This is a genomic window from Streptomyces sp. NPDC055140 (assembly GCF_053607285.1).
On record NZ_JBSGTG010000006.1, the window covers coordinates 1 to 56,806 of the forward strand.

Below are 56,806 nucleotides of genomic sequence, written 5' to 3' on the forward strand. Positions count from 1 at the left end.
CAGGCCGCCGGACTGGCGGCATCGGCCTGCGGAGCGAAGGTAAGACCAGAACCCGTTCTGGCCCAACGCGAAGAAACAGGAAGCCACGGAATCCCCGCAGGAAGCCGTGCCGCCTAGCGGCACAGCAACCCGCGGGACGGCCAGAATCCCCGGGCTTCAGCCCGAGGAGCATGTCAAGCGGCTTCCACCACGTCCGCCGGGTTAGCGAACTGTGTGCGGTACAGCTCCGCGTACCGGCCCTCCTCGGCGAGGAGCGTCTCGTGGGTGCCGCGCTCCACGATGTGGCCGTCCTCGACCACCAGGATCTGGTCGGCCGACCTGATCGTGGACAGGCGGTGGGCGATCACGACGGCGGTTCGGCCTTCGAGCGCCTCCGCGAGCGCCTCCTGCACGGCCGCCTCGGACGTGTTGTCCAGGTGGGCGGTCGCCTCGTCGAGGATGACGACGCGCTGCCGGGCGAGGAGGAGACGGGCGATCGTCATGCGCTGGCGTTCGCCGCCGGAGAGGCGGTAGCCGCGCTCGCCGACGACGGTGTCGAGGCCGTCGGGCAGGGCGTGGACCAGGTCCTCCAGGCGGGAGCGGCGCAGGACGTCCCACAGGTCGTCCTCGCTCGCTCCGGGCCTGGCCAGGAGGAGGTTCGCGCGGACGCTGTCGTGGAAGAGATGGCCGTCCTGGGTGACCATGCCGAGGGTCTCGCGCAGGGATACGGCGGTCAGGTCGCGGACGTCGACCCCGCCGATGCGTACGGCGCCCTCGTCGGTGTCGTAGAGGCGGGGCATGAGCTGAGCGACGGTCGACTTGCCGGCGCCGGAGGTACCGACGAGGGCGACGGTCTGGCCGGGTTCGGCGCGGAACGAGATGCCGTGCAGGACCTCGGCGCCCCCGCGGGTGTCGAGCGAGGCGACCTCTTCGAGGGAGGCGAGGGAGACCTTGTCGGCGGACGGGTAGCCGAAGCGGACGTCCTCGAACTCCACGGCGACGGGTCCCTCGGGCACCTCTCGGGCGTCCGGCTTCTCGTCGATCAGCGGCTTGAGGTCGAGCACCTCGAAGACGCGCTCGAAGCTGACAAGGGCGCTCATGACCTCGACGCGGGCCCCGGCCAGGGAGGTCAGCGGCGCGTAGAGGCGGGTGAGGAGCAGGGCGAGGGAGACGACGGCGCCCGCGTCGAGAGTGCCCTCGATGGCGAAGTAGCCGCCCAGGCCGTAGACGAGCGCGAGAGCGAGGGCCGAGACGAGGGTGAGCGCGGTGATGAACGCGGACTGCGCCATGGCCGTGCGGACGCCGATGTCCCGGACGCGGCGGGCGCGGGCGGCGAACTCGGCGGATTCGTCCCCGGGCCGGCCGAACAGCTTGATCAGGGTGGCTCCGGGCGCCGAGAACCGCTCGGTCATCCGGGTTCCCATGGCCGCGTTGTGCGCAGCCGCCTCGCGCTGGAGCCGGGCCATCCGCGTACCCATGCGCCGCGCGGGCACCACGAACACCGGCAGGAGCACCAGCGCGAGGAGCGTGATCTGCCAGGACAGCGTGAGCATGACGGCGAGGGTGAGGAGCAGGGTCACGACATTGCCGACCACGCCGGAGAGCGTGTTGCTGAACGCTCTCTGCGCGCCGATCACATCGTTGTTGAGGCGGCTCACGAGGGCGCCGGTGCGGGTCCTCGTGAAGAAGGCGACGGGCATGCGCTGCACGTGGTCGAAGACCGCGGTGCGCAGGTCGAGGATCAGGCCCTCGCCGAGGTTGGCCGAGAGCCAGCGGGCGACGATGCCGAGGCCCGCCTCCGCGACGGCGATCACCGCGATGAGGAGGGCGAGGCGGATGACGGTGCTCTCGTCCTTGCCGGCGACGATGGTGTTGACGACGTGCCCCGCGAGGACCGGGGTCGCCACGGCGGTCAGCGCGGTGACCACGCTCAGGACGACGAACTGGGCGATCCGGCGCCGGTGCGGACGCGCGAAGGCGGCGATGCGGCGCAGGGTTGCGGGGGCGAAAGGTCGGGTGTCCTGCTGGGCGTTCATGACGCTGTGCAGCTGCGTCCACGCCGTGGTCTCCATGCTCATGAAGTAGACGGTAAGACCTTAAGCAAAGTTGAGGTCAACACGGATGCTTCATTTCGAGGTCCGTGGGCCTCTGGGAGGGGCGCGGTCGACGTGCCACGCTGAACGTCACTCAATGACGATCACTTAGGAGGACCCGGGATGCCGGTCCGCGTCGAGCGCCGAGGGCATGTCACCACCGTCGTACTGTCCCGCCCCGAGGTCCGCAACGCGGTCGACGGGCCCACGGCCGCCGAACTGGCCTCCGCTTTCAAGGAGTTCGACGCCGACGAATCCGCCCGCGTAGCGGTGCTCTGGGGCGAGGGAGGCACGTTCTGCGCCGGCGCCGACCTCAAGGCCATCGGTACGGAGCGCGGCAACCGGGTCACCGAGGAGGGCGACGGGCCGATGGGCCCGACCCGCCTGCGGCTGTCCAAGCCGGTGATCGCCGCCGTGAGCGGGCACGCGGTGGCCGGCGGTCTCGAACTGGCGCTCTGGTGCGACCTGCGGGTCGCCGAGGAGGACGCCGTCTTCGGGGTGTTCTGCCGGCGCTGGGGCGTGCCCCTCATCGACGGCGGCACGGTGCGGCTGCCGCGACTCATCGGCGAGAGCCGCGCCATGGACCTGATCCTGACGGGCCGCCCGGTGCCCGCCCCGGAGGCGTACGCGATGGGGCTCGCCAACCGGCTCGTGCCGCCCGGCCGGTCGCGGGCCGAGGCGGAGGAGCTCGCGGAGCAGATCGCGGGCTTCCCGCAGGCCTGTATGCGCGGCGACCGCGCCTCCGTTCTGGACCAGGCGGGTCAGGGCGAGGAGGCGGCCATGGCGGGTGAACTGCGGTACGGGACGGCCGTGCTGGAGGAGAGCCTGAAAGGGGCCGCGCGGTTCGCTTCGGGGGCGGGGCGGCACGGGTCGTTCACCGACACGTGACCCGGAGCCGCGCCCGCCCCCGGCGAACGGTCAGTCGGAGGTGTGCAGCGGCACCGTCAGCTGCTTCAGCCAGGTGCCGGTGGTGAAGTCGCGCGCCTTGATGACGACCGAGTGGGGGCCCACCTCGACCTGGAGGCCCTGGTTGAAGGCGCCGCCGAGCGAGACCTCGCCGCCCTTGCCGTCGTCCATCCAGCCGACCTGTACGGCGGCGGTGTTGACGACGGTGAACCCTTCGAGGTTGCCGGTGCCGGGGACGACGCGGCGCACCACCCAGTCGGACAGGTTGAGGTCCCAGTGCGTGTGCCCGGAGAACAGGAACACGTCCTTGTGGCGGCCCAGGATCGACAGGAGCCGGTCGGGCTGGAGGTAGTCACTCATGTAGAGCTTGTTGTGCGTGCCCGACACGGTGTTGGGCAGCGGGTGGTGGGTCAGGACCATGACGGGACGGCGGCGGCGCGCCCAGTGGGCGAGCCGGTCCTCGAGCCACGCGAACTGCTCGTCGCTGATCCACACCTCGTCCCACAGCTTCGCGTCGTGGTAATGGGAGTAGCGCTCGGTGCCGAGGCTGAGGACCGGCACGCCGCCGAACGAGGTCTCCGAGTAGACCTTGCCCCGCTCCGCGAACGTGTAGAAGCTGCGGAAGAGGGAGTCCTCGGTGGTGCCGTTGGGCCAGGTCGCCTGGGCGAGGGTGTTCGGGTCGCTGTACTTCGGCACGTAGAACTCGTGGTTGCCGATCGCCCACGCCACGTCCTTGGGGTGCGGGTGCTTGTCCAGTGTCTGGCGGACGGCCGCGTACTCGAAGTCGTAGCCGCGCGGGGTGATGTCGCCGGCTATGCCGAGGCCTGCGCTGCGGGGGTTGACCGAGTGCAGGTCGTCGAGCGCCTTGCCGAAGTCCGTCAGGTCGCCCTGGATGTCGCTGATGATGTTGAACCGCACGGTCCCGCCGTCGCCGTGGCGCTGGGCCGCGGGCTCGGCGGCGGGTGCTGCGTCGGCCGCGGGCGCGGAGACCAGGGAGCCGGTCGCGGCGAGCGCGCCGCCCGCGAGCGTCGCGCGCCCCGTCGTGGCCATGAACGATCTGCGATCCATCGGTGTTTCCTCCAAAGCGACTGCCCCCGTGTACGGGTGGTTGGTCGCCCCGAGCGTTACGGGTCGCGATGGCCTGACGACATACCGGAGGTGACCGACGCCTTAAGACTGGTCTAGCCCAGTTACCTTTTCGAGATATGACCGCGGTCAACGTGCCCCGCTGCCCTTCAGCCCAGTTCGAGGGTGGTGACGCCGAAGACCCTTTCCTGGGCGAACGGCCGGACGGGGCCGGTGTACATGCGGGCCGTGGCGAACCCGGGGGTCAGGCCGTACGCCTCGGCGAGTGCCACGCCGGCCGGGTTGGATTCGGGCACGTCCACGGCGACAGGGACCCGGCCGACCGCGGCGAGCAGGGCGTCGAACAGCGCGCGGGCGACCTGCGGGGTGTCCGCGAACAGCGGTCCGACGCGGAAGGTCTCGCGGCCCGGGCGGATGACGCCGTAGCCGGTGACGCGGCCGTCGACGACGCGGGCGAGCGCGCGATGCCCGTCACCGGCGAGCCAGGAGGCGAGGAAGCGGGGGCGTTCCGCGGGGTAACAGGAACTGTCGTACAGGGCGATGGACTTGAGGCCGCCCGCCTCGGCGACGGGGACGACGGTGCCGGGTGCGGGGTCGACCTCGGCCGGGTGCGGGGTCTGCGGTACGCCTGCATAGCGGACGGTCGTGTGCGCCAGTTCGAAGCCGGACTTGCGGTAGTTGTCCTGCTGGGCGGGGACGCCGTCGAGGCCGACCGTCCTGCTGCCCGCGTGCGCGAGACCCGCCTTCCAGGTGGCGATGCCATAGCCGCGGCCGCGCAGGTCGGGCCGTACGAGGTAGAAGCCGAGGAAGGCGTAGTCGTCGTCGTAGTTGACCACGGAGATCGCGGAGGCCGGCTCGCCGTCGACCCGGCCGATGAAGAAGCCGTCGGGATCCTGGGCGAAGAAGCTGCGGGCGTCGGCGAGGCCCGGGTTCCAGCCCTCGTCCGCGGCCCAGCCACTGATGACGCCCCAGTCGTCGAGCGTGGCCCGGGTGATGTCGAGCCGCTCGGGCACCTCGGGGGTGCCGGCGGTCCGGTGGTTGCCGGAGGTGTGGGGGTCCGGTCGCGTCATCGTCGCCTCTCCGTTCCTGCGCGGCGCGCCCCTGGCCCGCCGCCCTTGATCCATGCCGGGCCCATCCTTCCCGATCACCTCCCTCCGCCGCGACCACTGAGGCACGATGATCGGACACCTGGCCGAACTGAGTCTTTTCACAAGGGAGTTGCCGCATGGGGGAGATCACGCCGTCGCCCATCGACCGGATCGACACCAGCAAACCGCATCCCGCACGGGTCTACGACTGGTTCCTGGGCGGCAAGGACAACTATCCGGTCGACGAGGAGCTCGGCCGGCAGATCGTGGCCCTCGAACCGCAGGCCAAGTACGCGGCCCAGCACAACCGTTGGTTCATGCAGCGCGCCACACGGCATCTCGCCGGGGCGGCCGGGGCGCGCCAGTTCCTGGACATCGGCAGCGGCATCCCCACGGAGCCCAATCTCCACCGCATCGCCCAGGGCGCCGCGCCCGACGCCCGTGTGGTGTACGTGGACAACGACCCGATCGTGCTCGCCCACGCGGGGGCGCTCCTGCGCGGCACCCCGGAGGGCCGCACCGAGTACCTCTCGGCGGACGTGCGGGAACCGGAGAAGATCCTTGAACTCTCAGCAGACATCCTGGAGTTCGATCGCCCGGTGACGCTGTCACTCATCGCGCTGCTCCATTTCATCCCGGACTCGGACGGCGCCCAGGACCTCGTGCGCACCCTGGTGGACGCGCTGCCGTCGGGGAGTCATCTGGTCCTGTCGCAGCTCGCCGGGGACTTCGATCCGGAGCGGACGCGGGAGGCCGTGGCGATGTACGCGGCGGGCGGGGTGACGCTCGTGCCGCGCTCGCGCGAGGAGATGGGCCGCTTCTTCGACGGGCTCGACCTGCTGGAACCCGGGATCGTGTGGCTGCCGGACTGGCATGCGGAGCTCGGCGTGGACGAGGTCAGGAACGGTTCGCCGGTGCCGCTGTACGCGGGGGTGGCGCGCAAGCCGTAACTCTCAGCCGCACCCCCAAATCTTTATGGTCATCTTGACTATATTCATGGTGCGCCATATCGTCGTCATGACGAAAACGACCAGGGGGTTCCCGTCATGGCCGACATCAAGCGACGCTTCGGACTGCACCACCTGCGCTCCGCACCTACCGCCCACATCCGCCACCACAAGCGCGGCGCACTCGCCCACGACGGCACGGGCGTGAGCTTCTGGTTCCGGGCGCTGAGCGCGGCACTGTCCGAAGTGCCCGTCGACGACCGGGAGTTGGCGGTCACGTTCCACGCGCGGACCGCCGACTTCCAGGACGTCGCCGTGCAGGCCTCGGTGACGTACCGGATCAGCGACCCCGCGCTCGCCGCCGCCCGGCTCGACTTCTCACTCGACCCGGACACCGGCGCCTGGCGCGGCACACCCCTGGAGCAGCTGTCCGCGCTGCTCACGGAGACGGCGCAGCAGCACGCGCTGGACGTCCTGGCGCGCACCCCGCTCGCGGAGGCCCTCGCCGACGGTGTGACGGCGGTGCGCGAACGGGTCGCGGCGGGCCTCGCCGCCGAGCCCCGGCTGCCCGCCACCGGCGTGGAGGTCGTCACCGTACGCGTCGTGGCGCTGCGCCCCGAGCCCGAGGTGGAGCGGGCGCTGCGCACGCCGGCCAGGGAGCGGATCCAGCAGGAGGCGGACCGGGCGACGTACGAGCGGCGCGCGGTGGCGGTCGAGCGGGAGCGCGCCATCGCCGAGAACGAGCTGGGCAGCCGCATCGAACTGGCCCGGCAGGAGGAGCAGTTGGTGGAGCAGCGCGGCACGAACGCGCGCCGCGAGGCCGAGGAGAACGCGGCGGCGGACGCGGTACGCGCCGAGGCGGAGGCCGCGCGGGCGGTGCGCCTGGCCGGCGGCGAGGCGGAGGCGGCGCGCGCGGTCGGCGAGGCGCGGGCGCATGCGCAGGAGGCGTGGCTGCGGGTCCACTCCGAGGTCGACGCCGCGACCCTGCACGCCCTCGCCGCCACGCAACTGGCACAGAACGTGCCGCGGATCGAGAACCTGACCCTCTCCCCCGACGTTCTCACGGGCCTGCTCGCCCGGCTCGGCCACGACCGGGGTGAGCGACCGTGACGCTCGCCCCGCGCGCGGTACTCGTCCACCGGACCACGGAGTACGAGGAGTTGCTGGCCCGGCACGGCACACACGGCCAGGCGGCCTTCTTCCTCTCCTCGCGCGGGCGCTCCGTCGAGTAGGTGGCCGAGCGCCATCACCGTACGGCGCGAGCCCTCGCGGAGGTCGCGGCGGCCGTGCCGCTGTCGTGGCGCAGGACCCGTCTCGAGCGGGCGGATCTGGACCGGTTCCTGTTCGGCCCGGAGGACGTGGTGATCGTCGTCGGGCAGGACGGTCTGGTCGCGAACGCGGCCAAGTATCTGTCGGGCCAGCCGGTCGTCGGCATCGACGCGGATCCGGGGCGCAATCCGGGGGTTCTGGTGCGGCACCGAGTGGCCGACGCGGCGAAGCTGCTGCCGGCGGCCGTTTCCGACCGGGCTTCCGCCGACGAACTCACCATGGTGGAGGCGGTCGCCGACGACACACAGCGGTTGCTCGCGCTCAACGAGATCTACCTCGGTCCGCCGTCGCACCAGACGGCGCGCTACCGGATCGGCCCCGACGACGACACACGCGCGCCCGAGGCCCAGGCCTCCTCAGGCGTCCTGGTCGGCACCGGGACCGGCGCCACCGGCTGGCTGCGTTCACTGTGGCAACAGCACGCGAGCACGCTGCAGCTGCCGGGCCCGGCGGAGCCCCGGCTGCTCTGGTTCGTGCGGGAGGCCTGGCCCTCCCCCGCCACCGGAACGTCCCAGGTGGAGGGCTCCCTCGGCCCCGCCGACCGTCTGCGCGTCACGGTCGAGTCCGACCGCCTGGTGGCCTTCGGCGACGGCGTGGAGAGCGACGCACTGGAACTGACCTGGGGTCAGACGGTACGCGTGGGACGGGCCCGGGAACGGCTGCGGCTGGTGGCCTGACCGGCACCCCGGCGACTACTCCGGCGGCGTCGGGGTGTCGTGGCTGTGGTACATCGCCTGGATGTCGAGCTCCAGCTTCACCGTGGGTCCGACGACCGCGATGCCCCGGGCCAGCATGCTCCGCCAGTCCAGCGTGTAGTCCTCCCGGTGGAGTTCGGCCGTGGCGAGGGCCGCGCAGCGCAGCTCCTCCGCGTAACCGCCGTTGACCATGCCGAGATAGCCGGTGTCCAGCTCCACCGTACGGCTGACGCCGTGCATGGTGAGCGCGCCCTGGATCGTCCACTTGGTGCCGCCGCGGTACAGGAAGCGGTCGGAGGAGAAGTGGATGTACGGGTAGCGCTCGACATCGAGGAAGTCGGCCGAACGCAGGTGGTTGTCACGGGTCTTGTTGCCCGTCGTGATGCTCGCCGCCTCGATCCGCACCTCGACTCGCGAGTCCGCCATGTCGTTCGCGACCTGGATGCCGCCGTCGAAGCGGGTGAACCGGCCGTGGACGTGCGCCATGCCGACATGCTTGGCGATGAACCGGATCGCGGTGTGTGGCGGGTCGAACAGCCAGGTGCCGGGCTGCGGCAGCTCCGGCGGGCGCCCCATGTGCAGCTGCACCGAGGTCAGCGGGAGCGTCTCACCGGCGACGACGTCGACCGTCTGCTGGTGGGGCTGGAGTCCGTCGGCCGCGATCATGACGCTGTACCGGCCGGGCGGCAGCGTGAGGAAGACGAGGCCGTACGGGTCGCTGACCACCTTCGCCACGACGCGGCCGTTGCCGACCCGCGTCACCGTGACGTCCGCCCCCGACATCGGCTGCCCCATGGGGTCGGCCACCTCGCAGTGGAAGGCGCCGGCGCCGTGCGGCACGGGGTGCACCAGTCCTGCCCCGCGCGGGTCACGTCCGGACCGGCTCCTCCTGAACAGCGCGAGGGGCATGCAGATCACCTTCCGACTCGGCCGCAGAATGTCCGCAGCGGGCTCGTACATACGATCCCATGTCCGCGATCTCCGCTGATCAAGGGCGCTAAGGGTTACCGGCGGCAACTGCGTGGCGAATACACGGGAATCCGACATTCCACCGCGGAGGCGTGTCAGATTCCACAGTTCCCTCACCCTTCACCCACTGCTCGACCATGCCCCTGCTCCCCCCGTCGCGGCGCGGGAAGGGCCAGGACGGGCCAGGTTGGACCACTGAGACGCAGCGCCACTTCCGCGCCATATGTCTGCCGATTACGGGTCAACCGTTGACTCGCCCGATCGCGCTCTGACAGATTCTCGACGCCATGAATGCGTCAGAGCCCGACCTCTCCGCCAGGTGGAAACGGTTCGCCGAAGCACACTGGGGCAGGGAGCCTGCCGCGGTTCCGTTCGCCCCGGGCCTCGGGCCGGAGCAGGTGTACGGGGTCGTCGCCGCCGCCTGCGCACCGCCCGCCGAGGACGCGGCCGGCGTCCGCTTCGCCACCGCGACGCAGGGCCGATTACGCGACGCGGGCGCGCTGCTGCCCGGCCGTGACGACCCCGGCCCGGACGCGTACCGTGACCGACTGGCCCGTCAACTCACCGTGTCCGGCTGGCTGTTGAGTGTGCACCAACCGCTGTGGCGGGACTTCGGGCTCTGGGCTCATGTGCGCGAACTCGTCTCCGGGCTGTGGCGGGCGGTGGGCTGGCCCGCCCTGCCGGTGACCGCCGAACTCGCCCTCGGAGAGCACTGCACCGGCCGCGACGCCCCCGCCCCGCGCCCCGGCTCGTTCGCGCTCACGTGGGTACTCGCAGGCGCCATGACGGTCAGGCTCTGGCCCGAGCACACCGGCACCGAGTATCAACTCGCCGCCGGGGTTGGGGACTTGTTGTACTGGCCCGCCGGGTGCCGCCACCTCGATCACTACCTCGACCGCTGCACCACGCTACGAATCGTCGTCCCCGCTCGCCGTGCCGCCGCCCTCACCCACGTACGGGGACTTCTGGCGGACCGTATGCAGGGGAACCCCGTCTACGCGGGTGCCCCCGGCGTCCTGCCGTTCCCTCCCCCGGCGGGCCCGGACGGCGAGATCGGCGCGGCGGGGCCGGTCGCCGGCACCGCGCGGCTGTTCGCCGGGCTCGCCGCCGGCCCGGGGACGGCCAGGGAGTTGCGCGTGTCCTGGGCGGCCCGCAGATCGGCGGCGGGGCTCGAACCGGTGCCTCCGCCACGACCGGCCGTACCCCTCGAGCCAGGAGTGCGCGTACGGGCCTCGGCCGAGCTCTTCCGAATTCCGGACGGCCGAGGACGCGCCGTGTGGGCCGCGAACGGGCACACCCTGGCGGTCGAGGGGACCGGACCCGAACGCGTCAGATACCGGCTGCGGTCCGGAGTGGCGCTCACCATAAGGGAGTTGGGCCGCGGCTCGCGGATGCCCGCGGAGACACTGATCCCGCTCCTGTCCGACCTGCATCGCATTCGCGCCATCGAACTGGTGGACGGAGACGGGGCGGCATGAGGGAGGATCCCCGCGTCACCGAGCCCGCGAGCAGCGACGCCGAGCCCGCGAGCAGCCCCGTCGCCCCCGTCGAGCAAAGGCAGCTGGTCCGGCTCGACCAGCTCGACTGGCGGGAATTCGGCGAGCGGTACTGGGACCGGCACCCCGTGCTGTTCAAGTCGGTCGCGCCCGCCCCCTTCGACGCGCACGAGGTGTTCGAGACCGCTGTCGCCGCGGCCCACCGCGGGGGTCCTTTCGCCGTGCCGCCCTACGCAGGATTCGCGGTCGGCTGCGAGCCCCAGCCCGACCCCGGCGACTTCCTGCCGCAGCCGAGGGACGGCTCGTTCGCGGGCTACCACCAGCGGCTCGTCCGGCAGCTCTCCGGCGAGCCGTACTCCCTGTCCCTTCAGGCGTTTCACGCGTTCCACCATCCGTTGTGGGCGCGCGAGCGCGCCTTCTACGCCGGGCTTTGGGCGCAGGTGGGGCAGCCCGCACAGAGCGCCCTCACGACGCTGGTCCACGGCACGTACGAGCTGCCGATCGCCGAGGCGCTGCCCGGTCAGCGCGTCGCGACGTTCCTGTTCGTGCTGGGCGGGCGGCAGCGGATGCGGTTCGATGCGGCGGACCGGTGCGCGTCCTTCACCGTCGAGGCCGATCCGGGCGACCTGTTGTACTGGCCGTCGCATCTCTGCCCCGTCGCCGAGCCCTACGCCGGTTGGGCGTCGACGGGCGTGCGCGTGAGCGTCGTACGGGAGGGACGGCAGGCGGCGGCCGAACTGTACGACCTGCTGCACGACGTGACGCCCGAGACGCTGCTCACGCCGGACCCGGATCCCGCGGGCGCCGGGCCGTCCGGCGAGGAGGGCCTGCTCGTGCCCGACACCGAGGCGGGGTCGGAGCTGCCCGCACCCCTGGAGCGTGCCCTCGCGCACTTCCGTTCGGCGGGCGCGCGCGGGCCGCTGGAGGAGCGGATCGCCCGGCAGTCCCTGCGGCACTGGACGGCCGGGGGTTTCCGGCCCGTGCCGCCGCCGGCGCCGCGCGGCAGGTTCGGCGACGACGACGTCGTGCGCGCCACGGAGCGCGTGCTGTGGACCGAGGCCGCCGGGCGGCGGCTGTACTCCGCGTGCGGCCATGTGGCGGCCACGGAACTGCCTGCCGCCGACCTGGCCGCCGTACTGCGGGTCCTCAACTCCGGACGACCGCTGCTCGTCAGTGAACTCACCCCAGCAGCAAGGGTGTTGCTGGCAGAACTTACGGCGTTCCGCGCGCTGGAGCGGCTCTGAGGACCCGCCGGTCCGTCATCGCCGTCACTGTCCCGGCGCCGGGATCGCCAGGTACTTGTACTCCAGGAACTCGTCGATGCCGACCCGGCCTCCCTCCCGGCCGATGCCCGACTGCTTGACGCCGCCGAAGGGGGCCGCCGGGTTGGAGACGAGGCCGGTGTTGAGGCCGACCATGCCCGTCTCCAGGCGTTCCCCGACGCGCAGCGCCCGGTCGAGGTCGCGGGTGAAGAGGTAGCTGACGAGGCCCCATTCGGTGTCGTTGGCGGCGCGTACCACCTCGTCCTCGTCGTCGAACGTGAACAGGGCGGCGACGGGTCCGAAGATCTCGGTCCCGGTGAGACCGGCGTCGCGCGGCACCCGCACGAGGACGGTCGGCGGGTAGAAGTAGCCTTCCCCGTCCGGGATTTCGCCGCCGGTGAGGACCTTCGCGCCGCGGTCCACCGCGTCGTGTACGAGCCGGTCGACCTTGTCACGGCCGGCGGCGTCGATGAGCGGCCCGACGTTCGTCCCGGGTTCGGTGCCGGGACCGACCGTGAGGGCGCTCATGCGCGCGGCGAGCCGGGAGGCGAACTCGTCGGCGACCGAGCTGTGCACGAAGATGCGGTTCGCGGCCGTGCACGCCTCTCCCATGTTGCGCATCTTCGCCACCATGGCGCCCTCGACGGCCGTGTCGAGGTCCGCGTCGTCGAAGACGATGAGCGGCGCGTTCCCGCCGAGCTCCATCGAGGTGCGGACAACGGTGTCGGCGCACTGGGCCAGGAGGATCCGGCCGACCTGGGTGGACCCGGTGAAGGACAGCTTGCGGACGATTCCGCCGCGCAGCAGCGGTTCGACGAGGGCGCCGGCGTCCGTGGTGGTGACGACGTTCAGGACGCCGTCGGGCAGGCCCGCCTCGGTGAGGATCCCGGCAAGGGTCAGGGTGCACAGGGGTGTCTGCGGCGCGGGCTTGAGGACCATGGTGCAGCCCGCGGCGACGGCCGGGCCGATCTTGCGGGTGCCCATGGCGAGCGGGAAGTTCCAGGGGGTGACGAGCAGACAGGGGCCGACGGGCCTGCGCATGATCAGGTGGCGGCTGCGGCCGTCGGGCGAGGGTGCGAATCCGCCCTCGATCCGTACGGCCTCCTCGGAGAACCAGCGGAAGAACTCTGCGGCGTACGCGACCTCGCCCCGCGCCTCCGCGAGGGGCTTGCCCATCTCCAGGGTCATCAGGAGGGCGAGGTCCTCGGTGCGGGCGATGATGATCTCGTAGGCGCGGCGCAGGATCTCGCTGCGGGCGCGGGGCGCGGTGGCGGCCCATGACTCCTGCGCGGCCGCGGCGGCCTCCGCGGCGCGCCGGCCGTCGTCGGGGCCGGCGTCGGCGACCTCGCACAGGCTCTCGCCGGTGGCCGGGTTGACGACGGAGAAGGTGCGGCCCCCGGCCGCGTCCTGGAGGCGGCCGCCGACGAGGAGCTGCTTGGGGACGTCCTCGACGACTCGGGGCGTGGGGTGGGTCGTTGTCATACCGGTTCCTCCATCGCTGGTCAGCGGGTCGCCGTCGCGGTCTCCACGGCCGCGGCCCAGGCCCGCAGGCCGTCGTCGATCTGCCCCTCGTCGACGACGAGCGCGGGGATCATCCGCACGACGTTGCCCCAGGGTCCGCAGAGCAGGAGCAGCAGTCCCTCGTCGGCGGCGGCCTGCTGGGCACGTACGGCGGTCGCCGCGTCGGGTTCCCCGTCGGGGGTGGTGAACTCGCTGGCGAGCATCAGGCCCAGTCCCCGTACGTCGCCGATCACCTCCGTCTTCGCGGCGACGTCCTCCAGGCCGGAGCGCAGGCGGGCGCCCATGGCGGCCGCGTTGGCGACGAGCCCTTCCTCCTCGACGACCTCCAGGGTGGCGACGGCGGCGGCGCAGGCGACGGCGTTGCCGCCGTAGGTGCCGCCCTGCGAGCCGGGCCGCGCCTTGTGCATCAGCGCCTCGGGGGCGGCGATCCCGGAGAGCGGGAAGCCGCTCGCGAGGCCCTTGGCGGTGATGAGGATGTCGGGGCGTACGCCGAAGTGGTCGTGGCCCCAGAAGCGTCCGGTGCGGCCGACGCCGGTCTGCACCTCGTCGAGGACCAGCAGGATGCCGTGGCGGTCGGCGCGCTCCCTGAGTCCTTGCAGGAAGGCGGAGTTGGCGGGGACGTAGCCGCCTTCGCCGAGGACGGGTTCGACGAGGATCGCGGCGGTGTCGTCCGGGTCGGAGACGGTCTGGAGGAGGTGGTCGAACTCGCGCAGCGCGAACCGCGTCGCGGTCTCCTCGTCCCAGCCGTAGTGGTAGGCGTTCGGGAAGGGCGTGATGGCGACGCCCGCCATCAGCGGTCCGAAGCCGGTACGGATCTTCGTACCGGACGTGGTGAGGGAGGCGGCGGCGACGGTACGGCCGTGGAAGCCGCCGTGCGCGACCACGATGTTGGGCCGGCCGGTGGCCTGCCGGGCGAGCCGCATGGCCGCTTCGACGGCCTCGCTGCCGGAGTTGGCGAAGAAGAGGCTGTCGAGTCCTTCGGGCAGAACGGATCCCAGCTTCTCGACGAGGCGCTGAAGGGGCCGGTGCAGGACGGTCGTGTACTGGCCGTGGATGAGGGTGGCCACCTGCTCCTGGGCGGCGGCGACCACGCGCGGATGGCAGTGGCCGGTGCTGGTGACGCCGATCCCGGCGGTGAAGTCCAGATAGCGGCGGCCGTCGGTGCCGTAGAGATGGACGCCTTCCCCGCGTTCGGCGACGACGGGGGTGGCCTGGCGCAGATGCTCGGACAGTCGCGTCATGCCTCCACCCTCAACGCTGAGCCGAAAGGACGTCAATGGGCCACCTGTGACGATCCGCCCCCTGGGGGCCCACGGGTCACCCGGATGGCCTCGACGACCGTCGGCTCGGTCACCCGTTGCAGGCCCGCCCATTCAATTCGCAGGAGTTCTGCGTAACCGGCCCAACCGGCAGGGTTCCCAAGGGAGTCGGGTTATGCAACAGTCCTGCGTAACCCGATGTGAGGGAGCGGATCGGCATGGCTGGGGCACGGGGGCATGACCTTGCGGCGTTGCGCGGGCTCAACACGGGTGTCGTGCTGCGGGCACTGCGCAAGGAGAGTCCGCAGACCGTCAGCCAGTTGACGGCAGCCACCGGGCTGTCGCGGCCCACGGTCGAGGCGCTGGTCGACGAACTCGTCTCGCAGGGCTGGATCGCCGAGACCGGCATTCCGCCCACCGGGCGCACCCCCGGCCGTCCGGCTCGTCGGCTGCGTTTCCGGTCCGAGGCCGGGCACGTCGTCGGTGTCGACATCGGGCTGCGCAAGATCGTACTGGTGCTCGCCCGGCTCGACGGCGAGGTCGTCGCGCGTGAACGGGACCACATCGCCGAGGAGTTGAGCGGCACGGAGCGTATCGAGCTGCTCCGCGGACGGCTGCGCCGCTTCCTCGCCGACCACGGTCTGCGCCCCGAGGCCGTCTGGGCCATCGCCATCGGCGTGCCCGGCATGGTCGACGACACAAGCCGGATCCGGTCGGTGATCGTCCCGGAGTGGACCGACCTGGATCTCGCGCGCCGCCTCGCCGACGACTTCCCGTGCCGGATCCTCGTCGAGAACGACGTGAATCTCGCGGTGCTCGCCGAGCACTGGCAGGGCGCGGCGACGCTCGCGGACGACGTGGCCTGCGTGCTCGTCGGGCGGCGCATCTCCTGCGGCCTGATGATCAACGGCAAGTTGCACCGCGGGCGCCGCGGCGGCGCGGGCGAGCTGGGCATCCTGCCCCAGCTCGGCCTGGACGCCGCAGAGAAGTGGCTGGCGTGGGACGGCGAGCGGCTCGCCGGCGAGTCCGAGACGGACGCCCTCGCGCGGGCCGTGCGGGCCGGGGACGCCGGCGCGCGCGCCGTACTCGACGGATATCTCGCCGGTGTCGCCCCGGGCATCGCCGCGCTCGTTCTCGCCCTGGACCCCGAACTCCTGGTCCTCTCCGGCGCGCTCGCCCCGGTCGGTGAGCCGCTCGGGCCCCTGCTCACGGAGCAGCTGCGACCGCTGACGCTGCACGTGCCGCGCATCGCGGTCAGCGCGCTCGGCCGTGAGGGCGTGGCCCTCGGCGCGGTACGCCGCGCGCTCGACGCTCTCGATCCCCATCTCCCGTACGGGCCAGGCTCGTTGCGCCCGTCCCCTGCCCCCTGACCTCTCCACCGTCCCCCCTCACCCTCCGGAGGCGCGTATGCGCAGGAGAACGCTTCTCGCCGGTGCGCTCGCGGCCACGCCCCTCGTGGCCGCGTGCGACAACGGCGGCGGGGCTTCCGGTTCCACCTCGTCGGGCGGCCGCGGCCGCACCACCATCTCGTACGGCATCTGGGACCAGGCCCAGCTCGCGGGCATGCAGCAGATCGTGAAGGCGTTCGAGGCCAAGAACCCCGGCATCTCCGTGGACATCCAGCTCACGCCCTGGTCCTCGTACCCGACGACGCTCAGGACGTCGAATGCGCGGTGGGACCGCGCCCGACGTGTTCTGGATGAACGCCGTGAACATCCAGCTCTACGCGGCGAACAGCGTCCTGGAGCCGCTCGGCCCGTACGCGGCCCGCGACCGCACCCCGCTCGACCGGCACCCCGAGACGCTCGTCAGGCTGTAATGCCGATCAGTGCCGGCCTGACGTCCCTGGAGGGCCAGTTCGAGACGAACTACCCGGTGATGATGGCGGGTTCGCTCATCGCGAGCCTCCCCATGATCGTCCTCTACCTCTTCCTCCAGCGGCACTTCGTGCAGGGCATCGCCCAGAGCGGCACGAAGGGCTGAGTCGCACGTGGGGCTGAGCCGCACACAGGCCCGAAACCCCCGTTTCCAGAAAGGAACAACATGACACGCCTCGATGTGGGTCTGATCGGCGCGGGCGGCATCGCCCGGGCCCATCTGCCCGCGTGGATCGAGCTGGGCGCGCGCGTCACCATCCTGTCCACGGACGGGAACGCGGAGAAACTCGCCGCGAAGTACGCCGAGTCCGGTGTGACGGCCACGCACAGCCTGGCCGGACTCCTGGACCGCTCCACCGTCGTCGACATCTGCACACCCACGTTCACGCACCGGGAGCTCGCTCTCGACGCGATCGCCGCCGGCAAGCACGTCATCTGCGAGAAGCCCCTCGCCCTCACCCCCTCCGAGGCCGCCGAGATGGCGGACGCGGCCGGGGCGGCGGGCGTCCTGCTGTTCCCCGCGCACGTGGTCCGTTACTTCCCCGCGTACGCGGCGATGGCCGAGTCCGTCGGCAAGGGCGCCATCGGGACCCCTGCGGTGCTGCGCTTCACCCGCTCGGGCGCCTACCCCGTGTGGGCGCCGTGGTTCTCCGACCCGGCCCTGTCCGGCGGCATCCTGATGGACCAGATGATCCACGACCTCGACTTCGCTCGCATGCTCGCGGGCGAGGTCGTACGCGTCCACGCCCGGCTCCGCGGCCGTCAGGAGCCGGGCGCGAAACCCGGTGACGTCGCGGTCGGCACGGCTGTCCTGACCCACGCGTCGGGCGCGATCAGCCACGTCCTCGGAGTATGGGGCCTGCCCGACCTCCAGTTCCGTACGACGTTCCGAGTCGCGGGGCCCGACGGGATCCTGGAGCACGACTCGACAGCCCTGCCCGGGTTCCGCATCCTCGCCCAGGGCACACGCCCGCCCGGCGAGGGCATTCCCGGCAGCCCGATGACGGAGAGCCCGTACCTGACGGAGCTTCGCGAGTTCGCCGGGGCGGTGGACGGCGGGCCCGCTCCCCGCGTGACCGCCCGCGACGGCGTCGAGGCGGTGCGGATCGCGGCAGCGGCGGCCACCTCGGCCCGTACGGGCGAGCCCGTGGAACTCAAGATCTCCGAGGAGGCGGCCCGATGAAGGTCGGAGTGCTGTCGTTCGCACATGTCCACGCGGGCGGGTTCGCCCGCCTGCTCGACGGGATGGCAGGCGTCGAGGTCCTGGCGGCCGACCCGGACACGGATCTGGCGGCGCCGGGCGAGGTCCGCGGCCGGGAGTTCGCCGACCGGCTCGGGGTGGCTTACGCGGACTCGTACGAGGAGCTGTTCGCCTGGGGCCCCGACAAGGTCGTCGTCTGCTCGGAGAACGTCCGCCACCGGCCCCTCGTGGAGCTGGCGGCGGCGCACGGCGTGGACGTGCTGTGCGAGAAGCCCTTGGCGACGACGGAGGAGGACGGCGCGGCGATGGTCGAGGCGTGCCGCGCCGCGGGTGTGCGGCTCGCGGTGGCGCACCCCGTCCGTTTCAGCCCGGCGTATACGGCGGTCCGCGCCGCCGTACGCTCCGGCACGGCCGGCGGTGTCCTCGCGGTGTCCGGCGCCAACAACGGATATCTGCCGGCCGCGCGGCGCCGCTGGTTCGCCGACCCCCAACTGGCGGGCGGCGGAGCCCTGATGGACCACACCGTGCACATCGCGGACCTCCTGGACGACCTGTTCGAGGCGTCCCCCGCGACCACCGTGTACGCACAGGTCAACAACGTGCTCCACGAGGGAGAGGTGGACGCGGACACCGCGGGGCTCGTCACGGTCGAGTACGCGAACGGCGCCGTCGTGACGATCGACTGCAGCTGGAGCCAGCCCCAGCACCATCCGGCCTGGGGCGGGTTGCAGATGCAGGTGATCGGCGACCGGGCGACCCTGGAGATGGATGCCTTCGGCCAGAAGGTCCACGGCTTCAGCGAGTCGTCCCGCGCGCCCTTCGAACTTCCCTACGGCGTCAACCTGGACGCCCTGATGCTCCACTCGTTCCTGTACGGGAGCGACGGCGGGACGAGCGTGACGGACGGCGAATCGGGGCTGCGCTCGCTGCGGATCGTGACGGCGGCGTACCGGTCGGCGCGGGAAGCGAGGGCGGTGCCGGTGCGGTGAGGTCCGGCGGCTTCTGCCATCGTGGCCGCATGAGTGAACTGGTGGACCGCGTGGACGAACAGGACCGCGTGCTCTGCGCCGTGGACCGGGGCGCCGCGATACGTGAGGGGTGGTTGCACCGGGTGGCGACGGTCGTGTGCCGGGACCCGGCGGGACGGATCCTCGTGCATCGCAGGGCCCCGCATGTCTCGCGGTTCCCGGGGCGGTACAACTGGCTGATCGGCGGGGGCGTCGACGCGGGCGAGTCGTACGAGGCCGCGGCCGCCCGCGAGCTCGCGGAGGAGCTCGGGGTCACGGCCCCGGTCCGCTTCGTCTTCAAGTACCTGTGCCGCGGGGAGATCAGCCCGTACTGGCTCGGGGTGCACGAGGTCACCGTCGACGGGCCGGTCGCGCCGCTTCCCTCCGAGATCGTCTGGCACGACTGGCTCACCGAGGCCGGCCTGACGAACGCGATGCGCCAGTACCCGTTCGTGTCGGACTCCCTGGAGGCGCACGCGCGGTACGTCGCGCTGGGCCGCGAGGGCGGGGCGGGGACGGCGCGCTGACGAGTGGGTGCGTGGCCGGGGAGTTGGCCTCGGCCGGGCGTCCACCCGTAGACGCAGGTGAGCGCCATCCCCCGCGCACGTGCGCCCGACGCGTGCGGCAGGATGTCCCGGCGCGTCGGTGCAGGCGCGGCAGCACCACTTACGGACAAGCAGGTAGCAAGGTGACGACACATCACATACGGCCGCTCCGGGCGGCGTACGACGACCTCGGTCACGGCGCGGGAGGCCGCCGGTGAACCGTGCGATGACTCCTGACGATCTGATAGTGGCCGGGATCGCGGTCGCCGCAGGGCTCGCGGCCGGTCTGCTCCTGCGCATGATGCTGCGCTGGCTGGGCGTGCGCGCGGACCGGACGCGCTGGGGCGGCGACGACGTCATCGTGGACGCGCTGCGCAGTCTCGTGCCGTGGGCCGCGGTCGCCGCCGGTGTCGCTGTGGCCGCCTCCGCGCTGCCGCTCACCACCCGGACCCGGCACAACGTCACCGTGACGCTGACGGCGCTGCTGATCCTCGTCGCCACGTTCACCGCGGGCCGGGTGATCTCCGGGCTCGTACGGTCGGTGGCGCAGTCGCGGTCCGCGGTCGCCGGGTCGGCCACCATCTTCGTGAACATCACGCGGGTCGTGGTGCTCGCGGTGGGCTTCCTCGTGGTCCTGCAGACCCTGGGCATCTCCATCGCCCCGCTCCTGACCGCCCTCGGCGTCGGCGGTCTCGCGGTGGCGCTCGCGCTCCAGGACACGCTCGCGAACCTCTTCGCGGGCGTGCACATCCTGGCCTCCAAGACCGTGCAGCCCGGCGACTACATCCGGCTCAGCAGCGCCGAGGAGGGCTACGTCGTCGACATCAACTGGCGCAACACCGTGGTGCGTCAGCTCTCCAACAACCTGGTCATCATCCCGAACGCCAAGCTCGCCTCCACCAACATGACCAACTACAGCCGCCCGGAGCAGCAGATGACGCTGCTCGTCCAGGTCGGCGTCGGCTACGACAGCGACCTGGAGCACGTCGAGCGGGTCACGGCCGAGGTCGTCGAGAGCGTCATGGTCGACATCACCGGCGCCGTCCCCGACCATGAACCGGCCATCCGCTTCCACACGTTCGGCGACTCCAGGATCAGCTTCACGGTGATCCTGGGCGTCGGCGAGTTCAGCGACCAGTACCGGATCAAGCACGAGTTCATCAAGCGCCTCCACGCCCGGTACCGGGACGAGGGCATCCGGATACCGGCGCCCACGCGGACGGTGGCCCTCCAGCAGGGAGCGGTGACCATTCCGCACCAGCGCGAGGCCGCACCGCCGATTCCGTAACGGCGACATGGTCAGGGGGAGCCGGTCCGTCCGGACAGCGGACCGGCTCCCCCACACGTGCTTCCGACCCCGCTGGGTCAGTCGCGCGCCACCGTCCCCGTGACCTTCAGGTTGCGGATCCGGCCGTTGTTGTCGAACGAGCCGAAGCCCACGCGGCCCGAGGAGAACACCGGGTCCGTGCCCGTGATGAGCGGCGTGCGGCTGCCGTCCATGTAGACGGCCGTCTCGCCGGTGTCCGCGCAGTGGGTGAGACGGACCTTGTGCCAGGCGGCGTCCTTGATGGCCGGGGGCGCGCCGTAGGTGCCGTTCCACTGGTCGTCGATGCGGAGCCGGTCCGCGTTGTTGACCGTGAACAGGCCGTTGTGCGGGTAGATGCTGTTGTCGCTGGACAGGTGCGCGTACTGGAACTGGGTGTCGGAGTTGTAGTCCCAGACGACGATGACGTCCCGGTTGGTGATGTCGACCGGGGTGTCGATGCGCACCTCGGCCTCGATCGTCACGTTCGAGTAGCGCGGGCCCGCGGTGAGGACGGCGTACTCGAAGGGGCGGCGCGGGCCGGGGCGGGAGACGCCCGGCTCGGTGAGGACCGTCTCGCGCCGGGTGAACTCCCACTTGGCGGGAGTGACCGGCGCCCAGTTGTCCGCGCCGGTGGTGTGCGTGGTGGGGGTGTTGCCCACCTTGCAGTCGGCGAAGGTGCGGGTGCCGGTGACCTTCCAGACCTTGCCGTTCGCCTTGGAGACGATGTACAGGTCACCGGCGAGGTCGGTGCCGAAGCGCAGGTCGACGCGCTGGTCCCCGGCGAGGTCGCGCATGGTGACCTTCTTGCCGGTGGCCTGGTCGAACAGCATCAGCGACTTGAGCGGCGCGAGGCCGGCGCCGCGGCGCATGTCGTGGGTGTCGGCCGCCAGGATCCGGCCGTCGACGAGGTCACCGAAGATGTACGTGCCGCGCAGCTCGGGCGCGTCCTTGCCGCGGTAGACGAAGCCTCCGGCGATCGCCCGGCCCACGTCGGAGCGGCAGTCCCAGCCCGCTCCGGGATCGTGGTCGTACGCGGCCACCGGGTAGGTGTAGCCGTACTTGGCGTCATCGGCGGGCAGCGGCGCGATGCGGGCGCACGGGTCGGTGGTCTTCTTGTCGAAGAGGAACGGGCCCTCGCGTTCGCTCCAGCCGAAGTTGTCGCCGGCCTTGACCTCGTAGACCGACTCGATGGCGTGCTCGCCTATGTGGCCGAGGTACATGCGGTGGCTGCCGCCGGTGTCCCAGCTGAAGCGGTGCGGGTCGCGCATGCCGACGGCGTAGATCTCACCGAGGGCGCCCGGTGTGGACACGAACGGATTGGTGGCCGGGATGCCGTACTTGCCGTTGGCGCTGTTGCGTCCCGCCGGATCGATGCGCAGGAGCTTGCCGTGCGGGAGCGCCATGTTCTGCGGTTCGCTGTTGCCGACGCCCTGGCCGCCGTCGCCGACGGCGAGGTAGAGCAGCCCGTAGTCCTTGTCGTGGGGCTTGGCGGTCGGGTTGAAGTCGATCTGCTGGATGCCGTGCACCTGGCCGGTGAAGCCGATGCGCAGGACCTCGCGGTGGGTGCCGTGGAAGACGGCGGCCTTCGGGTCGTCGGCGGTCCACTCGGTGATGACGCCGTGGTACGTGGTGGTGCCCGCCTGCTTGAAGTCGGGAGCCTGGGTGACCTGCGAGGCGAGTTCGGTGTGGATGGTGTAGAAGCGGCCGTTCTTCGCGAACTGCGGGTGGAACGCGGCGTATCCGAAGCCCTGGCCGAGGCCGCGGCCCGAGAAGAAGTTCGGGAAGGTGCCCTTCACGTCGAGGTACGGGTGCGGGGTGCCGCCGGTGTCCTTGCCGGCGGTGCCGGGGTCGGTGAGGTAGAGCGTCCCGTTGAGGTCCGGGGTCGCCATCCGGCCCGAACCGTCGGGGAGTTCGTTGATGGTGTTGATCCTGGCGTGCCGCATCAGACGCGGGTCCGTCGGGGCCGGGAGCGGCTCCGACTTGGGGAACTGCGCGTATTCGGTGAGGACCAGGCCGGTCCTCGACTGGGCGGGCTTCTCCGGGATCGGGTCACTGAGGCCCGCGGTCGCGGCGGCGGGTGCGGGCTCGTCGGCGTGCGAGGGCGCGGCGAGCCCGCCGAGCGCCAGGGTGGCGGTGACGGCGAAGGCCGCCCAGAGTCTTGGGTTCTTGCGTCGTGCTGCCATGCGGGTCCCTTCGGATGGCGAGTACGGCTGGGGAGAAGTAGCGGTGCGCGGTGTCAGCGGCCCCGCGTCATGCGCCGGTACTCGGCGCTCACCTGACCTGCCGTCACCTCGCGGTCCAGGAAGAGGAGGTCGTCCATGCGGCAGTCGCAGGCATTGTTCTCGCGCGTGTTCTGCGGGAAGCTGCCGCCGATCTTGATGCCGCGCGGGTCGGTCGGCGAGGCGCGGTGCGGCGCCGGTGTGGTGGTGAGCTCCCAGGGGTCGCCCGGCGTGACGTAGAAGCCGTCGAGAGGCTTGCCGTCGCGGTAGAGGGCCATCGTGCCGTCGCGGAAGTCGAAGGTGGCGGCCAGATGGACCCACTCGCCTCGGGGCAGCACCTTCTGCCAGTCGGCGGAGGCGGCGAAGGTCTGGGAGGCGCCGCTGTCGAGGCGACGGCCGAGCGCTACGAGCTTCAACTCGCCGTTCACCTGGATGAGTTCGAGCAGCGCACGCACTGCGTGTCCGTCACTGGTGCCGGAGAGCACCCCGGCGAGTCCGATCGCTCCGTAGCGGTCGGTGGGGTTGGCGGTGTTGGAGTTGAGGGTGGGATTGTCGCCCGTCATCTTGAACCAGCCCATGACGGTGGCGGTCTTGGCGCTGTTGAAGGCGCCGAGGGAGCCGACCCCGGCCTCGTTCCAAGTACCCGCTTTCCAGTCGTCGTTGCCCGCTGTGGCCGGGTTCTGCTGACGCACCTGGAGGGCGGGCGAGCTGCCCCGGTACGCCTCGTCGTCCACGCGCATGGCGGAGCCGCCGTTGATGAGCGTGAGCGGGGTGCCGGAGCGCCCGATGTCCCGCTCCCTCGCGGGATCTGCGGGATCGGGGTGCCCGAAGTCGTAGGCGGCCACTGCGTGGGAGCGCAACGAGCCATGTCCCGCAGGGCCGTTGGCCTGGGCCGGGACCCTGTGGGCGGGGCCGCTCGCCTGCGCGGGAAGCGCGGCGGCGGCGAGGACGGCGACCGAGGCGAGGGCCACGGCGGCGAGTGCGGTACGTCGGGTGCGGCGGGCGGATCGGGTGCGCCGAACGTGTGGTTCGAGCCCGGCGCTGACGGTGGTTCGGGCGATGGCGGTGCGTCTGGTGCGGGGCAGTCTCATACGGCCTCCGAGCGGCAACGAACGGGCTGCCGACCGGGATTCTCCCGACCGACAGAAAGCGCTTTCGTCACGTGCGGGCACCATGTAACTCCCTCACCGCAACCCTGACAATGGGCGTGTCCGCGCCATTTTTCGAAGACGCACCGCTGGGCAGCCGATACGGGCCGCCTCTGGGGTGGAGACGGCGCGCGGGTCAGCAAGGGGCGCGCATCACTCCGTAGCCGCTCCGTAGGTTGCGCCCCTGAGCCCGCCGACGGTGATCCGGACGGGGCCGCCGTCGGCGTCGACCTCTCCCGTCCAGTGGCCCGCCAAGTGCAGGGTGCGATGAGGGAGCGCGCGGCGCGGTACGTACTGGCGGTGCAGGCGGCGGCCGTCCTGCGTGACGACGAGCACCGGCCGTGTCAGCGCCTCCGACGTGCGCAGGACGAAGCCTTCCACCGGCACCTGCGGGACCGCCCGGTTCGGCGCCACCCAACGCAGGGGCGCCGCGACCTCGATCGCGGGTCCACCCGGCGCCGGGCCCGTTCCGTCCAGGAACCCGCGCACGGCGTCGGCCGCGAGCGCGCCCTCGCGGGCCGCCCACAGCGCCGGCTCCACCGCGTGCAGCACGTTCCCCACGGCGAAGACGCCCTCGACCCCGGTGCGGAACGCGCCGTCCACGGCGGGCCCCCGCGTCCCGGGGTCGAGCGCCACTCCCCCGCGCCGCGCCAGCTCGTGGTCCGGCACGAAGTCCCCGGTGAACACCACGGTGTCGCAGCCGACCGTCGTCAGCCGGCCGTCACGATGCCGCAGCGTGACGCCCGATACCCGCCCCCTCCCCAGGAGTTCGGCCACGGTCGCGCCGGTGAGCACGGGGACGCCGTGACCGATGCGGGTCGCCGCGGCACGCGCCCGGCCCAGCTGGTGGCGCGGCTCCTCGGTGGTGAGCGCGGCGACGGTGACGCCCGCCCGGCGCAGGGCGGACAGGGCCGCGTAACTGACGGGTTCGGCGCCGACGACGACCGCGCGGGTGCCGACCCGCTGCCCGTGAAGGTGGACGGCCTGCTGGAGCTCGCCGGTGGTGAGCACTCCGGCGGGGCGAGTGCCGGGTACGAGGCGTGCGCTGCGCGGGCGTTCGCGTGCCCCGGTGGCGAGGACGACGGCGCGCGCGGTGATGCGTTCGAGCCCGTGCGGGCCGGTGGTGTCGAGGGTGAGCGGCCCGGCCCATCCGGTGGCGGTGACCCCGGTCCGCAGGAGCGCGCCGGAGCCGAGCGCGGCCTCGACCGTCCTGGCCGCGTACTGCGGCCCGGTCACGCCCCACCGCCCGAACCCGCGGTGGTGGCAGTGCCGCGGCACACCGCCCGCCACCGCCTCACGCTCCAGGACCTCCACGACGCCCACGCCGTGCTCGGCGAGGCCACGGGCGGCGGCGAGCCCGGCGGGCCCCGCGCCGACGACGACCACGTCGACGCCCCGCTGCCGCCGCGTCATTCCGGCCCCCACTCGCCCCGCCCCTCATGAAGTGCGCGCACGGCCGCCCCGCAGTAGAACCCCTGACACCGTCCGCCCCGCGCCCGGGTCCTGCGGCGCAGGCCCTCCAGGGAAGCGGGCGGGACCGTGCTGATCAGGGCGTCCCTGATCTCGCCGCGGGTCACGCGCTCGCAGTGGCAGACGATGGTTCCGTACGCGGGGTCGGTCGCGATGAGGTCCGCGCGCTGATACGGGCGGGGGAAGGCCTCGCCCAGGTTGGGCATGTGGACGGGGGCCGGCTCGAGCGGCTCCTTGAGGTCGAGGCCGGGGTCCGCCTCGGCGATCAGGCCCGCGACGTGGGCCGCGATCGCCATGGACGCGGTGAGGCCGGTCGAGCGGATGCCGCCCACGGTGACGTAGCGCCGCCCCTCGTGGCAGCGGATCCGGTAGTCGTCGTGCTCGGTGGCGGCGCGCAGGCCCGCGTACACGGCGGTGACCTCCTCGTCGGCCAGGGCCGGCAGGATGCGGCGCCCCTTGGTGAGCAGCCCGTCGAGTCCGTCCGCCGTCGTGCCGGTGGCCGCCTTGTCGTCGAGGTCCTCGGCGGTCGGGCCGAGCAGTACGTTGCCGTAGACGGTCGGCGCCACGAGGACGCCCTTGCCGAGCGCGGTCGGCACCGGAAGGATGATGTGCCGGACCAGGTCGCGGGCGAGTTCGTCGAAGACGATGAGCTGGCCGCGGCGCGGGGTGACGGTGAAGTCGCCGCGCCCGAGGACGAGCCGGTCAAGGACGTCGGCGTTCAGCCCCGCGGCGTTGACGAGGAACCGCGCCCGGAGCGCGCCGCGCGACGTGGCCAGAAGGTGATCGCCTCCTTCCGAACTCACCGTCCCCACACGGGTGTTGAGGTGCAGATCGACACCGGACCGCACCGCTTGGGTGGCGTACGCGAGCGTGGTGCTCCAGGGGCAGATGATGCTCTCGCCCGGGACGTCCAGGGCGCCGAGCGCGCCGGGGCCGAGATGCGGTTCGCGGGCCCGGGTCTCGTCGGCGTCGATGATGCGCGCCGCGTCGTATCCGTTGCGTCCGGCCTTCTCCAACAAGCCTGGCAGTGCGTCGAGTTGTTCGTCGTCCCAGGCGACGAGCAGGGCACCGACGGGCTCGACGGGGATTCCGGACTCGGCCGCGTAGGCGGCGAGCAGTCGCTGCCCTTCCTTGACGAGGCGGGACTCCAGGGAGCCGGGCACGGCGTCGAACCCGGTGTGCAGGATTGCCGTGTTGGCCTTGGAGGTGCCGTCTCCGACATCGCCGGACGCCTCCACGAGAGCGATGCGCAGGTGTGGGTGGCGCGCCAGTTCGCGGGCGATAGCGGTACCGACGACGCCGGCTCCGACGACCGCCACGTCGTAGGCCCGGGACGACATCTGCCCTTTGGGTGACAGCGGCCCTTTGGTGGTGACGGTCATGAGGACCCCGTCGGCGTGCGGTCGAGGAGCGTGGCGACCGCCGAGCGGAACCCGTCGAGGCGTTCGGCGGCCTGCGCGGCATCGATGCGCGGCTCATACACGGCGGCGGGCTGCCGTCGCGGAACCGCGTCCCCCACGGTGAGTGCGGGATCGAGCCCGAGCCGGGCGACGACGCCCACGCCGAGCGCGGTCGCGTCAGGCAACTCGGCCACCTCCACGGGAAGTTGGAGAAGGTCCGCCTGGGTCTGCATCAGCAGGGCCGACCGGGTCAGGCCGCCGTCGACGCGCAGGGTGCGCAGCGACTCGCCCAGGTCGGCAGCGACGGCGTCCGCGAGCGAGACGACCTGCGCGGCGATCCCCTCGCACAGGGCGCGTACGAGGTGGCCGGAGGTCGTGTCCAGGCCGAGGCCCGTCAGGGAGCCGCGCAGGTCGCCGCGCCACCAGGGCGCCGCGAGGCCGGCGAGGGCTGGCACGAAGGTGACGCCGTTCGTGTCGGGCACGGCCGATCCGACCGGGTCGATGTCCTCGGCCCCCGCGATCACCCCGAGGTCGGTGAGCCAGCGGACGGCGGAGGCGGCGGTGTAGACCTGCCCGTCGAGGCAGTAGCTGGTCCGCCCGGCCAGTCGCCAGGCGACGCAGCTGACCAGTCCCGAGCTGCCGCGACGCGGACGGTCGCCGGTCGGGGCGAGCAGGAACGCACCTGTTCCATAAGTGCACTTGGCGGTTCCCCGCTCGCTCACGTCCTGCGCGAGCAGCGCGGCCTGCTGGTCCACGAGGAGCCCGGTGAGGGGAAGTTCGGGGCCGAACGCCTTCGTCGTGCCGACGGGTCCCGCGGCGTCGACGACGTCCGGCAGCCGCTCGCCGCCGAGGCCGAAGATGTCCAGGGCGCGCGGCGACCACGCAACGGTGTCCAGGTCGAGGAGTTGCGTGCGTCCCGCGGTCGCGGCGTCGGTGACGAACGCGCCGGTCAGCCGGTGGGCGAGCCACGCGTCGCTGGTGGTGACGACGCCGTCCCGGGTGAGGTGGCGCCGGATCCAGGCCATCTTGGGGGCCGCGAAGTAGGGGTCGAGCGGCAGTCCCGTGAGGTCCCTCAACTCATCGGCGTACGGGGCGAGTTCCGCACACAGTGTTTCAGCCCGACGGTCCTGCCAGACGATCGCGTCCGTGAGCGGCCTGCCGGACGCGGGGTCCCAGGCGAGGACCGTCTCGCCCTGGTTGGCGAGGCCGACCGCGCCGACGGGCTCGCCCGCGGCGGCCAGCGCGCGCCGCCCCGCGTCGACGACGGAGGCGAGCAGCGCGGCCGGATCGACCTCGACGAGGCCGCCCGGGAGGTAGCGCGGACGTACGGGCGCGCTGCCCGAGCCGATCACGCCGCGGTGCGGGCAGATGACGAGGGCCTTCGTCCCCGACGTGCCCTGATCGATGGCGAGGACGGTCCCCTCGCGCGGCCCGCCGGCATTCGTGATCACCGCGGAAGCCTGCAACAGCCTCCGCGACAGCGTCAAGGGTGCCCCCTTCGCCCCTGCCCCCTACACTGATCATCCGTCAGTCTCCTTACTCCACCTGTGACTTCACGCCTCTCCCCACAAGAGGAGCTCATGTCCACACCGGAAATAGGCACCACCTCGTCGAGCGCCGCCGAGTCAGGGCCGGCCGGACAGCCACCGGACGAGGAGGCCAGACTCAGGGAGCTGGGCTACCAGCCGGTCCTGGCCCGCCGCATGGGCGGCTTCGGCAACTTCGCCATCAGCTTCTCCGTGATCTCCGTCCTGTCCGGCTGCATGACGCTCTACGGATTCGGCCTCGGCACCGGCGGACCGGCCGTGATGATGTGGGGCTGGGCGGGCGTCGGCCTCTTCGTCCTCCTCGTCGCCCTGGCGCTCGCCGAGGTCACCAGCGCGTATCCGACGTCCGGCGCCCTCTACTACATGGCCGACCGGCTCGGCGGCCGCCGCTGGGGCTGGTACACGGGCTGGCTCAACCTCCTGGGCCTGCTCGGCGCGATCGCCGGAATCGACTACGGCGCGGCCCTGTTCACCGGCGCGCTCCTCAACCTCCGGTTCGGCTTCGACCCGACACCCGGATCGACCTTCCTGATCTTCCTCGCCATCCTCTTCGTGCACGCCGCCCTGAACCTCTTCGACGTACGCCTGGTCAGCCTGTTCAACTCCATCAGCGTGTGGTGGCACCTGGCGGGCGTGGCCGTGATCGTCGGCGTCCTCGCGATCGTGCCCGACCACCATCAGTCGCCGTCCTTCGTGTTCACCGAGTTCGTCAACGACACCGGCTGGCACAACCCGTTGTACGTCGCCGCGATCGGCCTGCTCCTCGCGCAGTACACGTTCTCCGGTTACGACGCGTCCGCGCATCTCTCGGAGGAGACGTCGAACGCCTCCGTCTCCGCCGCGCGCGGCATCGTGCGGGCCGTGTGGGTCTCGTGGATCGCCGGGTTCGTGCTGCTCGCGGGGCTGACGTTCGCGATCCAGGACTACGCGGGCGCGCAGGACAGCGCCACCGGCGTGCCGCCCGCGCAGATCATGATCGACGCCGTCGGCACGTCCGGCGCGACGGCGCTGCTCCTGATCGTGATCGTGGCCCAGCTGTTCTGCGGGAACGCCGAGGTGGCGGCGACCAGCCGCATGGTGTTCGCGTTCAGCCGGGACAACGCGCTGCCGGGCTCGGCGCTCTGGCGCAAGGTGAGCGCCCGTACCCGTACACCCGTGCCCGCCGTGTGGCTGTCGGTGGGTCTCGCCGCCGTGATCGCGCTGCCGTCCCTCTATTCCACGACGGCGTACGGAGCGGTGACCGCCATCAACGTCATCGGGATCACGCCCGCGTACGCGATCCCGGTCCTCCTGCGCCTGCGCGCGGGCGACCGCTTCACCCCGGGACCATGGAACCTGGGGCGCTGGAGCAGACCGGTCGGCTGGACCGCGGTGACGTGGGTGGCCTTCGTGACGGTCCTGTTCTGCCTGCCGCAGGCGTCACCGGTGACAGTCGACTCGATGAACTACGCGTCGGCGGCCCTGGCCGTGGTGCTGATCCTGGCGACGGTCTGGTGGTACGCGGCGCGCGACACGTACGGAACGCCTCCGGCGAAGGAAGACGCCCCGGGATAACAGGAGTTCGGGGAGGTTTCGGGAACGACCGAGGGGCCGTGTCAGATTTCTCTGACACGGCCCCTGATCTGCGACTTCGAAAAGTCGGGACGACAGGATTTGAACCTGCGACCCCTTGACCCCCAGTCAAGTGCGCTACCAAGCTGCGCCACGTCCCGTTCGCGCCGCCCGGCGGGTGTTCCGCTTGGCGGCGCAGAAAGAACAATACCCCAAGCTCAGGGGTGGTCCGTAGCCGGTGCGAGGGCCGCGGGGCGGCCGGACGCCGACGCGGGACAATCGAGGCATGAGCGACGTGAGCAGTGGCCGGGACCGCGACCGTGACGAGGAGGGGCGGGCCAGGAACGCGCGCCCCCGCGACGGCCTCGGCCGTCCGCTGCCCTACGGCGCGGAGGGGGTCGCTCGGCAGCCTGAGGGGGTGGTGCGGGCCCCCGAGGAGACGGTCACGGAGGCGCAGGCGCTGCTCGACGCGGGCCGGCCGTTCCACGCGCACGAGGTGTTCGAGGACGCGTGGAAGTCAGGTCCCGGCGAGGAGCGCGGCCTGTGGCGCGCCCTGGCGCAGCTGGCGGTGGGTCTGACCCACGCGGCCCGAGGCAACACGGCGGGCGGCGCCCGCCTCCTGCGCCGCGGCGCAACGGGCCTCACGGCGTGGCGCGAGACCTCGGACAGGCACGCACCGTACGGAATGGACGTGGCATCACTGGAGACCTGGGCAACAGCGCTGGCCAAGGAGGTGGAGCGACAGAACGCCCCCACAGTGGACGCGGCGACCAACGCCCCCCGCCTACGCCCCTAGGCCCACGGTCTCTCGCCCGGGCCCCCACACTGGGGGCGTGGGGAACTGCGCGCCCAGCCCTCACAACCCGCTGAGAACCACAGCCCCACCTCTCGCCCCGCTCCCCAGGGGCGCGGGGAACTGCGCGCCCAACCCCCACAACCCGCAGCCAAACGACACCCCCGGCCCCGGCCCCGGCATTGCGGGGCGCGACCCGCAATACACCCACGCGGCGTCAGCCACCGTCACCCGTAAAGCTCCGCAGGATCACGCACGCACCCGTCCTCGATGTGAGGCTGGCCGGGTGACCACCACAACGGAGACCGTGCAGCCCCCGGCGCAGCCGCCCGTGCTGGACCGGCGGCGCCGCAACGTCGTCTTCGTGACGATCATGCTGGGCATGCTGCTCGCCGCGCTCGACCAGACGATCGTCGGCACGGCGCTGCCCACGATCGTGTCGGATCTGGGCGGCGCGGCGCACATGTCGTGGGTCGTGACGGCATACCTCCTCGCGGAGACCGTCGCCACGGTGCTGGTCGGCAAGTTCGGTGACCTGTTCGGGCGCAAGGTGGTCTTCCAGGTCTCGGCGATCGTCTTCATCACCGGTTCGTTCCTGTGCGGACTCGCGACGAACATGACGCTGCTCATCGCGTGGCGGGCGGTGCAGGGCATCGGCGCGGGTGGCCTGATGGTGACGGCGATGGCGCTGATCGCCGATGTCATCCCGCTGCGGGAGCGGGGCAAGTACCAGGGTGCCATCGGTGCCGTCTTCGGGGTCGCGACCGTGATCGGTCCGCTGCTCGGCGGCCTGTTCACGGACCACCTCACCTGGCGCTGGGCGTTCTACGTCAACGTACCGATCGCGATCCTCGTCGTGATCGCCGCGGCCCGCACGATCCCCGTCGTGAAGTCGGCCGTCCGTCCCGTCATCGACTACCTCGGCATCGCGCTCGTCGCGGTCGGCGCGAGCGCGCTCATCCTGGCGACGAGCTGGGGCGGCAACGAGTACGCGTGGGGTTCGCCCACCATCATCGGGCTGTTCGCGGGGGGTCTCGCCGCGCTCGCCGGGTTCTGCTGGGTGGAGACCCGTGCCAAGGAACCCATGCTGCCGATGCGGCTGTTCGGCAACCCGGTGTTCACGGTGTGCTCGGTGCTCAGCTTCATCGTGGGTTTCGCGATGCTCGGCGCGATGACGTTCCTGCCGACCTATCTCCAGTACGTCGACGGCGACTCGGCCACGGTCTCCGGCGTCCGCACCCTGCCGATGGTGATCGGTCTGCTCATCGCGTCCGTGTTCAGCGGCAACGTCGTCAGCAAGACCGGCCACTACCGGCTGTTCCCCATCGTGGGCTCTCTGGTCATGGCGGTGGGGCTGTACTTGCTGTCGCTGATGGACAGTTCGACGAGCGCCTGGCTCGAGTCGCTGTACATGTTCGTGCTCGGCACCGGCATCGGCCTGTGCATGCAGGTTCTGACGATCGCCGTGCAGAACACCGTCGAGTACGCGGATCTGGGCACGGCCACCTCGGGCGTCACCTTCTTCCGTACGCTCGGCAGCTCCTTCGGTACGGCCGTGTTCGGCACCATCTACGCCAACATGCTCAAGACGAACCTCGCCGACGGGGTCGCCGCCGCGGCGCGGACCGGGGCCGCTCCGCCCGCGGTGATCGCCAAGGCGGCGCAGAGTCCGGAGGAGCTGCACCGGCTGCCCGCCCCGGCGCGTCAGCCGATCGTGGAGGCATACGCCGACACGCTGCACACCGTGTTCCTCTGGACGGTCCCGGTCGCGTTGCTCGGCTTCGTCGTGGCGTTCTTCCTGAAGCAGGTTCAGCTGCGGGACAGCGCGCGGATGGGGTCGACCGACATGGGCGAGGGCTTCGCGTCGCCACAGGGCGGGGACTCGGCGATCCTGCTCGAACGGGCCGTCGGCAACATCGTCAAGTCGGCGGACCTGGACACCGCCCGGCGCATCCTGGACGAGTCGGACACCCGGCTCGACACCGCGGGCGCGTGGGCCGTGATGCAGGTGGAGTTCTTCACGCGAATGGTGGGGCACGCAAGCCTCGGCATGATCGCGGCCAGCCGCCGCATGCCGCCGGAGGTGCTCGTGCCGGTCTTCGACCGCATGGTCGAGGAGGGCTATCTGACGCACACCGGCTACTACTTCTCGCAGACGGCGGCGGGGCAGCGCGAGGCGGACGTGATCAGTCACGCCTGGGGCGCGTGGATGAGCCGGCAGGTGGAGGCCGACCTGGGCAGACCACCGGGCAAGGACCTGCGGGCCGCCGTGGACACGATCGCGAAGCGGCTGCTCGTCGAGGACCTGGAGCACGGCCTGCCGTCCCGCAGCAGGGACAAGGTCCTGTCCGCGTCGTGACGGTGGCTCAGCGCAGCAGGAGCTGGACCCCGCCGACCACCGTCGCCGCGATCACGAGCCGCTCGAACAGCCGCTGGTTGATGCGGTGCACGCAGGCCTTGCCGATGAACGCGCCAGGTACGACGAACAGGACGAGTGCCGCGTCGAGGAGCAGCGAGCGCCCGTTGATCAGGCCGAGGCCCACGCTGAACGGCACCTTGGCCGAGTTGACGATGAGGAAGAACCACGCGGAGGTGCCCAGGAAGCCGAGCTTCCGGAAGCCCGCCGACAGCAGGTACATCGACATGACGGGCCCACCGGCGTTGGCGACCATGGTGGTGAAGCCGCCCAGCACTCCGTAGGAGCGGGCCTTCGCGCGGCCGGCGCGGCTCGCGGTCTCCTCGACCTCCGGAGCGTCCTCCCGGCGTCTGCGCCACACCGTGACGGCGGCCATCAGGAGCAGGATCGCCCCGATCGACGTACGCACCATGGCGTCGTCGGCCCACACCATGAAGAGCGTGCCGAGGACCACTCCCGCGGCCACAGCCGGGAAGAGGCGCCACAGGGTGGGCCAGTGGGCGTGTCTGCGGTAGGTCAGTACGGCGAGGATGTCGCCGGCGATGAGGACGGGCAGCAGGATGCCGGTGGACTCACGGGCGGGCAGGACCGCCGCGAAGATGGCGAGGCTGACCGTGTTGGCGCCGCTGACGGCCGTCTTCGAGAATCCGACGAGCACGGCTGCGGCGGCAAGGGCGGCGAATTCCCAGAGGGTTATGGAGTACATACCGGGGACAGATGCTAGACCCATCTATCCGGTCGGCGTCAGGGGGCGCCGCATGCTGGGACACGCCGCCCCCTGCTCGTGCTCCCGGAGTCAGTCGGTGTACCGCGAGCGCAGTTCCCGCTTGAGGACCTTCATGCTCGGGCCGAGCGGCAGCTCGTCGGCGAACTCGACGCGGCGCGGGTACTTGTGGCGGCCCAGGTGCTCCTTGGACCACTCGGCGATCTCGTCGGCGCCGGCCGCACTCCCGTCGGCGTCCTTACGGATGATCACGGCGCAGACCTCCTCGCCGTGCACGGGGTCGGGCAGGCCGATGACGGCGACCTGGGCGACGCCGGGGTGGCGCATCAGGACCTCCTCGACCTCGCGCGGGTAGACGTTGTAGCCGCCGCGGATGATGACGTCCTTCTTGCGGTCGACGATGCGCAGATAGCCGTCCTCGTCCTTGGTGCCGAGGTCGCCCGTGCGGAACCAGCCGTCGACGAGGGCCTCCGCGGTGGCCTCGGGGCGCCCCAGGTACCCGCTGAAGACGCAGTGGCCGCGCACGACGACCTCGCCGAGCTCGCCCTCGGGGAGCAGCTCCACGCGGTCCTCGACCTCGGCGCGGGCGATCTCCACGTCGATGCCCCACATGGGATGCCCGATCGTGCCCGGGCGCGCGCCGAAGACCGGCTGGTTGGTGGCGGCGGCCGGGGAGGTCTCGGAGAGCCCGTAGCCCTCGTAGATGGTGGCGCCGTAGGCGTCCTGGAAGCTTTCAAGGACGGCGACGGGGAGCGAAGCGCCGCCCGAGACGCAGACCTTGAGGGTGGGGAGCTTCTCGGCCGCTGCCGCCGCGGCCGCCAGCTTCACGTACATGGTGGGTACGCCGTGGAAGGTGTTCACGCCCTCGGCGACCATCAGGTCGATGGCCTTGGCCGCGTCGAAGCGCGGGAGCAGGACGAGGGTGGCGCCGGCGCGCCACGTCGCGTTCATGGAGACGGTCTGCCCGAAGGCGTGGAAGAGCGGCAGCGCGCCGAGCGCGATGTCGTCGGAGCGCACGTCGTGGCCGTCGAAGGCGCTGACCGTCGCGTTCATCACCAGGTTGAAGTGGCTCAGGACGGCGCCCTTGGGGACGCCGGTGGTGCCGCTGGTGTAGAAGACGACGGCCGGGTCGTCCGCGTCGCGGGTGAGGTACGTGGGCAGGGGCTCGGCGTCGTGCGTGAGCCGCTCCAGGTCGCCGCCCTCGCCGAGGGTCAGCATGCGCACGCCGGTCGCCCCGGCCGCCGCCCCGCCGGTCTTCGCCTGTCCCGGCTGGCACAGGAGCAGCGTTGCGCCGCTGTCGCGCAGGACGTGCTCGACCTCTCCGGCGGAGAGGAGCAGGTGTACGGGGACGACGACGGCGCCCGCGGCGAGCGCCGCGTAGTACGCGCGCGGGAACTCGGCCACGTTGGGCGCCATCAGCGCCACCTTGTCCCCCGGCCGCACGCCGACGCCGATGAGTGCGGCGGCCTGCTTGCGGGCCTGGAGCCACAACTCCTTGAAGGTGACGCGCAGTTCACCTTCGACGAGCCCGGTCCTGTCCGGGTGACGGCGGGCGGACTCGGCGAGGATCGCGGCGAGGGACAGGGTTGCCATGAGGGTGGTGCTCCGTTCGTACTGACTTCTGGTGCGGCTCTGGACCAGGTACAGCTCAGCGGGACGTCAGCGGGCGTTCAGGAGCGCTCGACGAGGACGGCGGAGCCCTGGCCGACGCCGACGCACATGGTGGCCAGGCCTCGGGAGCCGCCGGTGCGGCGCATGCGGTGGAGCAGGGTGGTCAGGATGCGGGCGCCGGAACAGCCGAGCGGGTGGCCGAGCGCGATGGCGCCGCCGGTCGGGTTCACCAGCTCCGGGTCGATGCCGAGCGCGTCGACGCAGGCGAGGGCCTGGGCGGCGAACGCCTCGTTGAACTCCGCCTCCTGGACGTCGCCGATGGACCAGCCGACGCGGGCGAGCGCCTTCTGCGTGGCGGGGACGGGGCCGATGCCCATGACGTCCGGGTGCACACCGGCCGAGGCTCCCGCGACGTACCGGCCGAGGGATTCGAGGCCGAGGTCGTGCAGGGCGTCCTCGCTGACGAGGAGCAGGCCCGCGGCGCCGTCGTTCATGGGTGAGGCGTTGCCCGCGGTGACTGTGCCGCCCTTGCGGAAGACGGGCTTGAGCGTGCCCAGCTTCTCCAGGGAGGTGTCGGGGCGGATGCACTCGTCCTGCTCGACGACGACGCCGTCCGGGCGCGTGACGGGGAGGATCTCGGCGTCGAAGAGGCCGTTCTTGCGGGCCTCGGCGGCGTTGTGGTGGCTGCGCAGCGCGAAGGCGTCCTGGCGCTCGCGCGGGACGTCGTAGCGGTCGGCGACCTCCTCGGCCGTCTCCCCCATGGCGAGGACGCCGTGCAGCTCCTTCATATTCGGGTTGACCAGCCGCCAGCCCAGGCGTGTGTCGTACGTCTCCATCTTGTGCGGGAGCGCCTCGTCGGGGCGCTGGAGCACGAAGGGGGCGCGGCTCATGGACTCGGAGCCGCCCGCGAGGACGACGTCGGCCTCGCCGGAGGCGATGGTGCGGGCGGCGGTGGTGACGGCTTCGAGTCCGGAGGCGCACAGGCGGTTCACGGTCGCTCCGGGTACGGACTCGGGCAGGCCCGCGAGGAGGGCGGCCATGCGCGCGATGTTGCGGTTGTCCTCGCCGGCCTGGTTCGCGGCGCCCCAGTAGACGTCGTCGATCCGGGCCGGGTCGAGCTCCGGCACACCGGCGAGCAGACCGCGGATGACGCCGGCCGCCAGGTCGTCGGGGCGCACGGTGGACAGGGACCCGCGCAGCTTTCCGATCGGGGTGCGGCGGGCGGCGGCGAAGTGGACGGGACGCACGTGCGGCTCCTGGGGAAAGTTAATTAGCACTGCTAGTTTTGGACTATAGACCCGGGCCCCGCGCCCTGTGAAGTGGGCACCGCTGGATAGGCTCCCCGCCGTGAGCACTGCGTTCGAGTACGAGAAGTCCGGGGCGGAGATCTACCGCCGGTCCTTCGCCACGATCCGCGCCGAGGCCGATCTGGGCGGGCTGCCCGCGGAGGTGGCCCAGGTCGCGGTCCGGATGATCCACGCGTGCGGGATGGTCGACCTGGCCGGCGACCTCGCGTACTCGCCGGACGTCGCGGTCCGCGCCCGCGAGGCGCTGCGCGGGGGCGCCCCCGTCCTGTGCGACGTGTCCATGGTCGCCAGCGGCATCACCCGGAAGCGGCTGCCCGCGGACAACGACGTGGTGTGCACCCTGTCCGACCCGTCGGTCCCCGCGCTCGCCGAACGGCTCGGCACGACGCGCTCCGCCGCGGCGCTGGAGCTGTGGCGGGAGCGGATGGGTGGGGCGGTTGTGGCTGTGGGCAATGCGCCCACGGCGCTCTTCCGGCTCCTGGAACTGGTGCGGGAGGGCGCGGAGCCGCCCGCCGCGGTGATCGGGGTTCCGGTCGGGTTCGTGGGCGCGGTCGAGTCGAAGGACGCGCTGGTGGAGCATGCGGGGGAATTGGGGCTGGAGTACTTGGTGGTGCGGGGGCGGCGGGGTGGCAGTGCGATGGCCGCCGCGGCGGTCAACGCGGTCGCCTGTGCGGTGGAATAGGTTCCGGGCGCACATCCCGGGGGCAACGCCCCCGGACCCTCGCTTTCGCCCTTCGGGCTCGTCCTCAAACGCCGGACGGGCTTGATATGCACGGTCGGGCTTGTCCAGAGGCGCCCGGCAGCGGGCAGGAAGCGCCTGATCAGGCTTGTTCCGAGGTGCCCAACGGGCTGGACGTGCCCGGATTCCCCGCCCACTCCACCGCTTCCGCCACCGATCCCACCACTGTCACTCCCGCCGGCACGTCCGGCCGCCGTACCACCAGGACCGGGATCCGCGCCTCCCGCGCGGCCACCAGTTTCGCCGCCGTCGCCTCTCCTCCGGCGTCCTTCGTCACCAGTACATCGATGCCGTACTCCCGCAGTACCGCCCGCTCGCCCTCCACCGTGAACGGCCCACGGGCGAGCAGCACCTCCGACCGGGGCGGCAGAGGCGGCTCAGGAGCATCCACGGAGCGCACGACGCAGAACACGTCACGAACGCCCGCAAAGGCCGAGAGGCCCAGGCGGCCGACCGTCAGGAACGCGCGTCGGCCCAGCGCCGGCAGACGCCTCGCCGCCTCCTCGAGCGAAGCGACGCCGTGCCAGTCGTCGTCCGGTACGGGGACCCAGCCGGGGCGGCGCAGTGCCAGCAAGGGAACATGGGCCGTGGAGGCGGCCTGCGCCGCGTGGAAACTGATCGTCCCGGCGAAAGGATGGGTGGCGTCGATGAGCGCGTCCACCTGGAGCTCGCGCAGCGCGTGGGCCAGGCCATCGGCTCCCCCGAAACCGCCGGTCCGCACCTCACCCTCGGGCAGCAGGGGCCGGGCCACGCGGCCGGCCAGCGAGCTCGTCACGCGCCACCCGGGGTGGCCGGCGGTCAGGGCTTGCGCGAGGCGGCGAGCCTCGGTCGTGCCGCCGAGGATCAGTACGTGCACGGGTGCGGGGTCCCATCATGATTGAGGCGGGCGGCGCCAAGGGCGGACGCGGCGCCCAACTCAAGCACACCGGTCTGCGGCCCGGCTGGACGACCGGCGCGTGTGCGACAGGGGCGGCCACGGCCGCGTACACCGCGCTCGTGACCGGCGACTTCCCCGACCCGGTGACGATCACGCTGCCGAAGGGGCAGGCACCCGCGTTCGCGCTGGCGGCCGAGGAGCTGACCGGTGAGCACGCCATGGCGGGCATCGTGAAGGACGCGGGCGACGACCCGGACGTCACGCACGGCGCTCTGGTGCGGGCGTCGGTGCGGCTGCTGCCCGCGGGGTCCGGCGTCGTGTTCAGGGCGGGTCCGGGCGTCGGTACGGTGACCCGTCCGGGACTGCCCCTCGCCGTCGGGGAACCCGCGATCAACCCCGTGCCGCGGCAGATGATGCGGGACCACGTCGCGGCCGTCGCCGAGCGCCACGGCGGGAGCGGTGACGTCGAGATCACCGTGTCCGTCGACCACGGTGAGGAGATCGCCCGGTCGACCTGGAATCCGCGGCTCGGGATCCTCGGCGGGCTGTCCATCCTGGGGACGACGGGCATCGTGGTGCCGTACTCCTGCTCGGCGTGGATCGACTCGATCCGGCGGGGTGTGGACGTGGCGCGGGCCGCAGGGCGCACGCATGTGGCGGGCTGCACCGGGTCGACGTCCGAGAAGACCGTCGTCGCCGAGTACGGGCTGCCCGAGGACGCACTCCTCGACATGGGTGACTTCGCGGGCGCGGTCCTCAAGTACGTGCGGCGTCATCCCGTCGACCGGCTGACGGTCTGCGGCGGGTTCGCCAAACTGTCGAAGCTCGCGGCCGGGCATCTGGATCTGCACTCGGCGCGCTCCCAGGTCGACAAGTCGTTCCTGGCCGGCCTCGCGGCCGGGGCGGGCGCGGGTGCGGAGGTCGCGGCGGCGGTGGCGGACGCCAACACGGGCCTCGCGGCACTCCAGTTGTGGCCGCCGCTCGGCGACCTGGTCGCCGCGACCGCCCGGGACGAGGCTTTGCGCGTGTTGCGGGGCGCACCCGTTCAGGTCGATGTACTCTGCATCGACCGAGCGGGTGCGGTGGTCGGGCGCTGCTCACCCCGCTGAACACGGCTTCGGCCCCCGTGGCCCGGTTCCGGTGGCAACTACTCCGGATCTCAGGGCTGGCCCTGATGTCCCGGGCGCGCGGGCTGCCTAGAGTTGAGTTCACCGGCACCGCTCCGCAGTCGACGTACGGGGGAGCCACGGGGGCAAATCGGGGGACGACGTCGCCTTCGGAGCGGCCAGCCGGGACCACTTCGCCCCGCCCACACGGGCGGGGTCAGGCGCGCAGGTAGGTGAGCACCGCGCGCACGCGCCGGTGTTCGAGCAGATCCTGCTCCAGGCGCAGTTTGCCGAAGATGTTCCGTACGTGAGTCTCCACCGTTTTGCCGCCGATGACGAGACGCTGGGCTATCGCCTCGTTCGAGTGGCCCTCGGCCATCAGCGCCAGTACATCCCGCTCTCTGCCGGTGAGTTCGTCGAGGGGACTCCAGGGGCGGGGGGTGTTCATGAGCTTGGCCACGACGAGCGGGTCGAGGACCGTCTCGCCGGACGCCACGCGCTTGAGCGCCCCGCCGAGTTCGTCGATGTCCGCGACGCGCTCCTTGAGGAGATAGCCGAAGCCCTCGGGCTGCTCTGCCAGGGCCCTTACGGTGTCGGTCGTCTCGACGTACTGGGACAGCAGCAACACGCCCGTGCCGGGGTGCGCCGCGCGGATCGCGGCCGCCGCGACCAGACCCTCGTCGGTGTGCGTCGGCGGCATGCGGATGTCGAGGAGCACGGCGTCCGGACGGTGCTCGGCGACGAGCGCGAGGAGCGGCCCCGTATCGGAGCACTCCGCGGCCACCTCGAAACCCTCGTCCGACAGCAGTCGTACGATCCCCTGCCGCAGCAGCGCCGAGTCCTCGGCAACGATCACCCGCACGGAAGCTCCGCCCTGATTCTGGTCCCGCCACCGGCGGGACTGTGTACATGCAACACTCCGTCGACGGCGGCGAGCCGGTCGGCGAGGCCGCGCAGGCCACTGCCGCGCATGCTGTCCGCTCCCCCGACTCCGTCGTCGACGGTCTCGATGACGAGCCGCCCGTCCTGGTGCGTCGCGGAGACGCTGACGGCGCGGGCACCGGCGTGCTTGGCCGCATTCGACAGGGCCTCGCACACCGTGAAGTAGGCGGTCGACTCGACGACCGCGTCGTAGCGCCGGGGTTCGGCCGCGACGACGACCGGCAGGGTCGCCTCCCTGGCCAGCGCCGTCAGCGCGGGTCCGAGGCCCTCGCGCGTGAGGACCGCCGGGTGCAGACCGTGGGCGAGGCCGCGCAGCTCCTCGATGGCGAGCCTGAGGCTGGACTCCGCCTCGGTCACGGACTCCCGCAGGGCGGCGTCGGGATGGTCGGCGAGGCCGCGTTCGACACGTCGCAGGGCCATCAGGGCGAAGACCAGCCTGGCCTGCGCCCCGTCGTGCAGATCCCGCTCCAGGCGCTTGCGTTCGGAGTCGGCCGCCTCCACGATCCGCGTGCTCACGTCCCTGGCGCGGGAGCGCAGCCACACGTTCTCGAGGGCGAGGCGCAGCGCGGCGGCGACGGACGCGAGGAGTTCCGGGTCGTCCATGAGGGCGGGGTCGTGGTGCAGCAGCGCGAGCGGCCGGCCGTCCGCCGCTCCGACGGGGGTGCGGCCGGTGCCGTCCGCCGTCACCTCCCGTCCCGAGCCGTCGACGTAGGCGCGTCGCTCCTCGCGCCACAGGCCGAGCCGCAGCGTCGGGTCGCCCAGGACGCGGGCCAGCGCCTCGCGCAGGCGGGCCGGGTCGGGGTCGGTGCCGACCTCGATGACGAGGCCGCTGACCTCGGCGCGCTGGAGGTGCATGCGCAGCAGTCCGGCGAGGAACGCGAACGGCACGGCGACCTGCGCGAGGTCGGACAGCAGATAGACGGCCTGTTCACCGGTGTCGCCGGCGTCGCCGAACCACGGCACGACGTAGAAGAGCATGTCCCACATCAGGAACACGACGGCGACGCCGATGCCGATCCACGCCGGGAGCAGCGCCTGCCTGCGGGCGGCGGACGCGTGCCGCCAGCGCTGCACGATGGCGACCGCGGCGCCGGCGGAGATGACCCAGCCGAGCGCGTGGTACACGGTGTCGACGGGGCCGAAGAGGTCGTGGGTGCCCGGGATGAACAGCGCGTTCGGGCCGCAGCCGGCGCAGTCGAGGTAGGTGGCGCCGGTGGCCCACGCCGGGTCGAACAGGAGCGTGCGCAGCAGGCCGCCGACCGCGACGAGACCGTACGCGAACTGGACCAGACGCCGGGTCAGGACCGTGGTGAGACGGCCCTCGGGGAAGCAGAGGATGAGGTGCAGGAGGATCGCCATGTTCAGCGCCTCCCACCAGGCGCCGAACGCGAACAGGGCGGGTACGGAGGTGCCTTGGAGGTTTCCGAGGAACCAGGTGACGCCCTCGGCGATCATCAGGGGGCCGGTCCGGTTGGCGGGCCTGCGCCGCCAGGCGATGAGCCCCGCGGCCGCGTACGCCCAGCCCACGGAGAGGTCCCGCACCACGTCGCCCGCGGACCCACCGGCCCGCAAGTACGCCCACGAGCCCGCCAATCCCGATACGGCGGCCAGCGCCGCGGCCCCGGTCAGGCGCAGCCGAACCGCACGCTTCCCCTGACTGTCCACGGCCCACACGGTAAGCCATTCGGGGGAACGGCGCGCACGCGGTGTCGCACAGCTTACGCACCGTGCTCGATGGACCCCGACCTCGAGTCCTGGCAGAGTGGCCGCCGTCCGCACATGATCCATGGGGGGTTCGGGTGGGTTCGCGCAGGCTGCTGTCGTTGTCGGATGCGCTGGTGCTGCTCGGCGCGGATCCGCCGCGCCTCGCGGCGCTCGACCGGTCGCTCGGCGGGGTGCTGGCCGTGGCGACGGGCGGCATGAGCGACGGACTCCTCCGTATCGCGGACGCGCGGGGCCGGATCCTGGGGCTCGGCCGTGACGCGGTGCGCGGGGTCGGGGCGCGGCTCGGGGCGGCGGACGGGCGGGTCGAGCGGGGCGAGGTGCTGCGGGCCGCGCACACGGTCGTCGTGGTCCTCGGCTGGTTCGAGGCGCTCGCGGAGCAGGACCTTCCGTTCCCCCTCGACGCGGTGCGCATCACCCGTGGCGACCAGTTGTCGCTGGTCGGGGCCGGGGAATCGGACGCCGGTTTCGCGCGGGCCCTCGCCGCGGTGGACGCGCCGTTCCCGGCACCGCACCTCGCGCCGGAGGACGTGGCGCGGGAACTCCTCGGCTGGTACACGGCCCTGTCGGGGCGCTTCCTGCGGTTCGTGGCGGGCCTCGCGGTGTGGGACACGCTCACGCCGGCGGGGCGGGACGCGGCGGAGCGAGCCCTGACGGCTGCGCTGCCGAGTGCGGCGTGCGTCCACTACGACAGCCTGTATGCCCAACTCGCCCAGCAGGCACCTGAGTTCGGATTCTGGGCCACCCTGACCGAGCACCGGGCGACGCGGGCCGGCGTGCAGCGGGCCCTCGCGGGAATCGAGGCGCTGCTGGCCGGTACGGCGTCGCACGCGCGGCCGCCCGTGGATGTCGCGGCCGCCCTGGCCCGCTCGCACGAGGCGGCGCTCTCCCGTCCGGTCCTGGACGCGGCGTCGGCGCCCGACGGCATCCGCGTACCGGCCCTGGAGGAGATGTATCTGGACCCGGACTTCCGGGTGCGGCCGGTGGCCGGGCAGCACGGACCGGCGGACGAGGCGTGGTGGGAGCGGGCCCCGGTGCGCGGGGACCTGACCCGGTACCTCGCGGGGGCGTTGACCTCGGCGGGACAGGAGCGGACTCCGCTGCTGGTGCTCGGGCAGCCCGGCGCGGGCAAGTCCGTCCTGACCCGGGTGCTCGCGGCGCGGCTCCCCGCGGCCGGGTTCCTGCCGGTGCGGGTGCCGCTGCGCGACGTACGTGCCGAGGACGATCTCCAGGAGCAGATCGAGCAGGCGGTGCGGGCCGCGACCGGCGAGCGCGTCACGTGGCCCGATCTGGTCCGCTCGGCCGGCGGCGCGGTCCCGGTGCTCCTGCTCGACGGGTTCGACGAGTTGCTGCAGACGACCGGCGTGCACCACAACGACTTCCTGGTCCGGGTGGCCCGCTTCCAGGAGCGCGAGGCGGAACAGGGCCGTCCCCTGCTGGCCCTGGTGACCAGCCGCACGTCCGTCGCCGACCGCGCGCGCTACCCCGACGGCATGGTGGCGCTGCGCCTCGAACCGTTCCGGGCCGCGCAGATCCGACAGTGGCTCGCGGTGTGGAACGACGCCAACGCGGCCGGGTTCACGGCGAGGGGCCTGCGCCCGCTGTCGTGGGAGGTGGTGTCGCGGCACGCGGCGCTCGCGGCGCAGCCGCTGCTCCTGATGATGCTGGCCCTGTACGACGTGGCGGACAACGGCCTGCAGAGCGACGGCGGGGAGCCGCTGGACGAGGCCGATCTGTACGAGGAGCTCCTCTTCTCGTTCGCGCGCCGTGAAGTCGGCAAGACGAGCGGGGACATGGCGTCCGACGACCTCCTGCGCGAGCGCGCCGAGCTGGAGATGCAACGCCTGTCCCTGGTCGCGTTCGCCCTGCTCAACCGGCGCCGTCAGTGGGTCTCGGCGGCCGAGCTCGACGAGGACCTGGCCGCGCTTTTGGGCCGCTCGTCCCCCGGGGCCTCCGGTTTCCGCACGCCGCTCGGCGCGGCCGAGGTCGCGCTCGGCCGGTTCTACTTCGTGCAGCGCGCCCAGTCGGTGCGCGACGGTCACGTCCTCGCGACGTACGAGTTCCTGCACGCCACGTTCGGCGAGTATCTGGCGGTGCGGCTCGCGCTGCACGTGCTGAGCGCGCTCGTGCAGAACCGGCCCGCCCTCGCCCTCGGCGACCAGCGCGTGGACGACGACCTGGCGTACGCGTTGCTCTCCTACGCGCCCCTGTCCGGGCGCCAGATGTTGCGGTTCGCCGGCGCGATGGCGGCGCGGATGGAGCCGGGCGAGCGGGAACGGCTCAGCCGCGTCCTGATCCGCGTACTCGACCAGCACGAGACCCGCACCGGTGACCAGCACCCCGCCTACCGGCCCGCGACGCTGAGGGTCGCGTCGCGGCACGGCCTCTACGGCGCCAATCTCGTCCTGGTCATCCTGCTGCTGACGGGCGGCACCACGGCCGCCGAGCTGTTCCCCGGCTCGGCGAACCCGGTCAGCGCCTGGCACCGGCACGCCCTGTTGTGGCGTTCGGCGCTCAACGAGGAGCAGTGGACGGACTTCGCCCTGTCGATGACCCTGCGCCGGTCCTGGGACGCCGACGGCCGTCGCACGCTCGACGTCGCGCCGCGGTACGGCGCGCCCGCGCCGCCGGACCCGGTCGACGCGAACTGGCTCTACCGCTACCCGCGCGGGCACGGCGGGCCCGGCTGGTCCCGGCCCTACTGGGACGAGATCTGGCACAAGATGGAGGTGTCCGGCGGGACGAACGACTCCCTCGTGCGGCACGTCATGGACCCGGTGTTCGCGTGGCTGGGCCCTTCCGTGACCACGTTCGTGGCCACGGAAGGGGAGCCGGCCACCTCGCTCGCACACGACCTGCTGCACCTCCTGCTCAGCGGCGGCGTGGAACTGACCGACACCGAGCTGGAGTTGACGTACCGCCGGGTGCTGCGCGGCATGGAGGCCCTGCCGGGCAGCCACGTCCATCGCGTCACGGCGCTGCTCGCCACCGCCGCGGGGCGGGACGACGCGCGGCTGCCGGCGGACCTGCGGAGCGAGATCTACTCGTTCACGCGGTAGATCAGCTCCGCGCCCTGCCGTACACCTCGACCTCCGCCATGTTCAGCTCGACGGGCTTCTCGCTCGCCAGCCACACCCGCACATAGCGGCCGTGTGCCGTCACCTGGATCGCCGTCGGGCCGCCGGCCTGCGCGGTCTCGTGGTGGGACCACACGCCGGGCTTGGTCAGCTGGTCGGACAGGGTGCCGGTGAAGGGCTCGTCGGAGACCAGGACGTAGTAGTCCTTGGTGCGGTCCGCGCAGCAGTCGCTGCGGTTGTAGACGTCGACGCGCTCCAGGTCGACGACGGAGCCGAGGTCGACCTGCCACCAGGGCTGCGCCTCCTTGCCGCTGGTGGTCGAGAAGTTGAAGCGGTCGCCGTCGGCCGCTTTGGCCGCGCCGTACGGGAACGCGCCGCCCGAGGCGTAGTCCGAGCTCTGCTTCGTGTCCTTGTTCAGGGCGAGCTGCCGCAGCGGCTTGAGGCCCTTCGAGGCGTCGTGCAGGTCCTGGACCTGGCTGACGAAGTCGCCGAGGAACGGGTCGGCGATCTTCACGGGTCCGGGCTGGTGGTGCTCGGCCGGGTCGATGGTGATGTGCGAGGCGGCGTCGGCGGCCTGCTCCATCGCGGTGCGCTCGCCGGCCGCCTTGTCCGCGTCATGGGCGTCGATGGCCTTCAGCGCGGCGAGACCGTGCCCGAGGGCCTTGCCCCACAGCGCGGTGGAGTCCAGCCAGGGCCCGGCATCGTGCAGGAACTGCTGGTCGGGCACGCCGGCGCGGAGGACGGCCGGAATGCGCCCGATGTTCGTCGCGGTCGGGGCGAAGGAGCGGATCGCGGCCGTCGGGTCGCTCTCGTACGCCTTCCAGAACTTCTCGAGCTGCGCGCTGAGGATCGGCGACTGCGGCTGCCACGGCTTGGCGCCGAACGTCGGTGCCATGTGGTTGAGGTCGACGAAGGTCTGTACGGCGTCGGCGACGCGCGGGTCCCCGCCGGCCAGGTGCAGCGCGGACTGACGGGCGGAGCGGGTGCGGTCGTAGCCGCGGTCGTTCCACGAGAAGTCGGACATGGTGAAGACGGCGAGCTTGCTGGCCGCCTCCTGGTTCATCGGGTTGGAGACGAGGCCGCTGAGGTGCTCGGACAGGCCGGGCTCGCGCTTGTCGTAGGGGGCGAGCAAGAGGCGTCCCGAGGTCCGGCCGAAGTCGTTGACCGGGTAGTTGTCCCAGACGAACACCTTGCGCCCGAACAGCTCGGACGCCTTCTGCGCCTGGTCGTTGGTGATCTCGGGCGGGACGACGTCGGTGCCGGTCCACATCACCTCGATGTTCTTGTCGAGGTTCCCGCGGAGCTCCTGCTTGTACGCGGTGTCGGTGAGGTCGCCGTACTCGGTGGGCACCATCTGGAGCGGGTTGGCGCCGTCGTGGGTGGCGATGAAGTCCTGCTGGACGGTGTTGAGCAGACCGACCTGGGCCTTCGCGGCGGGGCCGCGCCCGGGGGCGCCGAACTTCTGCTGGTCGGCGTCGCAGTTCCACTTGGTGTAGCTGATGTCGTCGAGCGGCACGGAGAACGAGCGCACGCCCAGGTCGTAGAGCGCCTGGAGCTTCGCGGTGAGGGCCTTCACGTCGGACGGGTCCGAGTAGCAGACCGAGCCGCCGGGCGAGACGGCGAAGGTGAAGCGGACGTGGTTGGCGCGGGCGCGGTCGACGAGCGTGCCGAGCTGGGCGAGCTTGTCCGCCGGGTACGGCTCGCGCCACTTGTCGCGGTGGTACGGGTCGTCCTTGGGCGCGTACACATAGGTGTTGGACTTGACCTCGCCGAGGAAGTCCATCTGGTCCAGGCGCTCCGCCTCCGTCCAGGGCGGTCCGTAGAAGCCCTCGATGGAGCCGCGCAGCCGCATGGACGGGAAGTCGGAGACGGACGCCCCGGCGATCTTCCCCTTGGTGACGAGCTGCCTGAACGTCTGGGCCGCGTAGAACTGGCCGGTCGCGTCGGTGCCGCCGAGCGCCACGGTCCGGCCCGAGACGCGCGCGGCGTAGCCCTCGTCCTGGGTGGGGACTTCGGTTCCGCGCAGGGCTTTGGCCACGTCGGGGCGGGTGGCCGGGCCGAGGAGCACGGTCAGGGGCGCGTGCCCCGACGCCTTGGCGCGGACGTCGACGTGGCGGACTCCGTGGGCGCGCAGAGTGGCGGTGAGGAGGTCGCGGGCCGGCTTGTCGGTGGTGTCGTCCACGACGAGTTCGGCGCGCGAAGGCAGGGCGATGTCCGCTCCGGCGCGGGCCATGTGCTGCGGGGTCGGCGAGACGACGGGCAGGGGCCGGTCCGTCGTGTGCGCGGAGACGGGCGGGACCGCCGCGGCGGACGCGGCGACGAGCAGCGTGGCGACGGAACAGGCGTGCACGGCTCTTCGGGCTGTCATGGGGCTCTGCCTCCGAGATCGGTGTCTGTGTCGATCGGTCGAGGGGGGTGGAGTGCGGGGGTGTCAGTCGCGGGTGTGTTCGCGGTACAGGTCGAGTTCGCCGTCGAGTTCGAGGGCGACGACCGTGCACAGGGGGTCGAGCTGGTCGTCGGTGACGTACAGGTACTCCCAGCCGGGGACCTCGCCGAGCCCGCCGACGCGCTCGTGGCGCACGTCCGTTCCCGTCCCGAGGATCCGTGCCGAGCGGACGGCGTTGCGCACACCGCGCAGGACGACGTACTCGTTGGGCCGGTCGAAGAGGAACAGATACAGGGTGCGGCGGTCGGCGGAGAGGGTGGAGGGGCCGTAGAAGTGGCCGTGGGGCAGACCTCGCACGGTGTCGCGGACGGCGGGCCGGTGTCCGGCGATCCACTCGCCGAGCGCTTCGAGGCGCTCCGCCTGCACGGGCGGGATCGTGCCGTCGGCCTTCGGGCCCACGGCGAGCAGGAGGTTGCCTCCCCCGCCGACGGTCTCGGCGAAGACGCGGACCAGCTGACGGGGCGACTTGTGGTGGTCGTCCTGGGGCTGGTAGCCCCACGAGTCGTTGACCGTGAGGCAGAGCTCCCAGGGGCCCTCCGGCGGTTCGACGGGCACACCCTGTTCGGGTGTCGCGTAGTCGCCGTGTCCGGTGAGGCGTCCGTTGACGACGGTGTGCGGGCTCAACTCCTTGATGAGTGCGGTGAGTTCGGCCATGCGCCATTGTTCGGGGCTGCGCTCCCACTCGCCGTCGAACCAGAGCAGGTCCGGCTGGAAGAGCCCGAGGAGCTCGCGGATCTGGGCGCGGTGGAAGGCGAGGAAGGCGTCCCAGCGCTCCGGGGACTCCTCGCCGACGGCGGGCATCGAGTAGGGGTTGCCGCGGTCGCCACGGTCCTGCCCGTCCGGCCGGACCGTGGCGTAGTCCGGGTGGGACCAGTCGAGGTGCGAGTAGTACAGGCCGACCTTGAGACCGCGGCGGCGCAGCGCGTCCATGTAGGGGGTGATGAGGTCGCGGGCGGCCGGGGTCCGCTTGACGACGGACAGGTCGTTCGCCTGTGTGTCCCACAAGGCGACCCCGTCGTGATGCTTGGCGGTGAGGACCGCGTACGCGGCGCCCGCCTCGACGAACAGGTCGGCCCAGGCGTCGGGGTCCCACTTCTGGGCGTCGAACCCGTCGAGCTGCGCCATGTAGGTGTCGTACGGGACCTGCCCGTTGAAGAAGGACCAGGACTCGGCGACGCCGTCGACGCTGTAGATCCCCCAGTGCAGGAAGATGCCGAGCTTTCCGTCCGTGAACCAGGGCTGCATCATCGGTAGTTCTCCTCGTCGTAGCTCCAGCAGTGCACCCACTGTCCGTCGTCGAAATGTGTGCGCGGGGGGAACGCCGTGGCGCACACGGGTTTCGCGAGCGGGCAGCGCGGGTGGAAGCGGCAGCCCGCCGGCGGATCGACGAGGCTCGGCGGCTCGCCGAGGGTCTCCTCGTCGTCGACGACCTCGGGCTCGTCGAGAAGCCCTCCGTCGCGGTCGGGGTCGGGCGCGGACTCCAGGAGGAGCCGGGTGTACGGGTGCCTGGGCTGCTCCACGACCGTGTCGGCGGGGCCCGACTCCACGAGCTGGCCCGCGTAGAGGACCTTGATCTCGTCGGCGAAGTAGCGGGCGCCCGCGATGTCGTGGCTGATGTAGAGGATCGCGAGGCCCTCGTCGTCGCGGAGCGTGCCGAGGAGGTTCAGGATGTCGAGGCGGATCGACACGTCGAGCATCGAGACGGGCTCGTCGCCGAGGAGGACCTTGGGGCGCGCGGCCAGGGCGCGTGCGATGGCGACGCGCTGGCGCTGGCCGCCGGACAGCTCGTGCGGGAACTTGTCGATGAACTGGTCGGCGGGGGTGAGGTTGACGCGGTTGAGGAGGTCGAGGATCTGCCGTTCGAGCTCCGCGCGCCCGGCGGCGTGACCGTGCAGCTGCAGGGGGCGGCTGAGGATGTAGCGCAGGCGGTGCACGGGGCTGAGCGAGGAGAAGGGGTCCTGGAAGATCATCTGGACCTGGCGGTAGTACGCGCGTTTGCCGCGGGCCGTGCGGGCCTGCTTGACGGGGGCGCCGTCGAGGCGGATCTCGCCCTCGGTGGGCGGGTAGGCGAGGGCGAGCATGCGGGCGAGCGTGGACTTGCCGCTGCCGCTCTCGCCGACGAGTGCGGTGATGCGGCCGGCGTGCAGCGCGATGCTGGTCGGCTCGACGGCGTGCACCTCCTTGCCGTGCCCGCCGGGCCCGTGCAGCGGGAACCTCTTGACGACGCCGCGTGCTTCGAGGACGGGTTCAGCGGGTGCGGGCATGGTGGTCCTCCTCGCCGCGTACGGTCTGGTGCAGATGACAGGCGGCCTCGCCGGCGCCGAGGGCGAGGAGCGGCGGGGTCGCCTTGTCGCAGGGTTCGAAGCGGCGGGCGCAGCGCGGGTGGAAGGCGCATCCTGCGGGCAGGGTGCGCAGTCCGGGCGGGGAGCCGGGGATGCCGGTGATCTCGCGGCGCGGCCCGTGCAGCGGCGGGAAGGCGCCGCGCAGGGCCTCGGTGTACGGGTGCTGCGGGTCGGTGTAGAGCTGCCGTGCGGGGCCCGTCTCGACGACCTTGCCCGCGTACATCACGGCGATCCGGTCGGCGATCTCGATGAGCAGGGACAGGTCGTGCGTGATGAACACGACGGAGAACCCCAACTCCCTTTTGAGGCGAGCTATTTGGCGCAGGATCTGGCGCTGCATCACGACGTCGACGGCAGTGGTCGGCTCGTCCATGACGACGAGGTCGGGCTCGCAGGCGAGGGCCAGGGCGATCGTGGCGCGCTGCCGCATGCCGCCGGACAGCTCATGGGCGTACGAGCGCAGCCGGTCGGCGGGGATGCCGACCATGGCGAGCAGTTCTCCTGCCCGCTCCCAGGCCTCGCGCTTGGACAGGCGACCGTGGCGGCGGAGGACGTCGGCGAACTGGTTGCCCAGGCGCAGGACGGGGTTGAGGGCGTTCATCGCACTCTGGAAGACGATCGCGATGTTCTCCCAGCGTAGTTCCGCCAGTTGACGTTCGGTCAGGCGCAGGACGTCGATGCTCTCGGTGCCGTCGTGGCCGTGGAAGACGACCGAGCCGGCGGTGGTGACGGCCGGTGGCCGCTCGAGCCGGGTGATGGCGGTGACGAGGGTGGACTTGCCGCAGCCGCTCTCCCCGACGATGCCGAGGGTTTCACCTCGGAACAGGTCGAGGTCGACGCCGCTCACGGCGTGTACGGGGTCCGCCTTGTCGAAGTAGTCGACGTGCAGGCCACGGACGGTGAGCAGGGGTGTGCGGTGCTCACTTCGATGAAGGGTGCCCTGCTCAGGGAGCGGTGACTGCGGCGTGCCGTTGCTGCTCATGACGCGGCCTCCTGAACGGGCGCGGGCTTCCCGGCCGTGGCCCTGGCCGCGGAGCCGCCGGCGGCCGCGTGCAGCCGGGCGGCGCGGGCCCGGGCGCGTACCTCTTTGGAGGGCTTGCGGAGCCGGGGATTGGATATTTCGTCGATTCCGAAGTTGATCAGGCCCGCGGCGACCCCGATCAGGGCGATGCACGCACCCGGTGGCACGAACCACCACCAGGCGCCCCGGGTCAGGGCGCCCGCGTTCTGCGCCCAGTAGAGCATCGAGCCCCAGCTCGTGATGTTGATGTTGCCGAGCCCCATGAAGGAGAGGCCGGCATCCGCGAACATCGAGCCGACGACCGCGCCCAGGAAGCTCACGGAGATGATCGGCGCGAGCGACGGGATCAGCTCGCGGGTGATGACACCCCACCTGCTCTCCCCCGTCATCTCGGCCGCGGACACGAAGTCCCGGTGGCGGAGCGACAGTGTCTGCGCCCGCTTCTGCCGCGCGCCCCACGGCCAGGCCGTGAGCCCGATGACCAGGGCCACGGTGAGCCAGCCGCCGCGCCCCTGCACATAGCTCGCCACGATGATCAGCAGCGGCATGCCGGGGATGACGAGGCAGACATTGGTGGCGGCGGTCAGGAAGGAGTCGGCGCGCCCGCCGAGATACCCCCCTGCGACCCCGACGAGGACGGAGAGCGTGGTGGTGATGACGCCCGCCACGAGCCCGACGAGCAGCGAGATCCTGCTGCCGACGACGAGCTGCGCGAAGACGTCCTCGCCGGTGGCCGTGGTCCCCAACAGGTGCTCTGCGGAGGGGAGTTCCATGGCCTGCGCGGTGTCGACGTCGCTGGGCGAGAGACCCATCACGTTCTGCACGACGAACGGGCCGAGCAGGGCGAGGAGCGCGAAGAAGACGAAGATCGCGATCCCGACGCGGACCTTGGGGTTCGGGGGCAGTTTCAGGCGGCGCAGGCTGTGCCTTCTGCGGACCGATGCACTCATGAACGGGTCTCCCTCGCACGCGGGTCGATGAGCCCGTACACGGAGTCCGCGACGAAGTTCGCGGCGAGGACGGAGAGCGAGACGATCAGGAACAGGGCCTGCATCAGCGGATAGTCGACACTGGAGACCGCCTGGTACAGGAGGTACCCGACGCCCGGATAGGCGAAGACGATCTCCACGAGGAGTTGCCCGCTGACGACGGTCCCGATGGTGAGCGCGAACCCGGCGACGCTCGGCAGGACGGCGTTGCGGGCGGCGTACTGGAACATCACGCGCGCCTTGGACAGTCCCTTGGCGCGGGCGAGCAGCACATAGTCCTCGGAGACGGTCGTGACCATCATGTTCCGCATGCCGACGAGCCAGCCCCCGACCGATGCCATCAGCATCGTGAGCGCGGGGAGGATGCCGTGCTGCAGGACGCTGGCCAGGAACGGCCCGTTGAAGCCGGGCAGCATGTCGCCGTCGTACCCGCCGCTGGTCGGCAGCCAGCTGAGCTGCACACCGAAGACGAGGACGAGGATGAGGGCGACCCAGAAGAACGGCAGCGACCCCATGAACATGGACGCGGGCGTCATGAACGAGTCGAAGCGCGACCCCACGCGGGAGCCCGACACGACGCCGGCGGCGGTGCCGAGGACGAAGGACAGGACGGAGGTGAGGCCGACCAGGCCGACCGTCCAGGGCAGCCCGGTGCGGATCACCTCCCACACAGGGGTGGGGTAATAGGCCACGGATATACCGAAGTTGAAGTGCAGGACCTGGTTCAGATACGTGACGTACTGGTCCCAGAGCGGCTCCCCCGGCGTCCCGAACAGCCGGTAGATGGCGTGCACCTGGTCGCCGGAGAGCGTCTGCTTCTGCTGCATCTGCGCGATCAGCGCGGAGGCGGGGTCGCCCGGCATCAGGCGTGGGATGAGGAAGTTGAGGGTGATGGCCAGGGCGGCGGCCACGGCGTAGAAGCCCAGTCGCCGCAGGAAGTAGCGGGCGGTGCCGAGCCTGGCGCCCCTGAGGCGGCGGCCGGGCCTGGGCTCGACGGCGGTGGCGTCCACCGAGCCGAGGGCGGGAACGGTCATGGCGCCATCAGCCCTTCACGGGGCGCAGGTTGAGCAGAATGCTCATGGCGTCGATCCCGCCGGCCCACGGCGCGGGCTGCGCGTACGGGTTCTTCGCGGTCGGCCAGCCGGTCCAGTTCCTGCTGTTGTACTCGCTGGAGACACCGATGGTGATCAGAGGTGCGGCGGGCACGTCGTCGACCATCATGCCCTCGAGCTCGGCGGAGATCCTCTTGATCTCGGCCTGGTCGCCGGTCTCGCCCAGCTCCTTGATGAGCGCGTCGGCCTTCTTGCTCTTGTAGTGGCCGTAGTTGGTCCACACGCCCGCGTTTCCGCTCCAGAGCATGTCCTTGAAGTAGTTGTACGGGGTGGAGTAGTAGACCGCGCCACCGATCAGGACGTCGAAGTCGCCCTTCTTGCGCTTGACGTCGAGCTGCGAGGCGTCGGTCGGCTTGACCGACACGTTGACACCTGCCTTCTCCAGCTGGCTGGCCACGACCTTGTCGAACTGGACGGCGTCGCCCCAGGTGGAGACCTCGATGATGGTGAAGGCGAGCTGCTTGCCGCTGCCGTCGACCAGCTTGCCGTTCTTCCTCGTGTAACCGGCCTTCTCGAACTCGGCCAGGGACTTGGCGAGTTCGGCCTTGGGCTGCTCGGCGTCCTTGTACTTGGCGTCGATCCACTTGCCCTGGGTCCTGGAGTCCAGGCCGGTCAGGTTGAGCGTGTTGAACATGCCGGGGTTGGTGATGTCGAGCAGCTGGGTGCGGTCGACAGCCAGGGAGAGGGCGCGGCGTACATGCACATCGGTGAACGGCTTCTTCGTGTGGTTGAAGAACATGTACTGCCCGCCGTAGGTGGGGTACCAGGCGTGGTGGTTCTTCGGGTCCTTGGAGAGGTACTGCTTCCGCACGTCCGGCACGACCCCGCCGCTCCACTCCAGCTCCCCGCTGAGCAGCTTGGGGACCTCGGCGGCCTGAGTGATGACGGGCGCCTTGACCGTCTTGACCGGGATGTTCTTCTGCTTCCAGTAGTTGTCGCGGGCCTGGAAGGTGAGCTGCTGGGCGCTGTACTGCCTGAGCTTGTAGGGGCCCGAGCCGACCGGGTTCGGGTTGGTGTACGTCTTGCCGTTCCTGCCCTGCCACTCCTTCTTCGGCACGGGGGTGATCCCGCCGATGGAGTCGAGCTTCGAGTAGGCGGGCTTGTCGAAGGTGATCTCGAGCGTGTGGTCGTCGGCCGCCGTCGCCTTCTTGTAGTCGAAGGCCCAGCTCGGGGGCAGCTTGTTGTCCCGTACGTAGTCCATGGTGAAGACCACGTCGGCGGCGGTGAGCTTGGAGCCGTCCGACCAGTTGGCGCGTTTGTCGAGGTCGATGGTGATCTTCTTGCCGCCGTCGGACCACGTGTACTTGGTGCCCAGCCACGGCTTGAACTCACCGCCCTTGAGGATGTTGAAGTCGAAGAGCGCCTCGTACTGGAAGCCGAAGGTGCCCTGTGACGCCGTCAGGGAGAACGGGTTGAAGTTCCGGGTGATGGTGGTGCCCGAGAAGCCCAGGTTCGCGGTGAGGGACGAGGCGCCCGCCCCTCCGGACGCGTTGGGGCCGGCCGAGCAGCCGGTCGCGGCGAGCGCGAGGGCGAGGGCCGCGAGGGTGCCGGTTCTGATCGCGTGGGTGCGGGACCGGGTCGTGGGGGTGGTGGCGTTCGTGCGCTTCATGGGATTCATGGGGACCTGAAACCTCCGGGACGAGGGGTCGACATCGTTGTCCGAGCGGCGTGCGTGTGGGGGGCGGCACAGACGGTGGGTCCGGTTCAGGGCGACGCGGCGGCGGTGCTGCCGCGCTGTTCGAGATGGGGCAGTTCGTCTTCCACACGCAGGGCCGGTCCGCCGTCGAGCAGGGCGAGCAGTTCCTCCGCGGCCCGCCGGCCGAACGCTGTCGTGTCGCGGACGAGCGCGGTCAGCGAGGGGTGCGCGGTGCGGCACAGGACGGAGTCGTCCCAGGCCACGATGGAGAGCCGGTCCGGCACGGGGATGCCGCGCCCGGCGGCGACGGCGAGCCCGGCGACGGCCAGGACGTCGCTGTCGTAGACGATCGCCGTCGGCGGGGCGTCGGACGCGAGGACGCGGCGCGTGACCTCGGCGCCCTCGGTGTCCGAGTAGTCCGTGGTGATCGACCGGACGTCGGTGAGGCCGCGCCGCTCCGCCTCGGTGCGCAGCGACTGGATGCGGCGCCGGGTGTGGGCGAGTTCGGGCAGGCCCGCGATGTGCACGATCCTGCGATGTCCGAGGCCGTGCAGATGACTCACGATGGACGCCATGGCGCGGGCGTCGTCGGCCCACAGGTTGGAGATGCCGGGGTGTCCGGTGCCGTCGTCGCCGGGCGGCAGGGAGCCGATTACGACGGCCGGCAGGCCGAGTTCGTCCAGGAGCGGCGGCCGGGGGTCGTCCGCACGCGGGTCGACGACGAGGACACCGTCCACCCGGCGCTCCGCCCACCAGCGCCGGTACGCCTCGCACTCCGCGGACAGGTCCTCGACGACCTGGAAGAGCAGGCCGAGGCGGCGCCTGGCGAGGACCTCCTGGATGCCGGAGACGAGCTGGAGGAAGAACGACTCGACGCCGAGCGTGCTGGCCGGGCGGGCCAGCACGAGGCCGACCGTGGCCGCACCCTCGCCCGACAGAGCGCGCGCCGCCGCGCTCGGCCGCCAGCCCAGCTGGTCGGCGACGCGGCGGACCCGGTCCCGGGTGGCCTCCGAGACACCGGGCCTGCCGTTGAGCGCGAAGGAGACGGCGCTCTCGGACACGCCCGAGCGCAGCGCGATGTCCTTGATGGTGGGGCGTCTGGCGGGGGTACGCCGCATGGCTTGGCTCCTGGATCCGCTTCGCCGGACGGTTCGCACGGCTGGCTAAAGCGCTTGAGTTCGCTGGAGACTAAAGCGCTAAAGCCGCCTCGGCAAGAGGGCTCGTAGAAATCTCCTGGAACTGCGCAAAGGGTGGATGCGAGCGAGGAGTTGAGGGCAGACTGCCCGGGATTCGATTCCGATAGCCGGGAGTCCGCGATGCGTTTCGGCGCCAACTACACGCCCAGCCAGGGGTGGTTCCACCACTGGCTCGACTTCGACCTCGACGCCGTGCGCGCCGACCTGGACGCGATCGCCGCGCTGGGCCTCGACCATGTGCGCGTGTTCCCGCTGTGGCCCGTGTTCCAGCCCAATCGCTCCCTGATCAGACCGCGGGCGGTCGAGCAGCTGGTGGCGCTCGCGGACGCGGCCGGCGAGCGCGGCCTCGATGTCAACGTGGACGGGCTCCAGGGGCACCTGTCGAGTTTCGACTTCCTGCCCGCGTGGACGCGGACCTGGCACCGCCGCAATATCTTCACCGATCCGGACGTCGTCTCGGCCCAGGAGGACTATCTCCGGACGCTCGCCTCCGCACTCGCGGACCGGCCGAACTTCCTGGGAATGACGATCGGCAACGAGATCGCGCAGTTCGCGGCGGGCCCCCCACACCCCGACCCGGACCGCATCACCTCCGAGCAGGCCGGAAGTTGGCTGGAGCGGGTGCTCGCCGCGTGCGAGGAGGGGGCGCCGGGGCTGCCGCATCTGCACGCCGAGTACGACGCCTCGTGGTACCAGGACGACCAGCCGTTCACTCCGGCGCACGCGGCGCGGCTCGGCGCGATGACGGCGGTGCACTCGTGGGTGTTCAACGGCACGGCGCAGCGCCACGGTCGCAGCGGCCCGGCGACCTCGGGGCACGCCGCGTATCTGGTCGAGCTGTCGAAGGCG

At 71.6% G+C, this 56,806-nt stretch carries 45 protein-coding genes, 1 tRNA gene and 1 pseudogene (1 of these 47 cut by a window edge); 20 read left to right on the forward strand and 27 right to left on the reverse strand.

The features are described 5' to 3' along the window. Window positions 1-173 precede the first annotated feature (173 nt). Window positions 174-2,051: an ABC transporter ATP-binding protein gene (locus tag ACWFR4_RS13875; RefSeq protein WP_453465837.1), complete on the reverse strand. Its 1,878-nt coding sequence runs from the start codon at window positions 2,049-2,051 to the stop codon at window positions 174-176. A gap of 144 nt (window positions 2,052-2,195) precedes the next feature. On the opposite strand from ACWFR4_RS13875, the gene ACWFR4_RS13880 reads away from it, so the two are divergent. Next, a complete protein-coding gene (locus ACWFR4_RS13880; RefSeq protein WP_453652509.1) occupies window positions 2,196-2,960 on the forward strand; it encodes a crotonase/enoyl-CoA hydratase family protein in 765 nt (254 codons plus the stop codon). Window positions 2,961-2,990: 30 nt separating this feature from the next. Here ACWFR4_RS13880 and ACWFR4_RS13885 read toward each other — a convergent pair whose 3' ends face one another. Next, complete coding sequence (locus ACWFR4_RS13885; RefSeq protein ID WP_453652511.1) at window positions 2,991-4,046, reverse strand: metallophosphoesterase family protein; 1,056 nt, start codon at window positions 4,044-4,046, stop codon at window positions 2,991-2,993. A gap of 167 nt (window positions 4,047-4,213) precedes the next feature. Further along, a complete protein-coding gene (locus ACWFR4_RS13890) occupies window positions 4,214-5,134 on the reverse strand; it encodes a GNAT family N-acetyltransferase (protein ID WP_453652513.1) in 921 nt (306 codons plus the stop codon). 155 nt (window positions 5,135-5,289) lie between these two features. On the opposite strand from ACWFR4_RS13890, the gene ACWFR4_RS13895 reads away from it, so the two are divergent. The 3 genes and pseudogenes from ACWFR4_RS13895 (at window position 5,290) to ACWFR4_RS13905 (ending at window position 8,105) form a co-directional block, all read left to right on the forward strand. Then, window positions 5,290-6,102 carry an SAM-dependent methyltransferase gene (locus ACWFR4_RS13895; RefSeq protein ID WP_453652515.1) on the forward strand — a complete coding sequence of 271 codons (813 nt, stop codon included), beginning with the start codon at window positions 5,290-5,292 and terminating at the stop codon, window positions 6,100-6,102. Window positions 6,103-6,198: 96 nt separating this feature from the next. Beyond that, window positions 6,199-7,209 (forward strand): SPFH domain-containing protein, encoded by a 1,011-nt coding sequence (locus ACWFR4_RS13900; protein ID WP_453652517.1) that lies wholly within the window; start codon window positions 6,199-6,201, stop codon window positions 7,207-7,209. Next, window positions 7,206-8,105: pseudogene (locus tag ACWFR4_RS13905) on the forward strand (hypothetical protein). The gene ACWFR4_RS13900 and the pseudogene ACWFR4_RS13905 overlap by 4 nt, the downstream one beginning before the upstream one ends. Window positions 8,106-8,120: 15 nt before the next feature. Here ACWFR4_RS13905 and ACWFR4_RS13910 read toward each other — a convergent pair. After that, the gene (locus ACWFR4_RS13910; protein ID WP_453465824.1) at window positions 8,121-9,032 is read right to left on the reverse strand and encodes a YceI family protein; all 912 of its coding nucleotides are present in this window, start codon (window positions 9,030-9,032) and stop codon (window positions 8,121-8,123) included. A gap of 347 nt (window positions 9,033-9,379) precedes the next feature. Between ACWFR4_RS13910 and ACWFR4_RS13915 the strand changes: the two genes are divergently transcribed. Next, window positions 9,380-10,570 (forward strand): hypothetical protein, encoded by a 1,191-nt coding sequence (locus ACWFR4_RS13915; protein ID WP_453652519.1) that lies wholly within the window; start codon window positions 9,380-9,382, stop codon window positions 10,568-10,570. Further along, complete coding sequence (locus ACWFR4_RS13920) at window positions 10,567-11,832, forward strand: hypothetical protein (protein WP_453652521.1); 1,266 nt, start codon at window positions 10,567-10,569, stop codon at window positions 11,830-11,832. The genes ACWFR4_RS13915 and ACWFR4_RS13920 overlap by 4 nt, the downstream gene beginning before the upstream one ends. A 24-nt stretch (window positions 11,833-11,856) precedes the next feature. On the opposite strand, the gene ACWFR4_RS13925 is transcribed toward ACWFR4_RS13920, so the two are convergent. Together ACWFR4_RS13925 and ACWFR4_RS13930 are read right to left on the reverse strand one after the other, a co-directional pair. Next, the gene (locus tag ACWFR4_RS13925; RefSeq protein WP_453652523.1) at window positions 11,857-13,332 is read right to left on the reverse strand and encodes an NAD-dependent succinate-semialdehyde dehydrogenase; all 1,476 of its coding nucleotides are present in this window, start codon (window positions 13,330-13,332) and stop codon (window positions 11,857-11,859) included. Between the two features lie 20 nt (window positions 13,333-13,352). Beyond that, window positions 13,353-14,612: an aspartate aminotransferase family protein gene (locus ACWFR4_RS13930; protein WP_453652525.1), complete on the reverse strand. Its 1,260-nt coding sequence runs from the start codon at window positions 14,610-14,612 to the stop codon at window positions 13,353-13,355. 236 nt (window positions 14,613-14,848) lie between these two features. Here ACWFR4_RS13930 and ACWFR4_RS13935 point away from each other — a divergent pair, with 236 nt between their 5' ends. Continuing rightward, window positions 14,849-16,000, forward strand: a complete 1,152-nt coding sequence (locus ACWFR4_RS13935) for an ROK family transcriptional regulator (RefSeq protein ID WP_453652527.1) — start codon at window positions 14,849-14,851, stop codon at window positions 15,998-16,000. Between the two features lie 18 nt (window positions 16,001-16,018). Here ACWFR4_RS13935 and ACWFR4_RS13940 read toward each other — a convergent pair whose 3' ends face one another. After that, the gene (locus ACWFR4_RS13940; protein WP_453652529.1) at window positions 16,019-16,258 is read right to left on the reverse strand and encodes a hypothetical protein; all 240 of its coding nucleotides are present in this window, start codon (window positions 16,256-16,258) and stop codon (window positions 16,019-16,021) included. A 38-nt stretch (window positions 16,259-16,296) separates the two neighbouring features. Here ACWFR4_RS13940 and ACWFR4_RS13945 point away from each other — a divergent pair, with 38 nt between their 5' ends. From ACWFR4_RS13945 to ACWFR4_RS13970, 6 genes are all read left to right on the forward strand, one after another. Beyond that, on the forward strand, window positions 16,297-16,449 hold the full coding sequence (locus ACWFR4_RS13945) for a hypothetical protein (protein WP_453652531.1): 153 nt from the start codon (window positions 16,297-16,299) through the stop codon (window positions 16,447-16,449). Beyond that, window positions 16,449-16,613, forward strand: a complete 165-nt coding sequence (locus tag ACWFR4_RS13950; protein WP_453465813.1) for a hypothetical protein — start codon at window positions 16,449-16,451, stop codon at window positions 16,611-16,613. Before ACWFR4_RS13945 ends, ACWFR4_RS13950 begins: the two co-directional genes overlap by 1 nt. A gap of 60 nt (window positions 16,614-16,673) precedes the next feature. Continuing rightward, window positions 16,674-17,690 (forward strand): Gfo/Idh/MocA family protein, encoded by a 1,017-nt coding sequence (locus ACWFR4_RS13955; protein ID WP_453652533.1) that lies wholly within the window; start codon window positions 16,674-16,676, stop codon window positions 17,688-17,690. Then, window positions 17,687-18,697: a Gfo/Idh/MocA family protein gene (locus tag ACWFR4_RS13960; RefSeq protein ID WP_453652535.1), complete on the forward strand. Its 1,011-nt coding sequence runs from the start codon at window positions 17,687-17,689 to the stop codon at window positions 18,695-18,697. The genes ACWFR4_RS13955 and ACWFR4_RS13960 overlap by 4 nt, the downstream gene beginning before the upstream one ends. 29 nt (window positions 18,698-18,726) lie before the next feature. Further along, window positions 18,727-19,242, forward strand: a complete 516-nt coding sequence (locus tag ACWFR4_RS13965) for an NUDIX domain-containing protein (protein ID WP_453652537.1) — start codon at window positions 18,727-18,729, stop codon at window positions 19,240-19,242. Between the two features lie 232 nt (window positions 19,243-19,474). Continuing rightward, window positions 19,475-20,548 (forward strand): mechanosensitive ion channel family protein, encoded by a 1,074-nt coding sequence (locus ACWFR4_RS13970; protein WP_453652539.1) that lies wholly within the window; start codon window positions 19,475-19,477, stop codon window positions 20,546-20,548. A 77-nt stretch (window positions 20,549-20,625) separates the two neighbouring features. On the opposite strand, the gene ACWFR4_RS13975 is transcribed toward ACWFR4_RS13970, so the two are convergent. The 5 genes from ACWFR4_RS13975 to ACWFR4_RS13995 form a co-directional block, all read right to left on the reverse strand. Beyond that, on the reverse strand, window positions 20,626-22,749 hold the full coding sequence (locus ACWFR4_RS13975; protein WP_453467884.1) for a PQQ-dependent sugar dehydrogenase: 2,124 nt from the start codon (window positions 22,747-22,749) through the stop codon (window positions 20,626-20,628). A gap of 53 nt (window positions 22,750-22,802) precedes the next feature. Next, window positions 22,803-23,876, reverse strand: a complete 1,074-nt coding sequence (locus ACWFR4_RS13980) for a LamG-like jellyroll fold domain-containing protein (RefSeq protein WP_453467882.1) — start codon at window positions 23,874-23,876, stop codon at window positions 22,803-22,805. A 210-nt stretch (window positions 23,877-24,086) separates the two neighbouring features. Beyond that, on the reverse strand, window positions 24,087-25,346 hold the full coding sequence (locus ACWFR4_RS13985; protein ID WP_453467880.1) for an FAD-dependent oxidoreductase: 1,260 nt from the start codon (window positions 25,344-25,346) through the stop codon (window positions 24,087-24,089). Further along, window positions 25,343-26,785: an FAD-dependent oxidoreductase gene (locus ACWFR4_RS13990; RefSeq protein ID WP_453652541.1), complete on the reverse strand. Its 1,443-nt coding sequence runs from the start codon at window positions 26,783-26,785 to the stop codon at window positions 25,343-25,345. Before ACWFR4_RS13990 ends, ACWFR4_RS13985 begins: the two co-directional genes overlap by 4 nt. Beyond that, window positions 26,782-28,254: an FGGY family carbohydrate kinase gene (locus ACWFR4_RS13995; RefSeq protein WP_453652543.1), complete on the reverse strand. Its 1,473-nt coding sequence runs from the start codon at window positions 28,252-28,254 to the stop codon at window positions 26,782-26,784. Before ACWFR4_RS13995 ends, ACWFR4_RS13990 begins: the two co-directional genes overlap by 4 nt. Window positions 28,255-28,383: 129 nt before the next feature. On the opposite strand from ACWFR4_RS13995, the gene ACWFR4_RS14000 reads away from it, so the two are divergent. Beyond that, the gene (locus ACWFR4_RS14000; RefSeq protein WP_453652545.1) at window positions 28,384-29,904 is read left to right on the forward strand and encodes an amino acid permease; all 1,521 of its coding nucleotides are present in this window, start codon (window positions 28,384-28,386) and stop codon (window positions 29,902-29,904) included. Window positions 29,905-29,988: 84 nt separating this feature from the next. Here ACWFR4_RS14000 and ACWFR4_RS14005 read toward each other — a convergent pair. After that, window positions 29,989-30,062, reverse strand: a tRNA-Pro gene (locus ACWFR4_RS14005). 125 nt (window positions 30,063-30,187) lie between these two features. Here ACWFR4_RS14005 and ACWFR4_RS14010 point away from each other — a divergent pair. Both ACWFR4_RS14010 and ACWFR4_RS14015 read left to right on the forward strand, forming a co-directional pair. Further along, window positions 30,188-30,697: a DUF309 domain-containing protein gene (locus ACWFR4_RS14010; protein ID WP_453652547.1), complete on the forward strand. Its 510-nt coding sequence runs from the start codon at window positions 30,188-30,190 to the stop codon at window positions 30,695-30,697. Between the two features lie 283 nt (window positions 30,698-30,980). Beyond that, the gene (locus tag ACWFR4_RS14015; protein WP_453462480.1) at window positions 30,981-33,053 is read left to right on the forward strand and encodes an MDR family MFS transporter; all 2,073 of its coding nucleotides are present in this window, start codon (window positions 30,981-30,983) and stop codon (window positions 33,051-33,053) included. A 7-nt stretch (window positions 33,054-33,060) separates the two neighbouring features. Here ACWFR4_RS14015 and ACWFR4_RS14020 read toward each other — a convergent pair whose 3' ends face one another. The 3 genes from ACWFR4_RS14020 to ACWFR4_RS14030 form a co-directional block, all read right to left on the reverse strand. Beyond that, window positions 33,061-33,816 (reverse strand): sulfite exporter TauE/SafE family protein, encoded by a 756-nt coding sequence (locus ACWFR4_RS14020; RefSeq protein WP_266556451.1) that lies wholly within the window; start codon window positions 33,814-33,816, stop codon window positions 33,061-33,063. Between the two features lie 90 nt (window positions 33,817-33,906). Continuing rightward, a complete protein-coding gene (locus tag ACWFR4_RS14025; RefSeq protein WP_453462477.1) occupies window positions 33,907-35,427 on the reverse strand; it encodes a long-chain-fatty-acid--CoA ligase in 1,521 nt (506 codons plus the stop codon). A 77-nt stretch (window positions 35,428-35,504) separates the two neighbouring features. Next, complete coding sequence (locus ACWFR4_RS14030; RefSeq protein WP_453652549.1) at window positions 35,505-36,692, reverse strand: thiolase family protein; 1,188 nt, start codon at window positions 36,690-36,692, stop codon at window positions 35,505-35,507. A 100-nt stretch (window positions 36,693-36,792) separates the two neighbouring features. Between ACWFR4_RS14030 and ACWFR4_RS14035 the strand changes: the two genes are divergently transcribed. Next, window positions 36,793-37,434 (forward strand): precorrin-8X methylmutase, encoded by a 642-nt coding sequence (locus ACWFR4_RS14035; RefSeq protein WP_227298749.1) that lies wholly within the window; start codon window positions 36,793-36,795, stop codon window positions 37,432-37,434. 139 nt (window positions 37,435-37,573) lie between these two features. Here ACWFR4_RS14035 and ACWFR4_RS14040 read toward each other — a convergent pair whose 3' ends face one another. Then, window positions 37,574-38,347 (reverse strand): cobalt-precorrin-6A reductase, encoded by a 774-nt coding sequence (locus ACWFR4_RS14040; RefSeq protein ID WP_453652552.1) that lies wholly within the window; start codon window positions 38,345-38,347, stop codon window positions 37,574-37,576. Between the two features lie 17 nt (window positions 38,348-38,364). Between ACWFR4_RS14040 and ACWFR4_RS14045 the strand changes: the two genes are divergently transcribed. Continuing rightward, entirely contained in the window at window positions 38,365-39,477 is a 1,113-nt protein-coding gene (locus tag ACWFR4_RS14045; protein WP_453652554.1) for a cobalt-precorrin-5B (C(1))-methyltransferase, read from the forward strand. 214 nt (window positions 39,478-39,691) lie between these two features. Here ACWFR4_RS14045 and ACWFR4_RS14050 read toward each other — a convergent pair whose 3' ends face one another. Together ACWFR4_RS14050 and ACWFR4_RS14055 are read right to left on the reverse strand one after the other, a co-directional pair. Beyond that, window positions 39,692-40,330 (reverse strand): response regulator, encoded by a 639-nt coding sequence (locus tag ACWFR4_RS14050; protein ID WP_453462492.1) that lies wholly within the window; start codon window positions 40,328-40,330, stop codon window positions 39,692-39,694. Next, a complete protein-coding gene (locus tag ACWFR4_RS14055) occupies window positions 40,327-42,081 on the reverse strand; it encodes a histidine kinase (protein ID WP_453652556.1) in 1,755 nt (584 codons plus the stop codon). Before ACWFR4_RS14055 ends, ACWFR4_RS14050 begins: the two co-directional genes overlap by 4 nt. Before the next feature lie 158 nt (window positions 42,082-42,239). Here ACWFR4_RS14055 and ACWFR4_RS14060 point away from each other — a divergent pair, with 158 nt between their 5' ends. After that, window positions 42,240-45,197, forward strand: coding sequence for an NACHT N-terminal helical domain 7-containing protein (locus ACWFR4_RS14060; protein ID WP_453652558.1), 2,958 nt, complete (start codon window positions 42,240-42,242; stop codon window positions 45,195-45,197). Between the two features lies 1 nt (window position 45,198). Here ACWFR4_RS14060 and ACWFR4_RS14065 read toward each other — a convergent pair whose 3' ends face one another. The 8 genes from ACWFR4_RS14065 to ACWFR4_RS14100 form a co-directional block, all read right to left on the reverse strand. After that, window positions 45,199-47,583: a beta-N-acetylglucosaminidase domain-containing protein gene (locus ACWFR4_RS14065; RefSeq protein WP_453652560.1), complete on the reverse strand. Its 2,385-nt coding sequence runs from the start codon at window positions 47,581-47,583 to the stop codon at window positions 45,199-45,201. A 63-nt stretch (window positions 47,584-47,646) separates the two neighbouring features. Then, window positions 47,647-48,906, reverse strand: coding sequence for an alpha-L-fucosidase (locus tag ACWFR4_RS14070; protein WP_453652848.1), 1,260 nt, complete (start codon window positions 48,904-48,906; stop codon window positions 47,647-47,649). Further along, window positions 48,906-49,925, reverse strand: coding sequence for an ABC transporter ATP-binding protein (locus ACWFR4_RS14075; protein WP_453652562.1), 1,020 nt, complete (start codon window positions 49,923-49,925; stop codon window positions 48,906-48,908). Before ACWFR4_RS14075 ends, ACWFR4_RS14070 begins: the two co-directional genes overlap by 1 nt. Beyond that, window positions 49,909-50,985 carry an ABC transporter ATP-binding protein gene (locus ACWFR4_RS14080; RefSeq protein ID WP_453652564.1) on the reverse strand — a complete coding sequence of 359 codons (1,077 nt, stop codon included), beginning with the start codon at window positions 50,983-50,985 and terminating at the stop codon, window positions 49,909-49,911. The genes ACWFR4_RS14075 and ACWFR4_RS14080 overlap by 17 nt, the downstream gene beginning before the upstream one ends. After that, window positions 50,982-51,974, reverse strand: coding sequence for an ABC transporter permease (locus ACWFR4_RS14085; protein ID WP_453462447.1), 993 nt, complete (start codon window positions 51,972-51,974; stop codon window positions 50,982-50,984). Before ACWFR4_RS14085 ends, ACWFR4_RS14080 begins: the two co-directional genes overlap by 4 nt. Further along, window positions 51,971-53,047, reverse strand: coding sequence for an ABC transporter permease (locus ACWFR4_RS14090; RefSeq protein WP_453652566.1), 1,077 nt, complete (start codon window positions 53,045-53,047; stop codon window positions 51,971-51,973). The genes ACWFR4_RS14085 and ACWFR4_RS14090 overlap by 4 nt, the downstream gene beginning before the upstream one ends. A gap of 7 nt (window positions 53,048-53,054) precedes the next feature. Then, the gene (locus ACWFR4_RS14095) at window positions 53,055-54,734 is read right to left on the reverse strand and encodes an ABC transporter substrate-binding protein (protein WP_453652568.1); all 1,680 of its coding nucleotides are present in this window, start codon (window positions 54,732-54,734) and stop codon (window positions 53,055-53,057) included. Window positions 54,735-54,829: 95 nt separating this feature from the next. Next, window positions 54,830-55,879: a LacI family DNA-binding transcriptional regulator gene (locus tag ACWFR4_RS14100; protein WP_453652570.1), complete on the reverse strand. Its 1,050-nt coding sequence runs from the start codon at window positions 55,877-55,879 to the stop codon at window positions 54,830-54,832. A gap of 198 nt (window positions 55,880-56,077) precedes the next feature. Here ACWFR4_RS14100 and ACWFR4_RS14105 point away from each other — a divergent pair, with 198 nt between their 5' ends. Next, window positions 56,078-56,806 carry the 5' portion of a glycoside hydrolase 5 family protein gene (locus ACWFR4_RS14105; RefSeq protein WP_453652572.1) on the forward strand. It continues 513 nt past the right edge of the window, so 729 of the gene's 1,242 nt are visible here — the first part of the coding sequence; it begins with the start codon at window positions 56,078-56,080; its stop codon lies off the right edge, out of view.

What these genes read in the sequence shown, in the direction of transcription:
- ACWFR4_RS14000 (WP_453652545.1), top strand. Translation starts at nt 28,384, where the DNA reads ATGTCCACACCGGAAATAGGCACCACCTCGTCGAGCGCCGCCGAGTCA.
- ACWFR4_RS13920 (WP_453652521.1), top strand. Translation starts at nt 10,567, where the DNA reads ATGAGGGAGGATCCCCGCGTCACCGAGCCCGCGAGCAGCGACGCCGAG.
- ACWFR4_RS14065 (WP_453652560.1), bottom strand. Translation starts at nt 47,583, where the DNA reads ATGACAGCCCGAAGAGCCGTGCACGCCTGTTCCGTCGCCACGCTGCTC.
- ACWFR4_RS14025 (WP_453462477.1), bottom strand. Translation starts at nt 35,427, where the DNA reads ATGGCAACCCTGTCCCTCGCCGCGATCCTCGCCGAGTCCGCCCGCCGT.
- ACWFR4_RS13955 (WP_453652533.1), top strand. Translation starts at nt 16,674, where the DNA reads ATGACACGCCTCGATGTGGGTCTGATCGGCGCGGGCGGCATCGCCCGG.
- ACWFR4_RS13935 (WP_453652527.1), top strand. Translation starts at nt 14,849, where the DNA reads ATGGCTGGGGCACGGGGGCATGACCTTGCGGCGTTGCGCGGGCTCAAC.
- ACWFR4_RS13985 (WP_453467880.1), bottom strand. Translation starts at nt 25,346, where the DNA reads ATGACGCGGCGGCAGCGGGGCGTCGACGTGGTCGTCGTCGGCGCGGGG.
- ACWFR4_RS13875 (WP_453465837.1), bottom strand. Translation starts at nt 2,051, where the DNA reads ATGGAGACCACGGCGTGGACGCAGCTGCACAGCGTCATGAACGCCCAG.
- ACWFR4_RS13990 (WP_453652541.1), bottom strand. Translation starts at nt 26,785, where the DNA reads ATGACCGTCACCACCAAAGGGCCGCTGTCACCCAAAGGGCAGATGTCG.
- ACWFR4_RS13880 (WP_453652509.1), top strand. Translation starts at nt 2,196, where the DNA reads ATGCCGGTCCGCGTCGAGCGCCGAGGGCATGTCACCACCGTCGTACTG.
- ACWFR4_RS14075 (WP_453652562.1), bottom strand. Translation starts at nt 49,925, where the DNA reads ATGCCCGCACCCGCTGAACCCGTCCTCGAAGCACGCGGCGTCGTCAAG.
- ACWFR4_RS14070 (WP_453652848.1), bottom strand. Translation starts at nt 48,906, where the DNA reads ATGCAGCCCTGGTTCACGGACGGAAAGCTCGGCATCTTCCTGCACTGG.
- ACWFR4_RS14010 (WP_453652547.1), top strand. Translation starts at nt 30,188, where the DNA reads ATGAGCGACGTGAGCAGTGGCCGGGACCGCGACCGTGACGAGGAGGGG.
- ACWFR4_RS14020 (WP_266556451.1), bottom strand. Translation starts at nt 33,816, where the DNA reads ATGTACTCCATAACCCTCTGGGAATTCGCCGCCCTTGCCGCCGCAGCC.
- ACWFR4_RS14045 (WP_453652554.1), top strand. Translation starts at nt 38,365, where the DNA reads ATGATTGAGGCGGGCGGCGCCAAGGGCGGACGCGGCGCCCAACTCAAG.
- ACWFR4_RS13925 (WP_453652523.1), bottom strand. Translation starts at nt 13,332, where the DNA reads ATGACAACGACCCACCCCACGCCCCGAGTCGTCGAGGACGTCCCCAAG.
- ACWFR4_RS13930 (WP_453652525.1), bottom strand. Translation starts at nt 14,612, where the DNA reads ATGACGCGACTGTCCGAGCATCTGCGCCAGGCCACCCCCGTCGTCGCC.
- ACWFR4_RS14100 (WP_453652570.1), bottom strand. Translation starts at nt 55,879, where the DNA reads ATGCGGCGTACCCCCGCCAGACGCCCCACCATCAAGGACATCGCGCTG.
- ACWFR4_RS13975 (WP_453467884.1), bottom strand. Translation starts at nt 22,749, where the DNA reads ATGGCAGCACGACGCAAGAACCCAAGACTCTGGGCGGCCTTCGCCGTC.
- ACWFR4_RS13950 (WP_453465813.1), top strand. Translation starts at nt 16,449, where the DNA reads ATGCCGATCAGTGCCGGCCTGACGTCCCTGGAGGGCCAGTTCGAGACG.
- ACWFR4_RS13910 (WP_453465824.1), bottom strand. Translation starts at nt 9,032, where the DNA reads ATGCCCCTCGCGCTGTTCAGGAGGAGCCGGTCCGGACGTGACCCGCGC.
- ACWFR4_RS13885 (WP_453652511.1), bottom strand. Translation starts at nt 4,046, where the DNA reads ATGGATCGCAGATCGTTCATGGCCACGACGGGGCGCGCGACGCTCGCG.
- ACWFR4_RS13890 (WP_453652513.1), bottom strand. Translation starts at nt 5,134, where the DNA reads ATGACGCGACCGGACCCCCACACCTCCGGCAACCACCGGACCGCCGGC.
- ACWFR4_RS13900 (WP_453652517.1), top strand. Translation starts at nt 6,199, where the DNA reads ATGGCCGACATCAAGCGACGCTTCGGACTGCACCACCTGCGCTCCGCA.
- ACWFR4_RS13895 (WP_453652515.1), top strand. Translation starts at nt 5,290, where the DNA reads ATGGGGGAGATCACGCCGTCGCCCATCGACCGGATCGACACCAGCAAA.
- ACWFR4_RS13915 (WP_453652519.1), top strand. Translation starts at nt 9,380, where the DNA reads ATGAATGCGTCAGAGCCCGACCTCTCCGCCAGGTGGAAACGGTTCGCC.
- ACWFR4_RS13980 (WP_453467882.1), bottom strand. Translation starts at nt 23,876, where the DNA reads ATGAGACTGCCCCGCACCAGACGCACCGCCATCGCCCGAACCACCGTC.
- ACWFR4_RS14080 (WP_453652564.1), bottom strand. Translation starts at nt 50,985, where the DNA reads ATGAGCAGCAACGGCACGCCGCAGTCACCGCTCCCTGAGCAGGGCACC.
- ACWFR4_RS13945 (WP_453652531.1), top strand. Translation starts at nt 16,297, where the DNA reads ATGCGCGGTGGGACCGCGCCCGACGTGTTCTGGATGAACGCCGTGAAC.
- ACWFR4_RS13960 (WP_453652535.1), top strand. Translation starts at nt 17,687, where the DNA reads ATGAAGGTCGGAGTGCTGTCGTTCGCACATGTCCACGCGGGCGGGTTC.
- ACWFR4_RS14095 (WP_453652568.1), bottom strand. Translation starts at nt 54,734, where the DNA reads ATGAAGCGCACGAACGCCACCACCCCCACGACCCGGTCCCGCACCCAC.
- ACWFR4_RS14085 (WP_453462447.1), bottom strand. Translation starts at nt 51,974, where the DNA reads ATGAGTGCATCGGTCCGCAGAAGGCACAGCCTGCGCCGCCTGAAACTG.
- ACWFR4_RS13965 (WP_453652537.1), top strand. Translation starts at nt 18,727, where the DNA reads ATGAGTGAACTGGTGGACCGCGTGGACGAACAGGACCGCGTGCTCTGC.
- ACWFR4_RS14090 (WP_453652566.1), bottom strand. Translation starts at nt 53,047, where the DNA reads ATGACCGTTCCCGCCCTCGGCTCGGTGGACGCCACCGCCGTCGAGCCC.